This is a genomic window from Arthrobacter sp. SLBN-112 (assembly GCF_006715225.1).
In the GTDB taxonomy this organism is placed as follows: domain Bacteria; phylum Actinomycetota; class Actinomycetes; order Actinomycetales; family Micrococcaceae; genus Arthrobacter.
Window position 1 is genome coordinate 3,837,393 of sequence record NZ_VFMU01000001.1, and the last position, 55,970, is coordinate 3,893,362.

Here is a 55,970-nt window from a genome sequence, read left to right on the forward strand (position 1 = left end):
TCCGAAAAGCGGATCCGCGCCGTGCTCAACAAAGCACTGGCCCCCGCCTAGCGGCGGCCAGCCACCAATGAGAGGAATCCAATGAAGCTCACGCTTGCCCAGGGCCCGGCAGGGACCGAGATTGCCGGCCTCGGCCACGCCCAGCCCTCGCGCATCATGGACAACCATGAGCTCGAAGGCATGATGGAGACGAGCGACGAATGGATCCGCCAGCGCACCGGGATCGTCACACGGCGCATTGCCGGCGAGGGCGAGACCGTGGTGGATCTGGCCATTCCAGCGGCCCGGATGGCTCTGGCTGATTCGGGCGTCGCGGCCGGGGACATCGATCTCGTGGTGGTGGCCACCACCACGGCCGCCGAACGCTCCCCCAACACCGCAGGCCGGGTGGCGGACGCGCTGGGGCTGGGTCGGGACGGCCGCGGCCCGGGAATCATGGACGTCAACACGGCCTGTTCGGGTTTTGAGTACGCCCTTGGCGTGGCCGACCAGGCCATCCGCAGCGGAAGTGCCTCCCACGCGATCGTGGTCGGCGCCGAAACCCTTTCGTCGGTGACCGACTGGACGGACCGCGCAACCGCCATACTCACCGCCGACGGCGCCGGCGCCGCCGTCGTGCGCCCTTCGGGGACGCCCCGGATCGGCCCGGTGGTGTGGGGTTCGGAGGGCGGCATGGCCGACGCTGTCCGGATCTCTCCGCCCTCGGGAAGGTTTTCGCAGAACGGGCGCGAGGTATTGCGCTGGGCCCTGACCAAGGCGCCGGAACGTGCCCGCGAAACGGTGGCCAAGGCCGGGCTCACCTTGGACGACATCCAGGTCCTGGCCGCCCACCAGGCCAACCTCCGCATCATCGAGCCGCTCGCGGAGGCACTGGGGCTCACGGACCGGATCGTTATCACCGATGTCACCGAGTCGGGGAACACCTCCGCCGCCAGCGTGCCGCTCGGACTGAGCAAATGGTGGCACTCCGGGCGGATTCCGGCGAACGTCCCCGCATTGCTTTTCGGCTTCGGCGGCGGCTTCACCTACGCCGGCATGGTGGCGATGACCCCGCGCCGGGACTGATGTCCCTGCCCGGCTTATCCCTGGCCGCCGGGTACGAACTCCCCGTACCCGGCGGCGCGGAGGCCTTCGCGCAGCTTCTCTGCGTTGGCGTCCAGGACGGCAGGGTCCGGGTTCTGGTCCGCGGAGCCAAAGTCGAAATCGGCCATGCTTTGCGACGGCCACACATGGACGTGCAGGTGGTTGACTTCATAGCCCGCCACGATCAGGCCCGCCCGCCGGGCCCCGAAAATGTCCACCTGGACCGCGCCGATGCGCCGTGCCACTTCCATGACTTTGGCAAGGGTTTCCGGCGACGCGTCCGTCCAGCGGTCCACTTCCTCGGTGGGGACCACCAGGGTGTGGCCGTCGGCGAGCGGGCCGGTGGTGAGGAACGCCGAAACGTCGTCCTCGCGCCACACAAACCGGCCGGGAATCTCTCCCCTGATGATCTTCGTGAACAGCGTGCTCATGCGTCTGCCTCCTCGGCGGCTGTGTGCAGTGTGCCGGCGTCCAGCACGAACCGGTACTTTACGTCTCCTGCGACCATCCGGTCGTAAGCTTCATTCAGCCTGCCGGCGGACACCACCTCGATGTCGGCCACCACGCCGTGCTCAGCACAGAAATCCAGCATCTCCTGGGTTTCGGCGATACCGCCAATCAGGGATCCCGCATAGGCGATCCTGCGGCGGATCAGGGCACCCGGGTTGACCGGGGGCATGGCTTCGGAGGGCAGCCCCAGCTGGAACAATGCCCCGTCCACCCGCAGCGTGCGGAAGAAGGGGTTCAGGTCGTGGGGGGCGGCAACGGTATCGATGATGAGGTCCACGGTGCGGTCCGCGGCGGCCATGGCGGCTTCATCGCGGGACAGGACAACCCGGTCCGCGCCCAGCTCCAGCGCCGCCGCCACCTTGGACTCCGACGTGGTAAACACCACCACCTTCGCTCCCATCGCCTTTGCAAGCTTGACGGCCATGTGGCCGAGCCCGCCAAGTCCGACGACGCCCACCACGTCCCCTTCCCCGGCGTCGAAATGCCGCAGCGGCGAGAAGGTGGTGACGCCGGCGCACAGGAGGGGCGCGACGGCGGCCGGGTCCAGTGACGCCGGTACGCGAAGGACGTAGCGGCGGTCCACCACGATGGACGAGGAATATCCACCCTGGGTGATGGCATCGCCGTTCCGCCGGTCCTTCGCCCCGTAGGTGCCGGTCATGCCGTTTTCGCAATACTGCTCCAGGCCGTCAAGGCAGCTGTCGCATTCGCGGCAGGAGTCCACCATGCAGCCCACACCCACCCGGTCGCCCGCGGCGAAGTCGGTAACGTCAGAACCCACCCTGCTGACGGTTCCCACGATTTCGTGGCCGGGAACCAGCGGGTACGCCTGGCTGCCCCATTCTCCGCGGGTGGCGTGCACATCGGAGTGGCAGAGCCCGCAGAACTCGATCGCGATTTCCACGTCGTCCGGCTTGGGAGCACGCCGGTCCACGGTCAGCGGCACCAATCCACTGTCCGGGGAGACTGCACCGTAGGCTGCGGCGCGCACGCCGGCGTCTTCCGCGGGCGTACCCGTGCGGTTGGCAGGGCTCAGGGGTTTGGCGAGGGGCGGCGGTACGGGGCGTCCTGGTGTCATAGTGCGACCGTACCCTCGCCGCCGGCGGAGTTTCCAGCCGGCCTTCCGGCATCTCCGGTCTCTCCCGCCGCGGCACCCGCTTCCGGTCCAGTGGCCACCGGCAGTTCCGGCCGGTTGGACCACTCCGAAAAGGAGCCGGGGTACAGCGCGGCCGGGATCCCCGCGAGTTCCAGCGCAGCCACCTCATGGGCTGCCGTCACGCCGGAGCCGCAGTAGACGGCCACGGGCCGGCCGGCAGCGACCCCAAGGGATTCGAACCGCCGCCGCAGCTCTGCCCGGGAAAGGAACCGCCCGCCGTCGTCCACGTTCCCCGTGGTGGGGGCACTCAAGGCTCCTGGAATATGGCCGGCCCGGGGGTCAACGGGTTCAACCTCGCCCCGGTACCGTTCCCCTGCCCTGGCATCGAGCAGCAGGCCATGGCGCGGCCAGGCGGCGGCAGCCCCGGCGTCGACCACCGGCATGTGTCCGCTGCCCAGCTCCGCGTCACCCGGCGCGGGATGGACGGGGCCCGCTTCGACGGGCAGGCCTGCGGCACGCCACGCGCCCAGGCCGCCGTCGAGCAGGTAAACCTTGTCCAGGCCGGCATCACGGAGCATCCACCACACCCGGGCGGCGGCCATGTTCGAGCTGTCATCGTAGGCCACCACCACGTCGCCCCTCCTGATGCCCCAGCGCCGGGCCGACTCCTGGAACTGTCCGGCGGACGGCAGGGGGTGCCGTCCCCGGTCAGGAACCGCCGGATCCGAAAGCTCGGAGGCCAGGTCCACGAACACCGCGCCCGGCAGATGCCCGGCGAGGTAGTGGTCGCGGCCGTGGGAATCGCCCAGCACCCAGCGCACGTCCAGCAGCACCGTGCGGTGCCCGGCGGCCAACCTGGCTTCCAGGGCGGGAACGTCCATCAAGGGTTTCATCGGTGCTCCTTCTATTGCATGGGGCGGCCGATGCGGAACATCGTACCTGGCCGGCCAACGGTCCCACTCTAGACGGGCTGCTCCCGGTGCCGCGGGTAGGCTGGACTGGTGACGATTGAGGGCAGCACCGGCAGGAACCATGACGGCTCGGACCGGGACTGGGCCGACCAGGCCATCGTGACCATCAGGGCCGAAAACAACCGCTCCGCGGACACCCACCTGTACTCCGTGCCGCTGCCCGAACAGTGGGGCATCCAGCTGTACCTCAAGGACGAATCCACCCACCGTTCCGGCAGCCTGAAGCACCGGCTGGCCAGGTCCCTGTTCCTGTTCGGCCTGGTCAACGGCTGGATCCGGGCGGACACCACCATCGTGGAGGCCTCGAGCGGCAGCACGGCGGTCTCGGAAGCCTACTTCGCCCAACTGCTGGGGCTCCCCTTTGTTGCCGTGATGGCACGCACCACCAGCCCGGAAAAAATCGCGTTGATCGAAAAATTCGGCGGCTCCTGCCTGCTGGTGGAGAACGCCTCGGATGTCTATGCCACGGCGGAGGAAGTGGCCGCCACCTGCAACGGGCATTACATGGACCAGTTCACGTTCGCGGAGCGGGCCACGGACTGGCGCGGGAACAACAACATCGCCGAATCCATCTTCGGCCAGCTCAGCCTGGAGCAGCACCCGGTGCCGGAATGGATCGTGGTGGGCGCCGGCACGGGTGGAACCAGTGCCACGATCGGCCGGTTCCTGCGCTACCACAGCCATGCAACACGCTTGCTGGTGGTGGACCCCGAGAACTCCGCGTTCTATCCAGGCTGGCTGGGGGAAACAGCCGGACGCCCCACCCGCCCCTCGCGGATCGAAGGGATTGGCCGGGCCCGGATGGAGCCGAGCTTCATCCCCTCGGTGATCGACCGCATGGTCCAGGTCCCGGATGCCGCCTCGATCGCCGCGATGCGGCACTTGGACTCTTTCGCCGGGCTGCACGCGGGCCCGTCCACGGGCACCAACCTGTGGGGAGCTTGGCAGACGGTGGCGCAGATGCTGTCGGAGGGCCGCCGGGGCAGCGTCGTCTCCTTGATGTGCGACGGCGGCGAACGGTACGCGGGGACCTACTGGAACCAGGACTGGCTGGCTTCCCGGGGGCTGGATCCCGCGCCGTACGAGGCAGTGATTTCGCGCTTCCTGGACACCGGCGAGTGGACCGGCGCTCCTGCCTAAACCTCCACGGATTCGCGGGCCGCCAGGTGCCGGTACTCGGTGCCGTACTTGGCGCCGATCCGCTTGACGTGGCCTTCAACGATGCCCAGGCCGTTCTCATTGAGCAGCCCGTCATGGATCTGGAATGCGCGCGGCGCCCGCACCCCGATGACGAAGTCCACCACCTCGGCGGATTTGCTCCACGGCGCGTGCAGCGGGACCAGGAGCGTCCGGACCGGGATTCCGTCCGGGATGACGAACGAGTCCCCCGGGTGGTACACGTTGCCGTCCACCAGGAAACCGATGTTCGCCACCACGGGGATCTGCGGGTGGATCAGGGCATGCTGGCCGCCGAAGCTGCGGATATCGAAGCCGGCTGCCTGGAAGGACTGGCCGGGTTCCACCGTGTGGATGCGGTCTGCCGCAGCCGGAGCTTCCCCCCGCAATTGTTCGGCGACGCCGTGCGGGGCGTACAGTACCAGGCCCTGGTCTCCGTCAAGGGCGGCCACCACGGCCTTGATGTCGATATGGTCCGGGTGTTCGTGGGTCACCAGGACGGCCTGCGCCCCGGACAGCGCCTCGGCTGATTCGGAAAAGGTGCCGGGGTCCAGGACCAGGACCCTGCCTTCCTTCTCGAGCCGGATGCAGGCGTGGGTGTATTTGGTCAGCTTCATAGCGCCAGCCTAGGGTCCGCCCCGGAATCGTGTCCACGGACCCTGCCGTCCCCGGCCCCGCCGCCGAAGCTCCGGCTGGTAATCTTGGTGTTTGCCCCCCACGGAAGCGAGTTCGTCCATGCCGATCGGCGTCAAGGCTGATTCCGCCGCCCCATCCCCGGCAGGAGGCGGCAGGGAACAGCGCGTAACCAAGCAGCGCAAGGCCGTCAGCGCGGCGCTGGACCACCTGGACGACTTCGTCAGCACGCAGGAGCTCTACCGGATCCTGCAGAACCAGGGCGTGTCCGTGTCACTGGCCACTGCCTACCGGATCCTGCAGTCGCTCGCCGACGAGGGACTGGTGGATGTGCTGCGCAATGGCGACGGCGAAGCGGTGTACCGGCGCTGCGCCGTCACTGCCCACCACCACCACCTGCTGTGCAGGAACTGCGGGAAGGCCGTGGAAGTGGAAGCACCCGCCGTCGAAACGTGGGCAGTGCGCACGGCGGCGGACCATGGATTCACCGAGGTGGACCACACGGTGGAAATTTTTGGCCTGTGCCCGGAGTGCACCGCCCTTAAGGCCGCCGGGAAGCTGTAAGGACCCGCCCGTTGATGCCGCGGGCGTCGCGCACCGAGCTGATGGCGCGGCACACCACGTAGATCAGGAATGACAATGTGGTGACGTAGGGGCTGATGGGGATCCGTCCGCCCAATGCCAGCAGGATTCCGCCCACGGTTGCAGTGACCGCGAAGATGACGCTCAGGACCACCGCCGCTACCGGCGAGGACGTGACCCGCAGCGCCGCGGCCGCAGGCGTAATCAGCAGGGCAAGCACCAGCAGGGCGCCAACCACCTGGATGGACAAGGCCACACTGACGCCCAGGACCACCATGAACACGATGGCCAGCGTGCGGACCGGGACTCCCCGCGCCTCGGCGAGCTCGGGATCCACGCTGGCGAAGTTCAGCGGCCGCCAGATTGCCAGCAGCACGAGCATGACCACGACGGCGGTCCCGGCGAGGGCCTGGAGCTGGACGGTATCCACGGAGACGATTTGCCCCGTGAGGAGCCCGAACTTGTTCGCGGCGCGGCCCTGGTACAAGGACAGGAACAGGATTCCGAGGCCCAGGCCGAAGGGCATGATCACGCCGATGGTTGAGTTCTTGTCCCTGGCCCTGACTCCCATCAGGCCCAGCAGCAGTGCTGCGGCCACTGATCCGATGAGCGAGCCGAAGACCACGTCCGCGCCGACCAGCAGGGCGAAGGCGGCGCCCGCGAAGGAAAGTTCGGAGATGCCGTGGACCGCGAAGGCAAGGTCGCGCTTCATGACGAACGTGCCCACCAGGCCGCCAAGGAGCCCCAGGATGGCGCCCGCCCAGATGGAGTTCTGGACCAGCACCAGCAGTTCGCCGTAGTTGTCGAAGTTGAAGATGGCCCCGAGGATGCTGTCGGCGTCCACTACGCGGCCTCCCCCGCCAGGGCGTCGGCCGCGGCGTGGTGGTGGGTGGTGGCATCGGGAAGGCCAACGACGACGATCCGCCCGTTGGCGTGGATCACCTCTACCTGGGTGCCGTACAGGTCGGAGAGCACTTCAGTGGTCATGACCTCTTCCGGTGTCCCCACCCGGAACCGCCCCCCTGCCAGGTACAGGACCCGGTCGACGTAGTCGATAATGGGGTTGATTTCGTGGGTAACGAAGACAACGGCGCTGTTGTGTTCACGGCTTTGTTTGTTGATCAGGGCGCTGACTGCCTGCTGGTGGTGCAGGTCAAGGGACAACAGCGGCTCATCGCAAAGCAGGACCTGGGGATCCGTTGCCAGCGCCTGCGCCACCCTCAGCCGCTGCTGTTCGCCGCCGGAGAGCTGGCCAACCGGAACTTTGGCGTAGTCGGAAGCTCCCACCAGCTCCAGGAGCTGGTCCACCTTGCGGTTTGTCTTGGCCGCCGACAGCCGGACGCCCCAGCGGTGCCCATCGACGCCCAGCGCCACCAGGTCACGGGCACGCATGGGTGTGTCCTGCGGAAAGGACTTTTGCTGGGGAATGTAGCCAATCAGGTTGCTGCCGCGTTCCACGGGCCGTCCGCCCAGGGAGGCCTTTCCGGAGTGCAGCTTCTGCAGGCCCAGGAGGACTTTCAGGAAACTGGTTTTGCCGCTGCCGTTGGGACCCAGCACGGCGAAGAATTCACCGGGCCTGATCTCCAGGTCCAGGTCCTCCCAGAGCGTGCGCTGACCGAACTTGAGGCACGCCCCTTCGAGGCTGACGACGGATTTCACCTGTTTGACTCCAGAATTTTGCTGACGTTGTTCACATTGTCCGTCATCCACTGCAGGTAGGTCTTGCCCTCCGGCAGGGTTTCGGTGAAGTCCACCACCGGAACGCCTGCGGCTTGGGCCGCCTTCTTGAGGGTTTCCGTCTGCGGGCCTTCGGTCTGGGCATTGTAGGCCAGCAGCCGCACCGTCCTGGACGCCACCAGGTCGGTGGCTTCCTTCATGGCGGCGGGCGGCACGTCAGTGCCCTCCTCGATCGCGGCAGTGTATTGCTCAGGCGTGGCGTTCTTCAGGCCCGCATCTTCGAGCAGGTACAGCGGGACGGGTTCGGTGACCGCAACCTGGCCTCCGGCCGCCGCGGCTTTCCCGGCGTCCAGCTGGCTGTGCAGCCCGGAGAGGGAGGACTTGAACGCGTCGGCGTTGGCGCTAAATGTGGCAGCGGAACCGGGATCCAGCGTGCCGAGTTTCTCCGCAACGCTGTCGGCCACCCGTTCCATGGCCGGCAGGCTGTACCAGACGTGCTCGTTGAAGTCGCCGTGATCGTGCCCGTCCGAACCTTCCGCCGCCGGCGGGGTCGCCGCCTGGGTCTCCTCTTCCGGGTGGGCAAGGCCGGAGATTTCGACGGCGGTCAGCACGGAGCCGCTGTCCAGCTTGCTGCTCTCCACCAGGGTATGGAGGAAATCGTCATAGCCGCCGCCGTTTTCGATGACCAGCTGGGCTTTGGAGACGGTCAGGCGGTCCTGGGCGGTTGCCTCGTAGGAGTGCGGATCCTGGCCGGCGCTGTTGATGATCGCGGTGACGTTGACCTTATCCCCGCCAATGGTCCTGGCGATGTCGCCGTACACATTCGTGGAGGCTACGACGTTGATCCCCTGTGCGGAGGCAGGAGTTCCGGGCTGTTGCGGACTGCATGCAGTCAGCAACAGCCCAAGTCCCGTCAAGGCGGCAAGGAAAGAGCTGGCAGCGGCTGTACGGCGCACGGAAAACCTCAGTTCACACAGATGGGGAGGATGACAGTGCAAGCCTATACCTAAATGCGAATGATTCCTATTTAGGTCCGCTTCCGTTCGGCTGGCCCAGGCGGCGGATCCCGGTGGCCTGCGTCGCATCCCGGATTTCGCCAACGAGCTGTTCAATGACGTCCTCCAGGAAGAGCACACCTCGGGTCCTGCCGTCCGGGCCTATTACGCGGGCCAGATGGGATCCCGTTCGCTGCATGACGGACATCGCCTTTTCGATCTCGTCCCCCAGTGCCAGGTTGGCCAGTGACCGGATGCGGCTCTCGGCAATCGGCAGCTCGTAGGCAGACTCCGGAATGGACAGCACATCCTTGACGTGGAGGTAGCCGTAGAGCATGTCCTCGTCATCCAGCATGGGAAACCGGGAGAACCCCGTACGGCTGACGGTTTTTTCAAACTCCACTGGAGTGGTGGAAGCCCCCAGCATGACCAGGTTTTCGAGCGGCACCATGATGTCCTCCGCCGTGTGCTCCGAGAACTCGAGAGCACCGGTGATGAGCCCGGCGTCGTCGTCCACCAGCCCGTGGCGTGTGGACTCCTGGACGATCGACTGCACCTCCTCAAGGGTGAAGGAGGACGTCACTTCGTCCTTGGGCTCGATCCGCATGAGTTTGAGGATGTGGTTGGCCGACCAGTTGAGGACTGAAATCACCGGGTGGACCAACCGCGAGATGAACAGCAGGGGCGGGGCCAGGACCAGTGCCGCCTTGTCCGCCACAGACACCGAAATGTTTTTGGGCACCATCTCGCCGAAGGTGACGTGCAGGAAGGTCACCAGCATCAGGGCCACGGCAAAGGCCGCAACGTCCGCGGCTTCCGCCGGCAGGCCCACCGTCTCGATGGGGGCGGCAAGCAGGTGGTGGATTGCCGGCTCGGCCACCAGCAGGATCAGCAGCGAACACACGGTGATGCCCAGCTGCGCGCAGGCCAGCATCAACGACACGTTTTCCATGGCGCGCAGGGTGGTCTGGGCGCGCTTGGAACCGGCATCGGCCAAAGGCTCGATCTGGCTGCGGCGCGCGGACATGATGGCGAACTCAGCGCCCACGAAAAAGGCGTTGCCCAGCAGGAGGAAGCCCAGCCAGAGTATTCCGGCCCAGTCGCTCATGGCTTGCTCCTGTCATTGGCGTCCTGCGCGGCGGGTTGTTCCGTGGGGTGGAAGCAGATGCGGTCGATCCTGCGGCCGTCCATCCTGGTGACGCTGAGGGTCCCGCCGCCCACGTCGACGGCGTCACCCACCATGGCGATCCTGCCGAGCTTGCTCATGACGTAGCCACCCACGGTCTCGTAGGCTGATTCGTCCGGAACGCTCAAGCCCGGAATCTGTTCTGACAACTCATCCGGGCGGAGGAGCCCGGGGAAGTACCAGTCGCCGGAGGCGCTTTGCAGGAGTCCGGGACGGACCCTGTCGTGTTCGTCCGCCACCTCGCCCACGATTTCCTCCACGAGGTCCTCAAGTGTGGCGATGCCTGCCGTGCCGCCATATTCATCGAGCACGACGGCCAGCTGGAGGTTTCCCTCCCGCAGCTCGGCCAGCAAAGAATCAAGATGGATGGTCTCGGGCACCCGCAGCACCTCGGTCATGATGGCGCCGGCTTCAAGGTTGCGGCGCCGTTCCCACGGCACAGCGACGGCCTTCTTGACATGCACCAGGCCCCGGATGTCATCGGCGGAATCACCTATGACGGGGAACCGGGAGTATCCGGTCCTCCGTGCTGCATCCACCACATCGGAGACCGGCTGGTCGGCGTCGATCGTCTCAAGCCGGATGCGCGGCGTCATGACGTCAGCGGCCGTCCGGGTCGAGAAATTCAGCGTGCGGGCGATGAAGTTGGCGGTTCCGGCGTCGAGCGTTCCCATCGCTGCGGACCGGCGGACCAGGGAGGCAAGCTCCGCCGGAGTCCGCGCTCCGGAGATTTCCTCCTTGGCTTCCAGCCCGAAGATGTGCAGGACCTTGTTGGAAAAGCCGTTGAGGACCAGGATGGCGGGCTTGAAGATGGCCGTGAAAACCAGCTGTGGCCCGGCAAGTGCCCGGCCCACGGGAAACGCCAGCGCAATCGCCATGTTCTTGGGCACCAGTTCGCCCAGGAGCATGGACAGCAGTGTCGCCACCACCATCGCCAGGACCAGCGAGATGGACTGCACGGCCACGGCCGGAAGTCCGACGGCGGCCAGCGGCGCCTCGAGCAGGTGCCCCACCGAGGGTTCCATGACATACCCGGTGAGCAGCGTGGTCAGGGTGATGCCCAGCTGGCAGCTTGAGAGCTGCGTTGACAGCGATTTAAGGCAGGCGAGCAACGGCGCGGCGCCGGTGTCGCCGTCGTCAATGGCGCGCTGGACAGTGGACTGGTCGAGGGCGATGAGGGAGAACTCGACGGCAACGAAGAATCCGGTGCCGGCGATCAGCAGCAAGCCTGCTGCCAGGAGGAGCCACTCCATTCAGCATCCCGCCCTGAGTGCCGAAAGCGGCCTAAGGGCAGTCGAACGGAGAGGGGAAAAGCTGTTTCGGCCCGGCGGAGGATGGTCGGCGGATCGCGATGACCGCTCCGTGCAGGTCGCGGCAAGCTGGGCCGTTGGCTGGTGATGGGCGCGTTGTCGGGGTTTGCCGGCACTGGGGGCGGACTGCGCGGTGCTTCTCTTGGAGCTCCGCTGACAGCGCCCAGGCCGGCACCTAGATTTACTGTCCATAAGACTTTCAGTCTACAGGAGCGCACCCCCTCCCCTGATGCGCGGCAGGGTGTCCGGGACCGGCACGTTTTCCGGCCCCCAAGCGCTTCCCGGGGCTGCCGGCAAGGCATGGCGGGGTGCGGGGCTGCCCGTCCCTGGGCCCATATTCGGACGCTTTTTTAGCCCTGCATTTAGCCCCGCGAACGTCACTTCATGATTTGGGTCACCCTTATTGGCAGTTAACACAAGATGCTCACTAGACTTGCAAAGGGTCTGGGTTCAGAGGACGCAGAGACTGGTTCGATCGCAGTGCTGAAGCACCGGGGGGCCAAAGAGAAATCAAACTCATGGAAGAGGCGTATTTCAAGTGCCAGAGCAGCCAAGCCACCGTCTACCAGAGGAATTTGGCGGGAACGAGTGGCTCGTGGACGAACTGTACGAGCAGTACCAAAAGGACAAGAACGCTGTGGACGCCAAATGGTGGCCACTGTTTGAATCCTTCGACTCGGGTAACGGTTCTTCCAACAACGGAAATTCCGCTCACGCTGCCAACCCTCCTACCCGGGAACTCCCCGTGGTGAAGCCGGCACCCTCTGCTTCGGCACCGTCGCCGGCCGCAGCCCCTGCCGCTCCCCCGGCCGCCCCGGCGCCCGCCGTTCCGGCAGCGGCCCCTGCACCCGTGAAGAAGGCCCCCGCCACGGAGGCACGCGACGGCGGCAAGAAGACCGAAGCAGGAACCGGCTCGCAGCCCATTCCTGCGCAGCTGCCCAAGAACGTCAAGGCTCCCACGGCGCCGGAGGAGGACGTCGTCTCCGTCCTCCGCGGACCGGCCAAGGCCATCGCCACCAACATGGTCACCAGCCTTGAGGTGCCCACCGCCACCAGCGTCCGCGCAATTCCCGCCAAGCTGCTGATCGACAACCGCGTGGTCATCAACTCCAACCTCGCCCGCGCCCGCGGCGGCAAGGTTTCCTTCACGCACCTCATTGGCTACGCCGTGATCCGCGCGCTGTCCCAGTTCCCGTCGATGAACGTCTACTACGACGAGGTGGACGGCAAGCCTGTCGCAGTCCAGCCGGCACACGTCAACTTCGGCATCGCCATCGACATGCCCAAGCCCGACGGTACCCGCCTGCTCATGGTCCCGAACATCAAGAAGGCCGAGACCCTCAACTTCGCCGAGTTCTGGCACACGTATGAGGACCTCATCAAGCGCGCCCGCAACGGCAAGCTCACCGCTGACGACCACCAGGGCACCACCGTGTCCCTGACCAACCCCGGCGGCATCGGCACCGTGCACTCGGTGCCGCGCCTCTCCAAGGGCCAGGCCGCCATCATCGGCGTCGGCGCCCTTGACTACCCCGCCGAGTTCCAGGGCGCCAGCGAAAAGATCATCGCGCACAACGCCATCAGCAAGGTCCTCACCCTGACCTCGACGTACGACCACCGCGTCATCCAAGGCGCCGGCAGCGGCGAGTTCCTCAAGCTGGTGCACCAGCTGCTGCTTGGTGCGCAGAACTTCTACGACGAGATCTTCGAAGCCCTGCGCATCCCCTACGAGCCCGTGCGCTGGAGCCCGGACCTGCAGGTGGATCCGGCAGACGAGATCAACAAGGTGGCCCGGATCCAGCAGCTGATCCACTCCTTCCGCGTGCGCGGACACCTTATGGCGGATACCGATCCCCTGGAGTACGTCCAGCGCAAGCACCCGGACCTCGACGTCCTCACCTACGGCCTGACCCTCTGGGACCTGGACCGCGAGTGGCCCACCGGCGGCTTCGGCGGCAAGTCGATGCTGAAGTTCCGTGACATCCTCGGTGTCTTGCGCGATGCCTACTGCCGCACCACCGGCATCGAATACATGCATATCCAGGAGCCTGCCGAGCGCAAGTGGTTCCAGGACCAGCTGGAACACCCCTACTCGAAGCCCAGCCGCGAAGAACAGCTGCGGATCGTTTCCAAGCTGAACGCGGCCGAGGCCTTCGAGACCTTCCTGCAGACCAAGTTCGTTGGGCAAAAGCGCTTCTCGCTGGAAGGCGGCGAGTCCCTGATCCCGCTGCTGGACGCCATCATGTCCGATGCAGCCGACGACGGCCTGGACGAGGTTGCCATCGGCATGGCACACCGTGGCCGCCTCAACGTGCTGACGAACATCGCCGGGAAGACCTACGCCCAGGTGTTCCGCGAGTTCGAAGGCACGCAGGATCCCCGCTCGGTCCAGGGCTCCGGTGACGTCAAGTACCACCTTGGCACCGAGGGCACCTTCACGTCGGACAACGGCAAGGAGACCAAGGTCTACCTGGCCGCCAACCCGTCGCACCTCGAAGCCGTGGACTCCGTCCTCGAAGGCATTGTCAGGGCCAAGCAGGACCGCCTGGACCAGGGCCAATCGTTCCCTGTCCTGCCCATCATGGTCCACGGCGACGCTGCCTTCGCCGGCCAGGGCGTGGTGGCGGAAACGCTCAACCTTTCCCAGCTGCGCGGCTACCGCACCGGCGGAACCATCCACATCGTGGTCAACAACCAGGTCGGCTTCACCACCGCCCCGTCGTCCTCGCGCTCGTCCACGTACTCCACCGACGTTGCCAAAATGATCCAGGCACCGGTCTTCCACGTGAACGGCGATGACCCCGAGGCCGTTGTCCGCATCGGCCAGCTTGCCTACGAATTCCGCCAGCGCTTCCACAAGGACGTCGTCATCGACATGGTGTGCTACCGGCGCCGCGGCCACAACGAGGGCGACGACCCCTCGATGACCCAGCCGCTGATGTACAACCTGATCGAGGCCAAGCGCTCCGTCCGCAAGCTGTACACCGAGTCGCTGATCGGCCGTGGGGACATCACGGAGGAAGAAGCCGAGCAGCTGCTCCGCGACTACCAGGAACGGCTGGAGCGGGTCTTTGCCGAGACCCACGCCGCCCAGACCTCCCCCATCCCGATCGTCACCGCGGATTCCGCCGCCGTGTCCGATATCGAGCGGCCCATGGCACAGCAGTCCGATTCCAGCGTCAGCGCTCCGGTCTCCACGGCCATCAGCGCCGAGACCCTGGCGCGGATCGGCAAGGCACACGTCGAGATTCCCGACGGCTTCACGGTCCACCCGAAGCTGAAGCAGCTGCTGGAGAAGCGCGAGCAGATGTCCCGTCAGGGCGGCATCGACTGGGGCTTCGGCGAAATTGCGGCGTTCGGCTCCCTGATCATGGAAGGCGTGCCCGTACGCCTCGCCGGCCAGGACTCGCGCCGCGGCACGTTCGTGCAGCGCCACGCTGTCTTCCACGACCGCGCCAACGGCAAGGAATGGCTGCCGCTGGGCAACCTTTCCGACGACCAGGCCAAGCTGTGGATCTATGACTCGCTGCTGTCCGAATACGCTGCCATGGGCTTCGAGTACGGCTACTCCGTGGAGCGCCCGGATGCCTTGGTCCTCTGGGAAGCCCAGTTCGGCGACTTCGTCAACGGTGCGCAGACCATCATCGACGAATTCATCTCCTCTGCCGAGCAGAAGTGGGGCCAGCGCTCCTCGCTGGTCCTGATGCTCCCGCACGGCTACGAAGGCCAGGGACCTGACCACTCCTCGGCGAGGATCGAGCGCTTCCTGCAGCTGTGTGCAGAAGACAACATGATCGTGGCCAACCCCACCACGGCGGCCTCGCACTTCCACCTGCTGCGCCGCCAGGCGTACAACCGCCCGCGGAAGCCGCTGATCATCTTCACGCCCAAGCAGCTGCTGCGCCTGAAGGCTGCCGCGTCGTCCGTGGAGGACTTCACCAACGGCACCTTCCGCCCCGTCATCGGTGAGCATGAGCAGCTGCCGGCGACCGCCGTCGAACGCGTCCTGCTGGTGTCCGGCCGCCTGTACTACGATCTTCTGTCCACCCGGCAGAAGACCGGCGACAAGACCACGGCCATTGTCCGCGTGGAGCAGCTCTACCCGCTGCCGCACGAGGAGATCGCTGCGGAGCTTGCCAAGTACCCGAATGCCGACGTCGTCTGGGCCCAGGACGAGCCGGCCAACCAGGGACCGTGGCCGTTCATCGGCCTCAACCTGCCGGAAGCCCTCGACCGCCGCGTCCGTCTGGTGTCCCGGCCGGCATCCGCCTCCACGGCTGCCGGTTCCATGAAGCGGCACGCCGCGGAACAGGATGTCCTGCTGAAGCAGGCATTTGCACGGAAGTAAGCAGTAAGGCTGCCCGGCCGGAGTCGAAATACCAGACTCCGGCCGGGCAGTTCTGTTTAATGGGATGAACAGCGCCGCCCCGTACCTCCGCAGCAGCGGCGGCGACGATGCAGCGGCCGTACCGAAGCAAACCCGTACCGAAGTAAAGAGGAACGCGTGGAAGACAGGAAGCTGCGGATCGCAGCTGTAGGAGACGAACTGCTGGCCGGACTGGGCGATCCCAGGGCGCTTGGCTGGCTGGGCCGCGTCCTGGCCCGCACTCCCCAGGACGGCATGCTCCTGGAAAGCTACTCCCTCCCCTGTCCGCAGGAAGGTACGGAGGGGCTGGCCGCGCGCTGGCTGGATGAAGCCGGCCGGCGTTTCAGCGCGCAGGCGGAGAACAGGCTGGTCATCGGCCTGTCCGGACGGGACATCGAGTTTGGCCTCTCCACGGCACGGAGCAGGCTGAACCTGGCCAACATCCTGGACTCGGCTTCCCAGAACCGGATCGAGGTTTTTGTTGTGGGGCCGCCTCCGACACTTGATCCGGCGCAGAACCGGCGGCTTGACGAACTGAACACCGCCTTCGCCGACGTCACCACCCGCCGCAAGCACCTCTATGTCGACACGTTCTCGCCGTTGTTGAACCACGAACAGTGGCGCCAGGATCTTGCGGCCAACGGCGGAACCCCCGGCCAGGCGGGGTATGGCCTCATGGCATGGCTGGTGCTGCACCGCGGCTGGTTCCAGTGGCTCCGCCTGGATGCACCCCAGTAACCCCTTTCGAGATACCTTGACCCCGCCTCGCGGCAGCATTACGTTGGACTGAAACGCGATATATCGTCTTATGGAGGGGACCATGACCGGGCAGGCCTGGACTGTTACAGAGGCGCAAACGATGGACATCGACGGCGTGACGTCCTTGAAGCTGGGCATGGTCCGGGGCAGGTTTCAGGTCGTAACGCACTCCGGACCAGGGGTCCGGCTGGAGCTTGCCGAGGTGCACGGCGATCCGGTGGCCGTGTCGCTCAACAGCGGCAGGCTGGAAGTGCGGCATCAGCTGCACGGTGCCCAGGGCTGGTTCAAGAACCTCATGGAGACGGTCAACCACAACAGCGAGAATTCCGCTGTCATCACCATCGCCGTTCCCCAAGGGGTGGAGGTCGAGGCAGGTACCGTCAGCGGTGAGGGACTCATTTCGGGCGTCTCCGCCCATGTCCGGCTGAACACCGTGTCAGGTTCGGTGGTGGCGGACAGCACCACCGGCGAGCTGCAGGTGACCACCATCAGCGGCAGCGTGGACGTGAGGAACCACCGCGGCGTGCTCACCGCCAAGAGTGTCTCCGGAACGGTCACCGCCTCCGGCCACTTCACCAATGTCCGCACCAACACCGTGAGCGGCCACCTCAGCGTCGAGCTGCTCGGCTTTACCCGCGACTTCGGCTCCAACTCGGTGTCCGGGGACCTTACCATCAGGATGCCGCACGACGTCGGCGCCGATATCGTGGCCAAATCCGCCGGCGGAGCGGTGATCCTTGACGGCCGGCAGTGCCTCCTGGCCAACGGCAAAGTGGAAACCATTGCCGGTCCGGACGGGCAACTGATGCTCGTCCGGACCAATTCGGTGTCGGGCAGGACTACCATCGTCCACGCTCCCGAACCTGTTGACGGTGGCGGGGAAGCCCACGGCTGATGCCGCCCGTCTTCGCACACGGTGCGTTGCGCCTCTATCTCCTGGCCCTGCTGGAAGGCGGGCCCAAGCACGGCTATCAGCTCATCAAGGCGCTCAAGGACCGGTTCGGCGGGACCTACTCCCCCAGCGCCGGAACCATCTACCCCCGCTTGGGCAAGCTCGAGGAGGACGGCCTGGTGGCCACCGAACGGGCCGGACGGCGCACCAACTACCGCATCACCGCCGACGGCCTTGCCGAACTGGACCGGCGCCGGGAGGATGTGGCCGGGGTCGAGCATGACATCGCGGCCTCCCTGCAGAGGCTGGACGTGGAACTGATGGTGCAGAAGTTCCGCGACGAGCTGTGCGCAGACCTCCGGCAGCAGGGCATACACCGTCCCATCAGCCCCGGGACACTGGAAACCGTCAGGGCAGCCCTGGACCAGGCCCGCGCTGCCATCCGCAGCACCCTCCAGTCTTAGGCCCGGCGTCTCCTCCTGCCGCGCTGCCGCAGGTCATCCGCCCTTCCCGGTTCGCGGGCCGCCACATCATGTGGGAGACTTGAGGGCAGCTCTTTTTGAGTACCAACAGTAAGGAGGCCAGCTATGAGCAAGCGTGCACGCAAGCGTCGTGACCGTAAGCGTGGCGGCGCGAACCACGGGAAGCGCCCCAACACCTAGGCAAATGCCAGGAACTACGGTTCAAGCAAAGGACCCCGCAAGCCAATCGGCTTCCGGGGTCCTTTGCTGTCTGCGGCCCTGTTCCGCTCACACGGCTTATGCCTATGCCTCCACGGGACGGATGGCGTGGATCCTGTCCAGGATGGCGTTCTTCAGGTTGTCCGGAGCGGACTCCGTGCAGGAACGCTTGACCATGTTGCGGATGACGCACTCCAGGTCATACTGTTCCGTGCACTCAGGGCAGTCATCAAGGTGGTTCTTGATTTCCGTAAGGTCCTCGCGGGTCAGTGCCCCGTCAAGGTATTCGTAGATGCGTTGCATCCGGGTGTCGTCGCAATCGCCCAATCCCTGGCAGTCGCTCATTTCCTGTTCTCCTGTGCTTTGCTTCCTGCCGCATCCGAGGCATCGGCGGCCGTTTTGAATCCCCGCTCGGCGGCATATTCCGCGAGCATGTCCCGCAACATTCGCCGGCCGCGGTGGAGCCGGGACATCACCGTGCCGATAGGCGTGTTCATGATGTCTGAGATTTCCTTGTAGGCGAAGCCCTCCACGTCGGCGAAGTAAACCGCCAGGCGGAACTCCTCCGGAATATCCTGCAGCGCCCGCTTCACGTCCGAATCCGGGAGGTGGTCCAGCGCTTCAGCCTCGGCCGAACGCAGCCCGCTCGAGGTGTGTGATTCCGCCCGTGCCAGCTGCCAGTCCTCAATGCTGTCCGAGTTGGACTGCAACGGCTCGCGCTGCCTCTTCCGGTAGAGGTTGATGTATGTGTTGGTCAGGATCCGGTACAACCAGGCTTTCAGGTTCGTACCCGGCTTGTACTGGTGGAAGGCGGAGAAAGCCTTGGTGTAGGCCTCCTGCACCAGGTCTTCCGCGTCGGACGGGTTCCGTGCCATGCGCATGGCAGCGGAGTACAGCTGGTCGACGTACTGCATGGCGTCGCGTTCAAAGCGAAGGCGGCGCTGTTCCACGCTCTCGGTGGAGACGTCCAGCGCGCCGTCCCCGGTTTCCGCGTCAGCGGCCACCGGGACAGGTCCTGCCTGTCCGGCAGGCACGGGCGCGGAACCGGCCTTCCCGTTCACTTCGCCGGGGGTAGCCTCATACATGGCCGCAACGGCCGGGTCCAGGGTGTTCATTGCCTTCAAGTCTACTGTCAGGCTCCCTGCACGGGGCATGCCGTACTCCGGCGGCTCTGAGGCCAGCTTGTCCACTGCCACCGGTCCCGCCTGCCTGGTTCCGTCCAACACCTTCCCCAAGGGCCAACTCCGCTCTGTATCGGGTGAATGATCGTCGGGCCCCGTGTCGCGGACCCGTTTGCCATAACCGCCTCCCACGGGCAAATATTCCCCAAAAGTGCAAGACTAGGACCGACTCCGCCGCTCGCCGCGGCTCGTCCATCCAGGAGGAAATCCATGCCCTTTGTCCGCACCCTCGCACGGCCCATGCTTGCCTCCAGTTTCGTTCTTGCCGGACTGGATAAGCTCAGGAACGCCGACGACACCGCACAGCAGCTCTCACCGCTGCTGCGCAAGGCCGCAGCCTCGCTCCCCTTCCAAGCGAACGAAAAGACCCTCGCCCGGGTCATCGGCGGGACCCAGGTGGGAGCCGGTGTCCTGTTCGGCCTTGGTAAGTTCTCCCGGCTGTCAGCCGGCCTGTTGACGGTGATTTCGCTCCTGAACACCTTTGTTGAGTGGCGCAGTGCGGACATCAGCAGCAAGGAAGGGCGCGAAGGCCGCCGGAACCAGCTGCTCAAGAACCTCTCGCTGAGCGGCGGCGCCCTGCTCGCTTCCGTTGACACCGCTGGCAAGCCCGGCCTGGCCTGGCGCGCCGAGCACCTGGCGGCCGGTGCCCGCAGGAATGCCTCGCATCTGGCCGCCGACGCCCGCAAGACCACCACCAAGAGACTGAACAAGGCGGACAAGGCCGTGCGCCGCGCCGTCGAACACGCCACGGGAGCATAAACACGAATGACCGCAGCAGCTGCCACCCGGGACGGCTCCGGAATACCTGTCCACCATTGGGCCGCGCCTTTTGCGTTCCGGCCCGTTGACGCCACCGTGACGGTGCCCGGATCGAAATCCCTGACCAACAGGTACCTGGTCCTGGCAGCCCTCGCGGACGGCCCGTCCCGGCTGCGGGCGCCCCTGCATTCCAGGGACTCGGCGCTCATGGTCGACGCACTCCGGCAGCTCGGTGCCGTTATCACCGAAGTACCCGGGGACGGCGCCTTCGGTCCCGACCTGGAGGTGGTGCCGCTGCCGGCGGCAGCGTCGGCTTCGTTGACCAGGATCGACTGCGGACTCGCCGGCACCGTCATGCGGTTCGTTCCGCCGCTGGCAGCGCTCCGCAATGGAGCCAGCCTGTTCGACGGCGACCCCCACGCCCGTAAGCGGCCCATGGGAACCATCATCGAGGCCCTCAAGGCCCTGGGCGTGGCCGTCTCCGCCGAAGACGGCAGCGCGCCGTCGTCGCTCCCCTTCGTGGTGGAAGGCAGCGGCGCAGTGCGCGGCGGGCATCTGGTGATCGACGCCAGCGCCTCCTCGCAGTTCGTCTCCGCCCTCCTCCTGGTGGGGGCGCGGTTCGACGAGGGCCTGCACCTGGAACACGTGGGCAAGCCGGTGCCCAGCCTGGACCACATCAACATGACGGTGGCCGTCCTGCGCGGCGCCGGCGTGTCAGTGGACGATTCCGTCCCCAACCACTGGGTTGTGGCGCCTGGTCCCATCCGCGCCTTCGACCAGCGGATCGAACAGGACCTGTCCAACGCCGGGCCCTTCCTTGCGGCGGCCCTCGCCTCGCGGGGGACGGTTCGGATTCCCAACTGGCCGGCGGAAACCCAGCAGGTGGGAGACCTTTGGCGCGGAATCCTGGCCAGCATGGGCGCCACGGTGACCCTGGCTGACGGCGTCCTGACCGTCACCGGCGGCCCGGAGATCAAGGGCGGTGACTTCGCGGACACCAGTGAACTGGCTCCGACGGTGGCAGCCCTGTGCGCCCTGGCCTCGGGACCTTCCCGGCTCACCGGGATCGCCCACCTGCGGGGGCATGAGACGGACCGGCTCGCGGCCCTGGTGGCGGAGATCAACCGGCTCGGCGGCGACGCCGAGGAAACCAGCGACGGCCTGGTGATCCGGCCCGCCCCGCTGCATGCCGGCGTCGTGCACAGCTACGCGGACCACCGCATGGCCACGGCGGGCGCCATCCTGGGACTCGCGGTGGAGGGCGTCCAGGTGGAGGACATCGGCACCACCGCCAAGACCATGCCGGACTTCCCACAGCTGTGGGCCGGCATGCTGGCCCAGGAAGCGGGGTCCGTAGCCGGACCGGAAGGGCGCGTCAGTGGCGCGTAGCACTGGTTCCTGGGACGAATCGGACGTTCGCATCCGTCCCAGCAAGAAGGGTTCCCGGCCACGCACCAAGGACCGGCCCAGCCATGACGACGCCGTGACCGGACGGATCATCACGGTGGACCGGGGCCGGTATACAGCAGTGGTGGACGAGGACTCGGAAAACGAGCGCGTTGTCATTGCCGCGCGCGCCCGGGAACTGCGCCGCTCCCCCGTCGTTGCGGGCGATTTCGTGTCGCTGGTGGGGGACGTGTCCGGCGCACCGGACACGCTGGCCCGGCTGGTGAAGATCCAGGACCGCCATACGCTCCTGCGCCGCAGCGCCGACGATACCGACCCCATTGAGCGCGCGGTGGTGGCCAACGCGGACCAGTTGGTGATCGTGGTGGCTGCGGCCAACCCGGAGCCCCGCACGGGATTCATTGACCGCGCGCTGGTGGCCGCCTACGACGCCGGGATCGAGCCCATCCTGCTGGTCACCAAGGCCGACGTCAAAGACCCTGCTGAACTCCTTTCCAACTACACTCACCTGGACTTCCCGGTCATCATCAGCCGGACCGCCGATGCCCAGGCGTCGGGCATCGACGCCCGGTCCGATGACGGCCTCTCGGCGCGGCTGGACAGCGCGGCAGTGGCTGCCCTCCGTGACCACCTCGACGGCAAGGTCACCGTGATGCTCGGGCACTCCGGTGTCGGAAAGTCCACCATGGTGAACGCGCTGACCGGCGCCGAGCGGGCCACCGGCGGAGTAAACGCCGTGACCGGACGCGGCCGCCACACGTCGTCGTCCGCCCTTGCCCTGCGGCTGGCGGATGCGCCAGCCGGCAGCTGGATCATCGACACCCCCGGCATCCGTTCCTTCGGCCTGGCCCACGTGGACCCGGACCGGATCCTGCGTTCATTCCCTGACCTCTCCCCCGGCATCGAGAAGTGCGAACGGGGCTGCAAGCACACGGCAACCGCGGTGGACTGTGGCCTCGACGACTGGGTGGCGGCCGGACACGCGGGCCCCACCGGCCCTGCCCGGCTGGCGTCCCTGCGGCGGTTGCTGGGAGCGGATCCACGGATGGAAGCACAGGAAACCAAGGAGCTCGGCAGCGTCAACTGACGCGTTCTCCCGGCAGAACCGTTTGCAGACGGTAGTTTGGAACCATGATCCAACCCGCTTCGAGCTACAACGATGACCTGCGCCTGGCCCATGTCCTGGCCGACTCCGTGGATGACCAGACAATGAGCCGCTTCAAGGCCCTGGACCTCCACGTTGAGACCAAGCCGGACCTGACGCCGGTCACCGACGCGGACAAGGCCGCCGAGGAAGCCATCCGCGGCCAGCTCTCCCGATCCCGGCCCCGCGACGCCGTCCTGGGCGAGGAGTTCGGGAGCACCGGCCACGGTTCGCGGCGCTGGATCATCGATCCCATTGACGGGACCAAGAACTTTGTCCGCGGCGTTCCGGTGTGGGCCACGCTCATCGCCCTCGTGGACGAGGGTGAACCGGTGGTGGGCGTGGTCAGCGCCCCGGCCCTTGGCAAACGCTGGTGGGCGGCGAAAGGCATGGGCGCGTACATGGGGAGGTCCCTTGCCGCCGCCACCCGGCTCCGCGTCTCCGACGTGTCGAAGCTTTCCGACGCCTCCCTCTCCTACTCCAGCCTGGGCGGGTGGAAGGAACGCGGAAACCTTGACGAGTTCCTTGGCCTGACCGAGGACGTCTGGCGGACCCGGGCCTACGGTGATTTCTGGTCGTACTGCATGGTGGCCGAGGGCTCTGTGGACATCGCCTGCGAACCGGAGCTGAACCTCTATGACATGGCCGCCCTGGTGCCAATCGTGGTGGAGGCCGGCGGCCGGTTCACATCCCTGGAAGGCGAGGACGGCCCGTTCGGCGGAAACGCCCTGGCCACGAACTCAATCCTGCACTCAGAGGTCCTGCACCGCCTGAACCCATACCTGGACGACCTGCTGTAACTGATGCGCTTTCCGCATAAAAGCGAATAATGCGACGCCGGACACCTTCCTGGGGAGGTGTCCGGCGTCGTTTATTCGGCTGTGCGTAATAAACGCCTTAACAATTGCCGCGGCTTCAATCCTGGCCGCCCCATGTCCTACGCTTTTAGGCAGGTCACGAGTGCCAGCGCAAAACCCCGGTTTGCTGGCCGGCAACCCTCCATTCGCGGTGGGGTGCCCCGGGTGACGACCAGGCCGGTCCGGAGCGGATGCGGCAAGCGCGGATTCCCCCATGGCGGAGTCCTGTCATCAAGTGAGGTCTCTGTGACAACTGCCACCGTCTCCCCCCAGCCCGCCATTGCCGAAGCCAACGTCCCCGACGGACGCCATGCCGCAGCCGGCCGGCCGCTCGCTGCCGTCACCGGCGCCGAAATCCAGGCACCCCTGATTTCAGGCGGACACGTGCGGTACGCCAACCTCGATTACGGCGCCTCCGCCCCGGCGTTGTCCGTGGTGTCGGCCTACCTGAACGAGATCCTCCCCTACTACGCGAGCGTCCACCGCGGGGCAGGATACGCATCCCAGATCAGCACCTCCGTGTATGAGAACGCCCGCAGCATCGTCAGGGATTTCGTCGGCGGCCGGGAGGATGATTCGGTCATTTTCACGCGCAACACCACAGATTCGCTGAACCTGCTGGCCGGTTGCCTGCCGGTAACCAATGGCCGGCACGACGGCGAAGTGCTCTACCTGGACATCGAACACCACGCGAACCTCCTGCCGTGGCAGGGCGTCCCGCACCGCAGCATCATCGCCGCCGACACCATCACCGGCACCCTGGAGGCCCTTCGGGCCGAACTTGCACAGGGCGGCGTCAGCCTGCTCGCGGTCACCGGAGCCTCCAACGTCACCGGCGAAATCCTCCCCATCCGGGCCCTGGCCGCGCTGGCCCATGAGCACGGCGCACGGATCGTGGTGGACGCCGCCCAGCTCGCTCCCCACCGCCGCGTGGACATCAGCGCGGACGATGTCGACTACCTCGCCTTCTCCGGCCACAAGCTGTACGCGCCCTTCGGCGCCGGCGTCCTGGTGGGACGCCCGGACTGGCTGGACGCCGGCGTCCCGCACCTTGCGGGCGGCGGCGCGGTCAAGGAAGCCAGGCTCGACGGCGTCAGCTGGGCCACCGGACCGGCGCGCCATGAGGGGGGCTCACCCAACGTCCTGGGAGCCGCCACGCTGGCCCGCGCCACCCAGGTCATTGCCGGACTGGACCAGGAACGCTGGCATGCGCACGAGTCCGCCATCCGTTCCTTCCTGGTGGAGGGCCTGCAGGGGATCGACGGCGTCACCGTCCACCAGATCTTCAAGGACACCAACCCCGAAACGGAGACCATCGGAGTGGTCAATTTCTCTGTTGAAGGCTACGACGCCGGACTGGTGGCGGCGTACCTCTCGGCAGAGCATGGCGTGGGACTGCGGGACGGCCGCTTCTGCGCCCATCCCCTGCTCAAGCGCCTGGGCCTGCCGTCCGGTTCCCTTCGCGCCAGCTTCGGTGTCGGTTCACGCCTGGAGGACGCCGAACGGCTGCTTGCCGGCATCCGCGCCCTGCGGAGCAACGGCCTGGGCTGGGACTACGTGGTGGACGCAGGCCGCTGGGTGCCCGCCAATGACACCCGCACCTACCCGCACTGGGCACCCAACACCCCGGGCACCGCCGGCGCCGCGCCCTGCATCGACGGCTGACGGCCGGCCCAAGCCGTCCAGGGCATCGATCCGGCGGCCAGGAGGATGCGGTAAATTCGAAAGGTACCGCAGGACGTCAGGTGAAGGAGGCCATGCGTGGTTCGGGGTGGCCCCAAGCTTGATCACGGGCGGCGCAGGGAACTCGGGCAGAGCTTCCAGGACGGCGGCAGGCACTACCAGCGCGTCCGGCCCGGATACCCGCAAGAGGCGGCCCGGTGGCTGGTACCCGCCGATGCCCATGATGCCCTCGACGTGGGTGCCGGCACCGGAAAGTTCACCGCCTTGCTGCTGGACATGGGGCTGCACGTCACCGCCGTCGACCCCTCCGCGGACATGCTCGCCCAACTCACGGAACATTATCCGGCCGCCACGGCCGTGCCGGGGACTGCCGAGGCGACCGGGCTGCCCGACGCCCGGTTCGACGTCGCCACCGTCGCCCAGGCGTGGCACTGGTGTGACCCCCTCGCGGCAAGCGCCGAACTGGCCCGCGTCCTGCGCCCGCAGGGAACCCTCGGCCTGGTCTGGAACCAGCTGGACACCTCTGTCGCCTGGGTGCACCGCCTCTCCCGGATCATGCACGCAGGCGACGTGTACCGGCCCGGCCACAAACCCGTCGTCGGACCCGAATTCCAAGGCCTCGAAGGGCACGTCACCCACTGGCAGGACACGGTGACCACCAAGGACCTGATGGAACTCACCAAGTCCCGCAGCTACTACCTCCGCGCCGGCGAGGCAACCCGTGCCAAGGTCCTGGCCAACCTGGACTGGTACCTGCACGAACACCTGGCCTACGCCCCTGACCAGGAAATCGACCTGCCCTACCTCACCCTGGCCTGGCGGGCGGCCAAGGCATGACGGTGCATCCCATAGCGCGCCTGCAGAGCCGGTAGGCTTGACAATGTGAAGACCAGCGCGCCCTCCTCCTCAATCGAGGATTACGTCAAGGTCATCTATTCGTTCACGGAATGGCAGGACAAGCCCATCACGTCCACCCAGCTTGCGCAGCGCCTGGGGGTGGCCAATTCCTCGGTGTCCGAGATGGTCCGCAAGCTCAAGGACCAGGGGCTGGTGGACCACAAACCCTACAGCGCCGTCACGCTGACCGAGGACGGCCTGCGGCTGGCCCTGGCCATGGTCCGGCGCCACCGGTTGATCGAGACCTACCTTGTCCAGCGGCTCGGATACAGCTGGGACGAAGTCCATGATGAGGCAGAACAACTCGAACACGCAGTGTCGGACACGTTCATCGAACGGGTCGCCGCCAAGCTCGGCAACCCAAAGCGTGACCCGCACGGCGACCCCATTCCCACTGCCGACGGGCAGGTGCTGATGCCGCGCGCGCACCTCCTCGCCGAACTGGACCAGGGCCATGCCGGCAGGATCACCAGGATCAGCGACGACAACCCGGAGCTGCTGCGCTACCTTGCGGCCCAGGACATCGACCTCGACGCCGATGTCGAGGTGGTGGGGCGCCGGCCCTTCGGCGGCGCCCTGGTGGTGCGGATCGGCGCTTCGGGCGGCGCCCGCGAGTTTGACCTCGCTGACGAAATCGCCGCCGCGCTGTGGGTCTCCAGCGACGCCCCGCACCCCGGCTGCACTCTGGACGGTCCCTGACGTGGCGATGCCCACCGGCCGCGCGTGGCTGGCTGTCGCCGTCGGCGGCCTGATCGGCAGTGAGCTGCGCTACGGGCTGGGGCTGGCGTTTCCGGACGTGCCCGGCTCGGTCCCGTGGGCCACGCTGGCCATCAACATCAGCGGCAGTTTCGTCCTCGCAACGCTGACCACCGTCTGGATGGCACGCCCGCATACGGCGTTCTGGCTGCGAGCCGGGATAGGGCCGGGCCTGCTGGGCTCCTTCACCACGTTTTCAGCGGCGATTTTCGCCTCGGACCAGTTGGCCCGCGCAGGTGCACACCCCGTTTGGATCCTGTATCTGGGATTGTCACTGGGTCTCGGTCTGGCGGCTGCCGGCCTGGGCTGGCGTTCCGGAAGGCTTATTGCCCGGAACCTCGGGCTGCAATGATCACGGCAGCCCTGGTGGGAGTCTTTGGCGTGGCCGGCGCACTCCTGCGGTTCGCGATCGACAGCTGGTTCGCGCACCACAGCAGCATCCGCAGCGTCCGCACGGCTGGCCATGCGGCACTGCACTGGCCCTGGGCCACGCTGGTGGTCAACGTTGTGGGGTGCTTCATCATCGGCCTGGCACATGGGCTGACTGCCAGGCTTGGACTGGGCGCGGAATGGCAGGTGGGCCTGGCCACGGGACTGGCCGGCGGACTCACCACCTTCAGCTCGTGGACCACCGCCACCATCCGTTTGCTCAGCGAAGCCCGGTTCGGTTCAGCGGCCCTGAACGTGGCAGTCAACCTGGGCCTTGGGTTTGCCGCCGCGGCCGCGGGGATTGCGCTGGCCGCCTAGGGACACCGTTTCCGGTGACGTTCCGGCCGGCGATTTGGCGGCCTCCCGTATGGTGGAAGGTGATGATCAGCAGACGCGACGCCGCAATAACCCTTGATGTTCCCCTCGAAATGGCGCAGCGCCACGGCCTGCCGAAATGGATGACGGAGGCCGAACTCCGCGGCATCCTGGACAATCCTCCGCCCTGGCTGGTGCAGTCGCGCGCCAACCGGACCGGCAAGCGGCCGGTATGGGTGCACCTGGAATGCGCCGTCTGCGGTTACGAGGAGGCGGCCCGGCCCAAGAAGTGGTGGCCGGACTTCACCTACGTGGTGTGCAGCCATCATGCGCCGTCCGATGTTCCCGACGTCCGCCCCGGCCGCGTCCGCAGCGAGTACGACGGCGTGGGGTCGCGTTTCGTGGGCATCGCGGACGTGGAAGCGCCCCCGGCTGGCCCTTAAGCCCGCCCCGGTGCCGTGCCCGATGACGCGATCGATGGCTGCCTGCTGACGTGCCCCGGTGACGTGCCTGCACACGGCCGGGCCGCCGTCGTGCATCAAGCCGGGCCGTTGCCCGTCATTTCCTCCGGGACAGCGGTGAGGTGCAGCTCGGTACCGTCACGCAGCACGGCCACATCGAGCGGCTCGCCGATGGCATCGGAAAACAGGAGCCGCTGCAGGCTTTCGGCGTTGCTGACGGGGCGGCCTCCGGCGGTGACAATAATGTCGCCTGCGGACAGGCCTGCCTTGTCGGCCGGCGAACCGGACAGCACTTCGACGATGCGGAGCCCTTCCCGCCGCCCGCTGCGGATCACGGCGCTCGGGTTGAGCTGGATAGGGGTGCTCACAAGCCCCAGGTAGGCGCGGCGCACCCTCCCGTCCGACAACAGTGCGGAGATGATCCTGCGGGTGGTGGCGTTGATCGGGATGGCCAGGCCCAGGCCGGCGCCGGCCACGGCGGTGTTGATGCCAACAATCCTGGCATGGCTATCCGCCAGCGCTCCACCGGAATTTCCGGGATTCAGGGCAGCATCTGTCTGGATGACGTCCTCGATGACCCGCCGGTTGCCGCCCGACCAGACCGGGATGGCCCGGCCCAGGCCACTGACCACGCCCGCGGTCACTGAACCCGCCAGGCCCAGCGGATTTCCGACGGCGACCACCAACTGGCCCACGCGCAGCGTCTCTGCCGCGCCGAATTCGGCGGGCGGCACCTTGGGCCGCGAACCGTGGACCACGGCGAGATCTGACAGGGGGTCGGCTCCCACCAGCTCCAGGTCCATCCGGCTGCCGTCTCCGAACGCGGCAAAACCGTGCCGGGTGCCGGCCACGACATGTGAATTGGTGAGCAGGTAGCCGTCCTGCGTGAAGAGCACCGCCGAGCCCGCGCCCACCCTGACCCTGCCGTTGCCCCTTTTTGCGGTCATTTCGATCGCTGCCACGTGCGGCGTAACGGCTGCTGCCACCCGCATGACGGTTTGCGAGTACGAGTCCAGGACGTCCTCGTCCCCGGTGGGTATGGGTTCCCGCGCCTGGTCCATGACGCACCTCCGGCTTGGTGCCGCTTCCGGCAATGGCATGCCCTTTACGGGCCTTATGGGACACAACAATGGATGGGCCGGGTCCACTCCCGGAACAGCTACGCCTTGGGTGAACGCCGGCATTGCGGTGGGCAGCACCTGTCGCAGGCTTTAGGATCGGAGCATGACTGACTCCCCCGCAGGGTCTCAAACAGAAATACTGAACGCCGAGGAATGCTGGCGGTACCTTCGGTCCTCCTATATCGGCCGGCTGGCGGTCATCAACGGTGACATTCCCGAGATTTTTCCCGTGAACTTTTCCGTTACCGGAGAAACCCTGGTGTTCCGCACGGCACCCGGGACCAAGCTTCGGGCCCTGCTCCGCGGCACAGTTGCCGCCCTGGAGGTGGACGGACTCAACCCGTATGCCACGGAGGTCTGGAGCGTTGTTGCCAAAGGCAGGCCACAGCCCTTTGATGAAACCACCATGCGCCTTCCGGCCGGCGACGCCGACCGGGAACCGTGGGAGCCGGGGATCAAGGACCATCTGGTGGCCATTACCCCCACTGATGTCACGGGCCGCCGGTTCCCGGTCAGGCCGCGTTCCCGCTGGTGGCCGCCCGTCGATTTCTCAGCCGACTGGCTGTAGCGGCCGCCTAACCTGATCAGGCCTTGCCTCCTCAGGACTTGAGGATCACCTTGAGCGCCTTGGTTTCGGCGGCCCGGGAGAACGTGTCGTAGGCATCAAGGAACTGGTCGAACCCAAAATGGTGGGTGGCGAATTTTTCCGCCCTGATCTTTCCCTGGGCCACCAGCTTAAGCAGCATGGGGGTGGTGTTGGTGTTCACCAGCCCCATGCTGATGTTGATGTTCTGGATCCAGAGGTTTTCCAGGTGCAGCTCCACCGGCTTTCCGTGCACTCCAACGTTCGCTACGGATCCGCCAGGCCGCACGATGTCGGTGCACATGGCAAATGTTCCCGGGACGCCGACAGCTTCGATGGCCACATCGACACCCTGTCCGCCTGAAAGGGCCAGGACCTGTTCCCGCCAGTCACTGCTGCCGGAAAGGACCGTGTCCGTGGCGCCGAACTCCCTTGCCTTCTCCAGGCGGTTGGGGTCGAGGTCGATGGCCACAATGGTGGCCGCGCCGTACAGTCCTGCGGTGGTGATCGCTGCCAGGCCCACGGGACCCGCGCCCACCACGGCAACGGTGTCGCCGGGCTTCACCCGGCCGTACTGGACGCCGATCTCGAATCCGGTGGGAAGGATATCGGAAAGCATCACGGCCTGTTCGTCGCTGACCCCCGAAGGCAGCAGGTGCAGCGAATTTTCGGCATAGGGCACCCGGACGTATTCGGCCTGTGTCCCGTCGATCAGGTGTCCGAAGATCCACCCGGTGCCTTCCTGCCCCTCACTCCCCAGGCAGTGCGAGTAGAGGCCCGCCTTGCAGTTGGCACAATGGCCGCATGACTTGATGCACGAGATGATCACGCGGTCGTTTACCTTCAGTCCGGTCACCGAAGGACCCGTTTCCACCACCGTTCCCACTCCTTCGTGGCCCAGGATCCGGCCTTTTTCGACGGCGGGAACGTCGCCCTTGAGGATATGCAGGTCTGTGCCGCAGATCGTGGTGGTGTCGACTTTGACGATGACGTCGCCGGGTTGCTGGATCCGGGGGTCCGGAACATCCGTCCATGACTTGTCACCGGGTCCGCCGTAGACGAGAGCTTTCATGCTGTTTTTCCTTACTGTGGGGAGGGCTTCGGCGTTGTTTGCTGGCCGGCCTGCGGGGTTTGTTGACGGGCGGGTTGCTGGTGAACGGGCTGGGTACCGCCGGACGGTGGAACACCGGGACCTGCTGTGGGTGCCTGTGTTACCTGAAGTTTGGCCAGATGCAGGATTCCGAGCACCAGGAACAGCCCAGAGAGCCCAAGTGCGGGCAGCAGGGCGGCCATGCTGGGCTCAGCGCCGAACAGGGGTTTGACCATTTCACCCACCGCCAGCGAAAAGATGAGGGTGAAGCCGAGGACGTACAGGGCCGGCAGGAGCAGCAGCCCCGTACGGTGGTTCCGGTAGGTCAGGAGGGACAGGACCAGGAATGCGGGCATGATGAAGCAGAGGTCCAGGATGAAGACCGAGTAGAGGGAATCGATTTGCTCGCCGCTCCGCATCAAGGGCAGGAGCATCATGATCCAGAGGGGGTAGAAGATCAGCGGCTGGAGGATGGCACCGGCGGCCGACACAATTCCCAGACCACGGGGAAGGGAGACGAATGGCGCGTCCCGGCCCATGGTGGCCCCGGCAGTGAGCATGGCCCAGAACGACAGGGCGAAGACAGCCATGTAGAACAGGTACAGGCCGTTGTAGGTCCGCTCAATGACATAGATTCCGTAAGCGTAGAACAGATAGCCAAGCAGTCCCATGGCCACGATCTGGTGTTTGGCCCTGTCCGGCCTCGCAGCCCATGCCAGGTACAGCAATCCGACCCCCGCTGCCACGGACAGCAGGTCCTGGGAGTAAGCACCGGGGATCAACTCGCGGGAGACGACGCCATCGTAGATCTCCGGCCGCCATATTCCGGTTCCCGCAGCGGCCAGCGCCAGCAGACCGGCAACCGCCCACAGCAGGCGGCTGGGGAACAAATGCGTCAGCATGGCCACCTCTCGCTGGAAGCTCCGGGTTTCCCTGGCGTCCCCACAGACTCCCACTGAGCCGTGCGGGCCCCAAGGGCCATAGGTCCTTCCTTTGAGGCCGGGCCTTTATGCCCTTACGGGAGGCAGGAGAGTTGCCTACGCTGTGCCCTATGACTGAGAAAACGAACGTGCCCGTACCGGAAATCCTTGACGCGGACGAGTGCTGGAACCTCCTTTCCCAAAGCGGGGTTGGGCGCCTTGCCGTCATCGCCGATGGCCATCCGGATGTTTTTCCCGTTAATTACAAGGTGGACGGCCGCACGCTGGTTTTCCGCACCGGCGCAGGCACAAAGCACCAGGCCCTCCAGTCGGAGGCCACCGTGGCCCTGGAAGCAGATGCGGTCAGCTCCCAGTTTGGCCTTGCCTGGAGCGTGGTGGTCAAGGGAACGGCAGCTGAGGCGACGCCCACAGGCCCTGACCTGGATGACGTCCGGCGGGCGTTGTTTCCGTGGCAGGGCGTGGGGCAGGAGCACTTCATCCGCATCACCCCTGAGTCGATAACGGGGAGGCGCTTCAGCGTGAACGCGCCGCTGCTGTGGCAAACCCCGCTGGATGACGCAACCCGCGCCGGTTTCGAATAAGCCATCCCGGACGGGAGGCATTGTGCGCGCCTGGTGGGTGAACGGGCCGGGCCCCATCTCCGCCCGTCCGCTGGTTCAGGGGCTCCGTGACACTCCCACGCCTGCGGCCCACGAACTGCTGGTGGAAGTGACTGTCTGCGGTGTTTGCCGCACGGACCTCCATCTAGCGGAAGGAGACCTGGCCCCGCACCGTCCGCACACAGTGCCCGGGCACGAGGCAGTGGGCGTCGTCGTTGAAACAGGGGCTGGCTGCTCCCGTTTCAGGACGGGTGACAGGGTGGGCGTCGCGTGGCTTGGCGGCGTCTGCGGCACGTGTGATTACTGCCGTCGCGGTGACGAAAATCTATGCCTTACGCCCCTCTTCACGGGCTGGGACCGGGATGGCGGCTATGCCGAGTATCTGACGGTTTTGGAGGACTTTGCCTACCGGCTGCCGCCTGGATTCCCGGACGAACAGGCAGCGCCGCTGCTGTGTTCGGGCATCATCGGCTACCGCGCGCTGAAGCGCGCCGCCCTCCCGGTGGGTGGCCGCCTTGGTATTTACGGCTTTGGCAGCTCGGCCCATATCACTGCCCAGCTGGCGCTCAAACAGGGTGCCTCCGTGTTTGTCATGACCCGGTCTGAAGATGCGCGGCTGCTCGCGCTGGAGTTGGGGGCGGACTATGTGGGGGAGGCATATGACCAGCCCCCGGTGCCGCTTGATTCCGCCATTCTTTTTGCACCGGTGGGGGACCTTGTCCCGGCCGCGCTGCGTGCCCTGGACCGTGGTGGAACCCTGGCCATCGCCGGAATCCACCTGACCGACATCCCGGTACTTAATTACGGCAGGGAGCTTTTCTTCGAACGGCAGCTGCGGAGCGTCACGGCCAATACCCGCGCTGACGGCCGTGAGTTCCTGGCCCTCGCGGCGAGGCTTTCCCTGGCCCTCACCACTACGGCGTACCCGTTCAAGGCTGCGGACCAGGCACTGGAAGACCTGGCAGCCGACAGGATTACCGGTTCGGCGGTCCTGCGGGTACGGCCGGAACGCTAGTCGCCTCGCCGCCACCGCACCTCCCCTGCTTCAACCGAACAGGACGGCGGCCTCCTGATACCGGGCTTCCGGGACCACCTTCAGCTCTCCCAGCGCTTCCTCCAGTCCGACGTTGACGATGTCCGTGCCCCGCAGCGAAACCATGGTGCCCCACCTGCCGGCCGCGGCGGATTCGACGGCCGCGAGGCCAAGCCTGGTGGCGAGGACACGGTCGAAGGATGTAGGTTCGCCGCCGCGCTGGATGTGGCCCAGGACAGTGGCCCGCGTTTCGATGCCGGTCCGTATCTGCAGTTCCCCTTCCAGGAGCAGCCCGATGCCACCGAGGCGCGGCCGCCCGAAAGTATCCAGGCCGCGGGGCGCGTAAGGTGCCGCGTGCCCCTCGGGAGCAAAGGCCTCGGCCACCACCACAAGGGGTGCCCTGCCACGGTCACGCGCTGACAACACCCAGGAACAGACCTGGTCAAGGGACACCGGATGTTCAGGTATCAGGATGGCGTGCGCGCCCGTCGCCATCCCGGAATGCAGTGCAATCCAACCCGCGTTGCGGCCCATGACTTCGGCCACCATGCAGCGGTGGTGCGATTCACCGGTGGTCCGCAGCCGGTCGATCGCCTCGGTGGCGGTCTGGACCGCAGAATCGAAGCCGAAAGTGTAGTCCGTGGCGCCGAGGTCGTTATCGATGGTCTTGGGCACTCCCACCACGTTGATGCCTTGTGCACAAAGCTCCTGTGCCGCCGCCAGTGTCCCCTCTCCCCCAATGGCAACCAGGCCCTCGAGTTCGTTGTTCCGCAAGCAGGCACGGACACCATCGATGCCGCCACCCAGCAGAGGATTGGTCCGCGAGGTGCCCAGGATGGTTCCGCCCAGGCGCGAGATCCCGCGGACACTCGTCCGGGGCAACGGGACAACGTCCTGCTCCAGGACGCCCCGCCACCCGTCCTTGAACCCCAGGAATTCGTAGCCATGCGCAATGTCCCCGGCCAGCACTGCTCCCCGGATCACGGCGTTCACGCCCGGGCAGTCACCACCACTGGTAAGGATTCCCAGCCGCTTCACGGCGCCACCACCTCCGAGGTCCTGGCAGGCAACGGGAAGTGCAGGGTCTGGCCGGGAGGAAGGACTTCAACGATGCCGTGCACCTGCACCTTGATCGGCCCGGCGTCCCCGGGGGCAGAGGCGATGCTCATGTCTTCCCCCTTGAGGTGCACGCGGAGGCGGTGCCCCCGGTACAGGACCTCAAAAGCGACGGCGCGCAGCCCTGTGGGGAGGTTTGGGGCGAACAGGATGGTGTCACCGCTGAACCGCAGCCCCGCAAAGCTGCGCTGCACCACGTCGATGGTTCCTGCCATCGCGCCCAAATGGATACCCGCGCGCGTGGTGCCGTGCTGGGTATCGTCAAGATCGGCGTCGAGCGCCTCGCGGAAGCTGTCCCACGCACGGTCCGCGTCCAGGCCGGCAAGGACGGACGCGTGGGCAACCCTGCTCAGCGTGGACCCGTGCGCGGTCCTGGCCAGGTAATACTCGATGGTTTTGTTGAGTTGTTCATGCGTAAAGCCATACTGCAGCCGTTGAAGGGTGGCGGCGAGCCCTTCGTGGCCCAACAGGTAAGGGAGCATCAGGACATCTGCCTGTTTGGCCAGCTTGTAGCAGTTGGTGGTGTCATCCTCTGCTTCCAGGATGAGGTCCAGCCGCTCGATGTCGCCGTACCTGTCCCGGTAATGCTCCCAGTCAAGTTCCTTCAACCCCCCGTATCCCTCGAACTGGCTGATGACGCCGTCATCATGAAACGGGACGTACATCGCCGTTCCCATGTGCGACCATCCCGCGGTTTCCTCTTCCGTGACGCCCAGGCGTTCCATGAGTCCGGCGCGCTCGCTGCCGTGGAGGAAGTCCATGATTCCTCCTGCCTGGGAGCAGACCCAGGCCGCCATGACATTGGTGTAGGCGTTGTCGTCCAGGCCCGGTATGTCGGTGCCTGGGTAACCGGTATGGTACTCGTCCGGTCCCACGACGCCGCGCAGGTGGTACCGGCCGCCTTGCTGGTCGTAGTCCGCCAGTGAACGGAAGAACCGGGCAACCTCGACCACGAGTTCAGCCCCTTTCTGGAGGAGCCAGATCTTGTTCCCGGTGGCCTGGAAATACTGCCAGGCATTGAAGGCGACGGCCAGTCCCGAGTGCACCTGCAGGTGCGAGTGGTCCTTGACCCACCTGCCGGACCTGTCGTTGTACAACCATTTTGGTGTTTCCTCGGTTCCGTCGCTGGCGCTTTGCCAAGGAAACTTTGCCCCTGCCAGGCCTTCCAGAGCCGCGGCCTGCCGGGCGGCGGGAAGCCGCCGCCACCTGTAATCGATCACGGACCTGGCAACCTCAGGCGTCTTTGAGGTCAGTACCGGCAGGACAAACAGCTCATCCCAGAAGACGTGGCCACGGTACCCCTCGCCGTGGAGTCCGCGCGCAGTCACGCCGGCGTCCAGCTCGGCCGTGTGGTGTGTCAACGTCTGAAGCAGATGGAAGATGTGCAGGTTCAGGACCAGGCGAACCTGGACCGGGGCATCGATCTCCACCAGGAAGGGACGCAGTTCGCGCCGCCAGGCCTCCTCGTGCGCGGCCAGCAGCGAGTCGAAGTCACCACCAGTACGCTCCAGGACAGCACGGGCTCCCGTCTCCGGCGAGGAGATGGCACGGTCACGGGACGTCACTACTGCCACCGTCTTGGTGATCCGCACTGCGGTGCCGGCATCAAGCGGCAGCAGAAGAGTTTGGAAATGGAAGCCTCCTCTTCTGCCATCCTCAATTGCCGCCGGGTTCGCGGAGACGTACGTTCGATAGGCCGCGGCGATCCGGATGAGGCTCTGTGTGGTTTCCACTTCGACGACGGAAGCAACGTCCTGGAGGCGCTCCGGGCTGGAGCGGCGGGAGGCCGTCCTGTCAGCCAGGTGGAGGTCGGAGCCTTGGGCAGGTTCGGGCAGGTTCGCGTTGCGGACACCGGCGTTGACCCCGCTGCGTACTTCCACCTCCCCGCTCCAGCCCAGGGCGGTGATCACCGTCTCCAAGACCAGCAGATGGGGTTCAGCCATGGAAACGAAGCGGGTCTGCACCACTTCCAGCCGGCGGTGGTCGGCGCTCTCCAGCAGCAGCCGGCGCTCGAGCACTGCCCGTTTGAGGTCAAGGAACCTGTGCTCGCGGACCGGGCCCATCCCGCCTTCGGACCACCACTGCTGGCCGGCCAGGCGCAGATCGAGCGGGAGGCAGTCGGGTGCGTTGACCATGTGCTCTTCCAGCAGCGTCTCACCAGCTGCCCTTACCTGGACACGGTTGTAGACGCCGGCGAGGTACATTCCCGCGTAGCTGAAATTCCCGCCTTCGGGCGCCGCTCCCCGGACGCCCATGTAGCCGTTGCCCAAGGTGGTGAGGGCCTCCCGATGGCCCTCGTGTGCGGCGTCGAAGCCTTCATAAACCAGGTGCCAGGCATTGCCGATGACCTGTCCCAGGTCCAGCTCCCCCACATCGTTGAGGACAGTGTCGGCGCCGGCCGCCTCCAATTGCCGGCGGTTGCCGGTGCGGTCGATTCCAACCACGAGGCCGAAGCCTCCCTGCCGGGCTGCCTCAACCCCTGCCGTCGAATCCTCGACCACCACGGCGTGCGGTGGGGCCACGCCCAGCCGTGCTGCGGCCTCAAGGAAGATGTCCGGCGCCGGCTTTCCGCGCAGGCCCAGCCGTGCCGCCGTCGTTCCGTCCATCACTGCCCGGAAGAGATCCTGGATGGCCGCCGCTTCCAGGACCACCCCGGCGTTGCGGCTTGAGGTGACCACCGCCGTAGGCACTGCCGCCTCTTTGAGCCTCCGCAGCAATTCAAGGGTCCCCGGGTAACTCTGGACGCCGTCGGCCCGCAGGTGCTGCAGGAACAGCTCGTTCTTCCATGCGCCCAGGCCGAACCCGGTCCAGGTGCCCGCTTCATCCGTCTCCTGTCCCTTTTCAACCTGCACTCCCCTGGCGGCCAGGAACCGCACCACCCCCTCCTCGCGCGGCATACCGTCAATGAAGGTAAGGTAGTCCGCCCTGCTGAGCGGGGCGCGGTTGGCGTCCAGAGGCACTCTTGGATCATGCAGGATGCGCTCGAACGCGTCTTTCCAGGCAGCTTGATGGACCAGCGCCGTGTTGGTGACCACGCCGTCCAGGTCGAAAATGACGGCATCAAAGGGTGGCCTGGCAGCAGCGGCGGTGGGAGACCCGATCATAGGTCAGTGGTACCAGCAAGCGCCCGTTCCGGACAGGGCCGTAGGGCCCGGCGCCGGCTACGCTGTGTCCGGATGGGATGCCCGCCCCACGTGGTTCCACCATGTCAGGGGCGAGGTGATGGTGAAGCGCCTGCCTGTTATTGAGCTGGGCTCGATCCGGACGTAGTGGTCCTTTTCACCGGCTTGCCAGGGAAAGAGCGTCAGCGCGGCCCCGGTCAGCAGTTCCTCCGAGGCCTCCAGGATGACGGCCTTGCCTTTGACCAGGACGCTCCATGCCTTGGCGTCATCGTGGCCGTCGGCTTCGAGGGCGACGGCGAGCGGTCCCCCGGCTGCCCGCAGTTTTGTTCCTTCGCCTGTGCGGAAAACCAGGGACTGCTGGTCAACCTTGTAGTTCACGGGAAAAACCTCCGGGTACCCGTTCACCAGAACTGCCAAGTGGCCAACGGACACACTGCGCAGGAGGTCCCAGCACGTTCCGGGATCCAGGACTTCCGTGGGCGTTTGGGGCGGGTCGTTGTGCATGCTGTCGAAGGTAATGACACGGCCGCTCCCCCGCTAGAGCATTTAGGCCCGCCGTGTATTCCGGGGCGGGCCGCTTGTGGGAGAGGGCGTCCCGTGCCGCAGGTCACCTCGTTGCAGGGCAAAGAAAAACACCCCGGTCCGAAGACCGGGGTGTTACCGATGACTCGAGTCATCCGTGAAGGATGTCCCGACTCACCGCAAGGGTGGAGATGGGGGGAATTGAACCCCCGTCCGATGTCGTGTTGTCAGGGCTTCTCCGGGCGCAGTTTGCGTCGGATTTTCTCGGCCCCAGTCATGCTGCAAACAGCTGGCTGATCCGGGCCCAGTCATCTAAAAGTCCCGTTTACTCCGATGACGGGAGCAAACAGCAGTGGCTATCTAAATGACGCCAGGATCCGGGGCGATAGCAACCCCGGGCTGACGGACTGTCTTACTGCTTAGGCAGCAAGAGCGAAGTCAGTGCGCTTAGATTCGGCACTTATTGGTTTGCAGAAAGCGTTTACGAGATAATTCTGCATCCTCGGCCCGCTTCACCTGTCGCGACTAACACCGTCGAAACCGATCATCCCCGTATTTTGTTACCAAACCGGCTGGAAAGCCTGCCGGACTACCCATACTAACGCATCATTCAGGGAATTCATTCCCGCCTAGCGGCGGCGGTTGCGCTCCCGCATTTCCCGCTGCGCTTCGCGGTTGTCCTGCTGTTCGCGGAGGGTCTGCCGCTTGTCGTACTCCCGCTTACCGCGGGCCACACCGATTTCCACCTTCGCCTTGCCGTCCACAAAGTAGAGCTGGAGGGGAACAATCGTGTATCCGGACTCCCGCACCTTGTGGGAGATCTTGATGAGTTCTTCCCGGTGCAGGAGCAGTTTGCGGCGTCGGCGGGCCGCGTGGTTGGTCCAGCTGCCCTGGTTGTACTCGGGAATGTGGATGGCTTCCATCCACAACTCGTCGTTGTAGAACGTGCAGAATCCGTCCACCATGGAGGCGTGGCCCTCGCGCAGGGACTTCACTTCGGTGCCCATCAACGCGATGCCGGCCTCGTAAGTGTCCAGCACGTGATAATCGTGCCGGGCCTTGCGGTTGGTGGCCACCACCTTACGGCCACTTTCTTTAGGCACGGGAAAACTCCTCGGGTTTCAGGTCGGGTGCCTCCGGGCCTGCGGCGCGGAGCTATATCAGTCTACGGCAGCAGTGCCTGGCCCCTAGAGCAGGCCCATGGGGTCGACGGCAGCGCCGTTGAGCCAGGTTTCGAAGTGGGCGTGGCAACCCGTGGAGTTGCCGGTGCTGCCGGAGTAGGCAATGAGCTGGCCCTGGGAGACTCTTTGCCCATTCGAGACCACGATGCTGGAGTTGTGGTAGTAAATGGTGGTGAGCGTGTTGCCCTGTGCCAGCCCGTGGTCAATCTTGACGCGCCAGCCGCCGCCATCGGCCGAGTTCCAGCCTGAGCTGAATACTTCACCGGCAGCTGCAGCGTACACGGGGGTGCCGCAGGCAGCACCAAAGTCGATTCCGGTGTGCATGTATCCGCCGGTGCCGTAGAAGTCGATGGTTCCAGGCGGAGTGGTGCGGTACCCAAAACCGGAGGTGATGGGTATGCTGCCGTCGAACGGGTGGCGAAGGCCAAAGGCCGACGGCGATCCGGCAGCGGGCGGGACGTACGGCGGGGCGGGCGGTGCCGGGCGGTTCGCGGCGGCTGCCGCAGCAGCTGCCGCAGCAGCCGCTGCGGCGGCCTGCCTGCGCTGTTCGGCTTCCCACGCCTCGCGGGCCCTGCGGTCGCGTTCGGCGATTTCATTCGCCACCTGGTTCTGGTTGGCCTGGACACCGGCCAGTTGCGCCTGGATGCCGGGCTTGGCCGCCTGGAGCTCAGCGTCAAGGCGGGTGGTATCCGCAATCAGCTGGTCGACCTGGGCCTTCTTGGCGGCGGCTTCGTCACGTGCGGCCTTCTCCCGCTCCAGCGCGGCGTCGGCCTTGGCCTTGAGGTCCTTGATCTCGGCTTCCACGGCCTGAAGCCGTGCCTGCGAGTTGACGTTGGTTGCGTTCTGCTGGCTGAGCTTGTCCATAGCCGCGTTCTGGCTGCGCATGGCCTGGTCGGCGAGGTCCATGGTTTCGGTCAGGCTGCTGCCGCTGTTGGATCCGAAGAAGAGCGACAGGTTGGAGGGCACGCCGCCGGATTTGTAGGCCTGGGTGGCAATCTGGCCGATCAGCTTCTTGGTGTCGGCGATCTTCTGCTTGTCCGTTTCCAGCTGCTGGGTGATCTTGGCCTTGTTCTGCTGGGCCATGTCCACGCGGGCCGACAGTGCTTCTACTTCCTTGACGGCGCCGGCTACGCGTCCCTGTGCCTCCAGGAGCGCCTGCTGGGCGCCGGGCAATTGGCCCTGGTAGATGACCAGATCACCGGCGGCCTTTGCGATCCTGGAATCGACGAACTCAAGGGACGCCTGGACGCGGGCAGCTTCGGCCTCGAGCGCGGCCTTGCGGTCTTCGAGGTCGTCCGCAAACGCGACGGGAGTGGCAAGGGCCATCCCGGCTGAAAGGATGACGGTGAGCACGCCGCTGACGATCCCCAAACGGCGGGCAGCAGACCGCCCTCGGCTGCGCCGGGGGCGGGGAAAGTTTTGATCAGTCAGGTTCATGGGCATTCCTTGGTCGGTGTGCACAGCCTAAACGCGCAAATATCTGCGTAAGGTCAAGAGAGACGAAATTCCTGCCAAGGATCCGCCAAGGATCAGCAGCGCCGGCACGAGGATCAGGGTCTGGCCGGATGAGATGAAGGCCGTATCCGGGTACTGCCGGGACATGTAGTCGCCCAGGAAGAAATGCGCTACTGCCCACAGGGTGCCCGAGGCGAGGGCGGCACCGATGACGGCTGCTATGACGCCTTCCAGGATGAACGGCAGCTGGATCACGGTCTTCGAGGCACCCACCAGGCGCATGATCCCGGTCTCGCGGCGCCGGCTGAACGCCGAGAGCCTGATAGTGGTGGCAATCAGCAGGATCGCGCAGACGATCATGACACCGGCGATGCCGACCGCCACCAGGGAGGCCCCGTTCATTACCGAGAAGAGGCGCTCAAGCAGCTGGCGCTGATCAATTACCGTCTCCACACCAGGCTGCGAAGAGAACGTCTCGCTGATTATCTGGTACTTCTCCGGGTCCTTCATGTTGATCCGGAACGATGCCGGCAGCTGGTCCGGCGTCACGGAATCAACGATGGGCGAGTTCGAAAACTGGTCCTTGAAGTGCTTGTAGGCCTCATCCTTGGACTCGAACTGGAAGTCGTTGATGTACTGCGCCACTGCCGGAGATTCAAGGAGGGCGTTCAGGCCCTGTTGCTGTTCAGGGGTGACCGGCCCGGAAGCGCAGCCGGGCGCCGTCGAACCTTCACTGCACAGGAAGACGGCAACCTGGACCTTGTCGTACCAGTAGCCCTTCATCTGGTTGATCTGCATCTGCAGCATCCCGGCCGCACCCACGAAGGTGAGGGACACGAACGTCACCAGGATGACCGAGACCACCATGGAAAGGTTGCGGCGCAGGCCGCTGCCGATCTCCGAAAGGATGAATGCGAGCCTCACCGCTGGGCCTCGCCTTCAGCGCCGTTGCCCGGCAGACCGCCGTCGGGCGCTTCCCTGCCGCTGGCGTCCTTCAGCCGCCTGGACTGGCCGACGACGGGGATCATCGACGTGTACAAGGCCTTGGCTTCGTCACGGATCACCACGCCGTTCCTGAGCTCAACCACCCGCTTGCGCATCTCGTTGACGATGTCGTCGTCGTGCGTGGCCATTACCACGGTGGTTCCGTTCTGGTTGATCTTGTCCAGCACCCCCATAATGCCCATGGACGTGGTGGGGTCCAGGTTTCCGGTGGGTTCGTCTGCGAGGAGGATCCCGGGCCGGTTGACCACGGCTCGGGCGATCGCCACGCGCTGCTGCTCGCCGCCGGAAAGCTCGTGCGGCATGCGGTGTTCCTTGCCTTCCAGGCCGACGGTCTTGAGGACTTCCGGGACCGTGTCGCGGATGACGCTCCGGCTCTTGCCGATGACCTGCATGGCGAAGGCTACGTTGGCGAACACGTTCTTTTGGGGCAGGAGGCGGAAGTCCTGGAAGACGACGCCGATGCCGCGGCGAAGGCGCGGAACCCGCCAACTGGAGATCTTGGCGACGTTCTGGCCGGCGACGTAGACAGCGCCGGACGTTGCACGGTCTTCCTTCAGCACAAGGCGGAGGAACGTGGACTTTCCGGAGCCGGACGCGCCCACGAGAAAGGCGAATTCGCCGCGGTCAATCTCAAGGTTGATGGAGTCCAGCGCCGGGCGGGCTTTCTGGTCGTAAACCTTGGTGACATTTTCGAATCGGATCATGGCCCTAAGTACCCTGCAGGGCATGGCTGATTCATGTGATGCAGCCCAGTTCTGCAGCCGGTGCACGGGTTTTCGTTTGGGGAAAGTAGGGCCCCGGCCCCTCGACTATACGCAGGATCCCTGGCGGTTGGGCCCGCTTTCGGGGGCGTGTCGCCGGATCAGCCGGGGCCGGCCGGCCTGGCGGGTTACTTGTCCTTCCCTATAATGGGTGGCTGTGCCCTCAGACAGCCCGCCTGTTTCAGGAGCGTCCATCGTCCCCGGCAGGAAAGGCCCTTTGTGCGCGTCCTTACGATCATTCCCACCTACAACGAACTGGAATCGCTGCCCAAGACGCTCCAGCGCCTTCGGAAGGCCGTTCCGGCGTCGGACGTGCTGGTGGTTGATGACAACAGCCCCGACGGCACCGGCCAACTTGCCGACGGATTCGCCGCCGAGGACTCCCAGGTCCACGTCCTGCACCGCAAGGGCAAGGAAGGCCTGGGCGCCGCCTACATCGCCGGCTTCAAGTGGGGCCTGGACGCCGGCTACGACGTCCTCGTCGAGATGGACGCCGACGGCTCGCACCAGCCCGAACAGCTTCCCCAACTGCTCGAAGCCGTGGATCAGGGCGCAGACCTGGCCATGGGCTCGCGCTGGGTTCCCGGCGGCAGCGTGGTCAACTGGCCGCTGTACCGCCAGGCGATCTCCAGGATCGGCAGCACCTACGCCCGGCTGATGCTCGGCCTGCGGATCAAGGACGTCACCGGCGGCTACCGGGCATTCCGCAGGACCACCCTGGAAAAGCTCAACCTGGACCAGGTTGACTCGGTGGGCTACGGCTTCCAGGTGGACCTGGCATGGCGCGTGGCCAAACTGGGGCTCCGCATCGAAGAACGCCCCATCACCTTCGTGGAACGCGAACTCGGCGCCTCAAAGATGAGCGGCAACATCGTGATCGAGGCAATGGTGAACGTCACCCGCTGGGGACTGGCAGCCCGCTGGAACACCCTGACCCAGCGTCCCCGTGGTGAGCAAAAGTAATTTCAGGCCGGAACACGCAAAAGGAACTGCCCCGACACTTTTGATGCCGGGGCAGATCCTTTTTCGAGCTGAGGCTCCAGCTCATATGGGAGCCCAAATCAGTTGCTGTTACCGGCGTTGCGGTTGTCAGTACGCCAGCGGATGCCCGCGTCGATGAAGTCGTCGATCTCGCCGTCGAACACTGCCGACGTATTGCCCACTTCGTGTTCCGTGCGCAGGTCCTTGACCATCTGGTAAGGGTTCAGGACGTAGGAGCGCATCTGGTCACCCCACGATGCTTTGACATCGCCGGCCAGCGCCTTCTTCTCCGCATCCTCCTGCTCCTTCTTCAACAGGAGGAGCCGGGACTGCAGAACACGCATGGCGGCGGCGCGGTTCTGCAGCTGCGATTTCTCGTTCTGCATGGACACCACGGTGCCGGTGGGAATGTGGGTAAGGCGGACCGCAGAGTCGGTGGTGTTGACCGACTGGCCACCGGGGCCGGATGAGCGGAATACGTCCACCCTGATCTCGTTGTCCGGGATTTCGATTGAGTCGGTCTGCTCGATCAGCGGGATGACTTCCACGGCCGCGAAGGACGTCTGGCGGCGTCCCTGGTTGTCGAAGGGGCTGATCCGGACAAGGCGGTGGGTTCCGGCTTCCACGCTCAGGGTGCCGTACGCATAAGGAGCCTTCACCTCGAAGGTGGCCGATTTGAGCCCGGCTTCCTCCGCGTAGGAGGTGTCCATGACCGTTGTGGGGTAACCGTGCCTCTCCGCCCAGCGGAGGTACATGCGCATCAGCATCTCGGCAAAGTCTGCAGCGTCCACTCCTCCCGCTCCGGCGCGGATGGAGACGACGGCTTCGCGTTCGTCGTATTCGCCGGACAGCAGGGTCACCACTTCCAGGTCCTTGAGGGCTTTCTTGACGGACTCGAGTTCAGCCGCGGCCTCCCCCATGGAGTCCGCGTCGTCCTCGTCCTGCCCAAGCTCCACCAGGACTTCGAGGTCGTCAATCCTGGATGCCAGGTTGGTGAGGCGCTCAAGTTCGGACTGGCGGTGGGAAAGCCGGGAGGTGATTTTCTGCGCGGCTGCAGGATCGTCCCAGAGGTCCGGCTCCCCTGCCCGCTCGCTGAGTTCGGCGATGTCTTCCTTGAGTGTCTCCACGTCGCTGACGCGTTCAATGGACTCGTAGGTGGCGCGAAGCGCGCGGATTTCAGCGGAAAAATCAATATTGGCCATGGTGGTTTAAGCCTACGCTATCGCTGGATACGGCCACGCTTGGGAGCGTGCCGGCCCAATGGCCCCGCATCGTGCCTGCCTCCTCATGCTCAACGCGGGTGTTTGGCTCTGCCGGTGCGTGATTCAGCGGGTCAGGCGCGAGCGCGCCGTGGACGTCGCCTCGATGCGGATACCGTCTGGAACGAGGAAGTTCACCACAGGCGGGTGCACGGCTGCAGTGAGGACCACGACGGCGGTGGAACCGTCCGGCGTACCCGTTGCCCCAGTGACGGCAAGACCGGAGAAACGCTGCGAGGCAGGACTTCTTGCGACGAAATCGGCAGCGACATTGCGGACGCGGGCGGGACTAAGGACAGCCGAGGGGCTTCCGCCCTGGGACGTGACTTCACCCAGTGTGTAGCTGTCGGCCGCCGCCAGCGAGGCGCCGTCCGCGAGGGACAGCAGGCGCTTGTGCTCCAGATAAACAGCAGATATACCGACGACGACCGTCGCCACCAAGAGCGCCAGGACGATGTAGCCGAGGATCATCACCATCACCTGGCCGCCCTCATCCGGTTCGCCGCGATTCACCGATACCTCCCCACCAGCTGTGTGGAGGACGCCTCCACCTCCGTGGCGGACAATCCATCCGCAAACGGTATGAACGGCAGCGGCACGTTCAGCCTGACAGTCACCGTTACCGCCGTTCCGGCGGCCTGGCAGTTGGCCGGGCTGCAGCTGGTGGTCATGCTGGCCATTTCTGCAGCGTGCCCGAAGTCGGAGAGGGCAAGGGCCACGGCCTGCTCAGCAGCTGCCTGGGCGGCGGGGGCATCGGGCTGTGCCACATAGACCTTGGCAGCCTGATCTGCGGCGCCCACCACGGCGAATGAGCCGCCTTGGATTTGGCCGACGGTGATGACGAAGTACACCAGCGGAACCATCAGCAGGAGTGCAAGGAACGTGAATTCGACGACTGCACTTCCGTCCTCTTGACTGCACTCTTGGCACTCATACACGAAGCCCGGCTCCGGGTGCTCCCGCTGGGAATGCCTGGGGCGCTTGATAGTGTCATCCACTCGTGTGCCCCCGGGACCCTCCCTGCAGAGCGCTTGCGCCAGGCGGGTGCGGAACGAAAAAGCACTGGAACCGGACTGGGCATGGGAGCAGGGCAATGGGCGGGCGCTGAACGGATCAGGGCTGAACAGCCGCATGCCCTTTCACCTCCAGCATGTCCCGTGGGCCAATGAACCCGATAACCGGCATTGGAGACCGGACGATTACTTCCAAAGTGCGCATGCCCTGGACCGTTACTTCCTGCGTACTGACCTGTTCGGCAAACCCCTCGTTCAGGGCCATGCCAATGAGGCTGCGGGTCCGTTCCCGGGCATCGGAGGCATTACGGTCAGCGAGTGTCCCGTACCGTGCACCAGAGGCCGCAGCATCGATGAGTGTGTTCCGGACGTGCAGAACCAGGGTCAGCTGGATGATCGCAAGGAAGAACATTGTCAGCAACCCGCCAACGAGGACGAAGTCCACCACGGCTGAACCCCGCTCGCCCGGCCCGGACAGCTTGGGCTGCACCGGCCCGTGAGCGGATATCACCATGGCTCAGCTTCCAACCTTGTCCATGGCCTGGTTGAACATGCTCTCCAAAGCGGGCCCAGCGAGCGCCAGGAGGGCTGCAACCAGGACGGCGGACATCAGGGTTATCATCACCCATCCCGGCACGTCACCGCGCTCGGGATTATCCTTTGTGCTTGCCCGAAGCGGCTGGAAGCCTTCATTGAGATGCCAGCCTGTATGCCGGCTCGCCCTGGCGGTGCGGGGCACTTTTAGCTGCACTGTGGCCGTAAGGCCAAGAAGCAGCAGCAGACAGCGGGTTCCCATGTTTTGCATCTTGCGTCCTATTCCTGGTTCCTAGAGTGGCTTTTGGTAGATGAAACAAATTCGGGCTCCGGGTTTTTCTCCTGTCAGAAGCCCAGATTGATGGCCGCGAGGCCGGGGAAGACAGCAAACACAACGGTCAGGGGAAGCACTCCGAAGACCAGCGGCACCCTGGTTGTGCAACGGTTGTATTACGAGTGCGCGGAAGGCTGCCTTCATAAGGCGTTCTGGTAGATCATCGACAACTACGCAGACGAGTGAGGGGTCTTAGAGCCTGTGGATTACCGCTAAAAGGCCGGGGGCAGAAATCCCTTCAATCTCGCGGAAAGCGGAGGGATACAGCGTAGAAGCCCTTGTGGATTTCCCAGAGCAAAGTTCCACATCGGAACATGAAGTGCGGGAAATAGCGCACCCCGATTGTAGGGTTGTGGATAGCAGCAAAACCCGCTGCCGCGATGGATACAAATCGACCCCGCCATTGGGGCTCTGAGGGCAAGTCAGAGCTTGGCGGGGTCGTATTTGGCCGTCGCATCCATCCCGACCCCTGCTGTGTCTACGAGGAGTGTGAAGGAATACCTAGGAATGTTCTAGCTCCTCAAACAATACATGAACCAACCTCACCCAGCCATGAATGTGCGGCAACGAGGTCAGGATCATGAGCGAACACCGCAGGGTCGTCTATCCCTCTCTCGAAAGGAGAAGGAATGGCACCAGCCAGCGACCGCAACTACTCAGTCCCCCCACGGCCACCAAGGCTTGACCAGATCTGCACGGTCATAAAGACCCTGGCAGCTGCGGCAACACCGATAATCGCCTGGCTCAGTTACGAGTACATGTCACGGCACTAGGTGGTAGTAGCTAGCAGGGTCCCTCGCCTTTACGCAGGGGACCCTGCTACGCGTGCACCATTTGCGGATCGCATCAATGAATCACCTTGTTAAACATCGATGGACAGCTTCTCTGATTCCAAAAGCAGTTCTTCCTGCCCAGTGAGCTTGGCATACGCGCGGAAAAGGACCTTCTGTCGGTCATCCATGGTGGATAGGGCCGCCTTGGTGCTGAAGACTCGGTCGACTGCCCTATCCACGGCTTGATGCGCTTTCAGCAACTCCGGCGGCATGGATAGGGGGTTGTACATGGTAGCCAGGCTCGAAGAGGGATGATTTTCCCTTGCCTTAATGACGAGTTGTGCTGCATCGACAATTGCCTGACGCTGCTTTGGCGTAACTTTCGGGAAGGGAAAAGTGTTGTACGTATAAGTCCCCGAGAAGCGCGGATCTGATTTCAGCCTGCCCCCGATCGCCTTCATCCAGCCGATAAACATGGACGAAGAAAGCACGCCCATAAGGAAGCCGTCTACATCTTCCGCCATAAAGGCCAAATTGCTTAAGATGATGTCCGGTTCCAGTTGGGCAACAGTGAAATAAGGTCGGTTGTGGCTGACGACGCTCGGGATCGCTAAGTACGGCCTGTTGATATGACGAACTTCCCCAAATCGCCAAGGGACGGATGCCAGTTTGTTTGTCGCCGCCCGATCGCTGTCCTCCCTGGCCGTCTTTACTGCCTTCACTCTTTCAGTGAGAACAGGGCTTCGCTGAATATCGGGGAGATCCTGCGCTTCTATCCATAGGCACCACCGGGGCAGCTTATTCACCAGTTCCTTTGACCCCCAAAAAGGACGAACATGCTCTGCCGCGATAGGGTCGGCCATGACGGATTCGTAGTCTTTGGGCAAGACCACGAGATGCCCTCCGTCGTTAGGCATGTTCCCGAATATGGCTGGGGGAAAGTCCGGACACAGCGGACTGTTGCGTTTCTTCACCAGAACAACCGGACCGTCCGCGAGGTAGGGATTTATACGCGTTGCATCAACTGGCGTCCCTTCTCCTCGTGAGTTCTCCGGATATATCCAGAGGGTCGGCTTAGGCGTCTTCGCTTTATCGAACCCCAGTATCGAGACGTGGACTGCGGCTTTACCCTTGGCTTCAGAGTCCCATTGCAGCGATCGGTGAGCAAACCGGCAACGCCAGCCCGCTTCAAGAATTGGCCGCCACAAGTCCGCGACAGGCTCGCCCTGACAGATGGAATTAGTAGATACAAAGGCCCACTGGCCATCCACGTCGCCATAGAAGTCGAGGGCCTTTTTATACCAAGCGGTGACGAAGTCGAAGTTGGAATTGAGCTGCTTACCCCAAACCAACTCCATGTCTTTGCGCTGTTCCTTACTAATTGTCCGAGCGCCGTTGAAGGGAGGGTTCCCGAATATGATCGTGTCTTTGCTCTTCGGCACGACCTCGTCCCAGTTCTGATGAAGGGCGTTGACATTCCTGATGTCTGCCGTAATTGTGATAGGAAGTCGATCCGGCATATCCCCGAACTCTTCGGCGAAGCGGAGATTTGCTTGGTGGTCGACCATGAAGAAGGCGGCTTCCGCTATTTTCGCTGGCCATTCGTCAATCTCCAGCCCATGAAATTGATTAGGAGAAACGCGAAGCAGATGCACATAGTCGATAGCGGAAAGGATTCCCTGCCCAGTTTCCTCCCTCAGCTTCACCATGACTTCCAGCTCCAGATCCCTCATCTCGCGATAGGCCAGCAGCAAGAAGTTTCCACATCCGCACGCAGGGTCCATGAATTGGAATCGTCCAAGCGATTTGTGGAAAGACTCCAGCGCCGTCACGTTTGTTCCGCACGCGAGGAACTTCTCTCGAAGGGCGTCCAGGAATAAGGGACGAATGGTCTTGAGGATGTTCTCCTCCGAGGTGTAGTGCTCACCGCCAGACCTGCGCTGTTCGTCGTTACGGACTGTCTGAAACATGGAGCCAAAGATGGCAGGACTGATCTGTGCCCAATCAAATTCGCTCGCCGTCAGGAGCTTTACCCTCATCTCCGGACTGAAGGTTGCTATACCGATCGGCTCCTTGAAAAGACCACCGTTCACGTAGGGAAAGCCCTTTAACGCGTGATCCAAATAGGGCGAACGTCGATCGACCGGGCGATCAAGAACCTGGAACAGTGAAGCCAGTTGCGGTCCCGTGTCCGTTCCATCCGGTGAGGTGCGTGCGCTGATGAAGTCGTTGAACAGTTTGCGCTTCCAGAGACCGGTATCGTCGCCAAAGAAAAGGAACAAAAGTCGAACCATTAGCACTGACGTCTCGTGCTCATCAAAGCCAGTCTGAGCAAGTTCCTCATAGAGTTCGCCCATGAGGGCAACGGCCTTTTGGTTGGCCTCGACTTCCTCAGCAATGACTTTGTCGCGCTGATCCGTCAGAAAGCCAAACCTGTCGATCTGCTTGGCTAGATCAGCCGTGTTAAAGGTTTCTAATGCAGTCCCGTCGCCGTCCAGCCGCTTAATGCGAATCGTCTTGAAGTCGGACATCACAAGGGCGCGAGGCAGTTGGTGGTCCGGAATGTTAGGCAAGTAGTCCAACGCTTGGAAGGTCGCCTTATCCAGGTCCTTGCCTTCAGACTTCTGCTCCACGAGCAGTACCCCGGGCCAGAACATGTCGATGAAGCCAACACGATTCGTGGATGACTTCTTGATGGCGTGTTCAAATGAAGCGTTTACCCGCTTCCGGTCGATTCCGAAGACCGTAAGGAAGTCATTCCAGAACGACTGAGACTCGCCTTTCTCGTACGTTGTGCCCTTCCAGCGCGTGGCAAATTTTTGTGCCCTGCGCTTCACTTCGTTCCGAGAAAGTGCCTTCTCCATAGATTTTGTCCCCTTGACTTACCGCATGCGGCCCAACCAGCCACTCGACTTAGTTTAGGGGCCAAGCCTGAGTCAGCCGCGCTGCCACACCAAGAGGCCAGGAAAGCCCCCACCCGCCATTCTTTATCAGGCGGATGGGGGCTTCCACTCTGGCGCTGGTGGCGACCGAAAGGAGGTGCTTGAAAGCCTCGTCACCATCGATCCCGCTCGCCCCACGCCCCATGGCTGATGAGTGCCGGACAGCGGGTGACGTTTACGCCATGACTTACTTGGACCCCCTACTGGCGGAGTGCTTTATAGCCCGCCGCCCGGACGAGGCGTCGTCATCTGCCGCCGCCCGAGGACGCAGGCGGGCGGCAAGCTGCTCATTCTGGACCGCAACAGCCCAGTCGGGCAGGGCCTCCCCTGGTACGAAAACAACGTCGTTGCCCGATTCCGGGTGGACGGTGTGCAGATAGCCGAGCGAGATCCGCTCCGCTCCCCCGCCCGTCGTCAAACCGCCGCTACGCTCCGGCACCGCCACAGCTTCAGCTTCGTCCTGATCGATGCCCTTGGCCTCCAGATCCTCACTGCCCCGGCTCATCACAGTGCCCCCTGAATCGAACGGTACACAGCGAACGCGGCCGGACGTGCGGGCTGCACATCCCCGCGCCAGTGCGCCACGATTCCGACCTGTCCACTGTCCGCATACTTCTCCGTCAGGACCTGAATGCTGACCGGCAGACGCTGCCCGATCAGCAGTTGCGTCCAGTCGGCGGCGAAAAGGTCCGTCGCCCTGTTCGTCATCGTGCCCTGCGTGTAGCTGGGCACTTCGTTCGTCATGTAACGCGGCAGGCCCTCAACATCGGCAGGGAGCCGCAGCGGCTGCCCTGTGGTGTCGTTCGCGCCTGCGTACTGGCGGCTCAGCTTGGCGTTCCAGATAAGCGCGTTGGGTTCCTCGTTGCCGTAGCGGACCTTGTAAATCGTGTCCAGCACTTCAGCGAAGTACGTTGCCGCCGTCTGCGCGGTGCCGTTCGCCGCCGCACCCAGCACGTTCCCCGGAAGGACCGCGTTCAGTGCTGCCAGCACTCCGCGCGGGTTGGGCGGGGTGGCCAGGTTGATCGAGCCGGCCCCGGTAGTGATGCCGCCATACAGCGCAGCGAGGTCCAGGCGCTGGGCCATAGCCTTGCTGATCGCGTCCTTCACGATCTGATCAGCGTTGTTGGCGTCCTGGAACCACTCCAGCGAACCAATGACGAGTGTGCTCATCGTCGTCGCGGTCAGCGTGACATTGTCGAACGTGGGATCGGAGGGCGTGATAGTCGATGCCTCGGTGCGGAACGCTGCCGTCGGATCACCGGTCAAACGGCCAATCTTCACCGTGCCCGCGTCCATCGGAACGATCGATGCCCCGGCCTGCATCACGGCCGATTTGTTCCTGGCAAGGTCGATCAGTTCCCCGGACCATACGGTGGGGACTACAGCCACGCCGCCAGTGGTAGACAGCGCCCTGATCATGTTGCCGAGGTTCCCGTACTGGGCCACGGCGTGGTCCTCGTTCGGTTCCCTGTGCCCGGCAACCATCGGATGCGACCGGAACGATTCGCCCTCACGCAGGGCCGCCCGTTCGCCCGTGGCCTCGTACACGAACTCGCCGCCGCGTCCGCTGGACCGGTTGCCGTGTTCCATGCGGCTCAGGACCTCGGCAGCCGCATCTGCATCAGCGCCGAACTTGTCGAGCTTACGCAACTGGGCGAAACAGGCCTCCAGGTTTGACTGCACGTCGTCAAACTCGCGTGCCTCTTCTACGGTAAGGTCCCGTTTTTCGGCCTCCGCCCGTTCCAGGAGCGCCCGGCTTGCCGTCTTATGCTTATCGATCTGTTCCCAGATCATCGTCTTCATCGATGCCATGATGTCCACGGCCTTTCTTGAACTAACCGCAGTCCGGTCACACTAAACCAGCGCGGAATAACTAATTGGGGATGTTGCCCGGGACAGGCCCTCAACGCCGCGTCCTTGGACGCTTACTGCCGGGTGCGATTCGCGCTACCCGACGGCGGAGGTTGCTCCGTGTTTCCTGCTGCTGGCGGTGGATGTCGTCCTGCCGCTCCGCTCGCTTCCACTCACTTCGCGTCCGGTGGGTTTCGCCCTGCCGTCGGCGGTCTGTAGAAGCTCGCTCACCTTCAATCTTATCTCCGGCCTGACAGATCAACGCGTCAGTCCTTTGGCAGCCCCAGCGGCCGCAACGACTTCAGAAAGTCATCGTCATCCTGAACCTGGGCGGTCTTCGACAGTGCAGCCAGGTCCCCCATCAGCTCCCTCCAGGTCCGGGTCGTGGCCGACAACAGGTGCCACCTGCCCGTCTCCGGGATCGAATCCAAGAGCCTGGCGTGCATCACCGTCACGTCCGCCAGAGCTGCCCCAGCGTCGTCCTGCGGCCCGCAGGCATCCACCACGGCCCGCGTACTCGCCTCTACCGGTCCCATGCCCTCGGGGATAGCCCCAACCCCCTCGCCCCGCTGCTTCGCCCTGAATCGCGCCTGCGCGTCCGCCTTGCCCCGACGGCAGACGAAACACCGGCAGCCATGCTTCTGATAGCCCGACTGCCCGTGCTTGATGCCCGGCAGCGGATCATCCCCAGCCATGTCCTCCTCCTCAATCACTCGTGACTACCCCCGCCCAACAGCGGAAATAGAAATGCGCGGACTGCGCGGTCATTAGCCCCGTTCGCCCATAAGAAAACAGGCCGTTGCTTCCCGGTCGCTGCTCGCGCCCATGAGATAATTGACTCTCGGAACCCCTGCGCCCTCCCCCCAGTAGCGCAGGGGTTCCCCTTTGCCCCTTTCATGCCTCTGGCTCCGGCAGATCACCCGGGATCTCTTCGGCCCGATGGATCAGGTAGTTCAGGAACTGTTCCTGCTGTGGTCCGCCGGTCGCTGCTTCGATGATGCTCAGGGCGGTGAACAGCAGGCCCTGCGCTTCCGGGAGTGTCGCTGGCAGGAGCAGTTGCCCGGCTTCGGTGTCTCCTGCCCGCGCCGCCCGCAGGAGTGCCACGATCGTCTGGATCGCTGCTGTGGTCGTCATGGCCATAATGTTGCCCTCTCGTTCGGTGTATTTCCCCCGATGTCCTGCTGCATGTCCGCCAGCTTCTGTTCGGCGGCGAGCGCCCGGTTCTGCCAGTACCTCATCCCGTCGTGTTCCTGGAGTGCCTTGGCCCGGTAGGTTTCAACCTGACGTTCCAGGTCATTCCTGCTGAGCCTCACTTCCGATCGCCCCTCACGAGAACCAGCCTCGGCTGCTTCCTGTCCGGCAGTGGGATCGCATCGATTTCAGGTGAACTCTTGTAAGCGATCCATGCCTCATCCCTGGTCCGGGACCAGCCATCAGGGAACCCCTCCGAGTCGCAGTCATCGCAGTAATAGCCCGCCGCGTTCGCCAGCCCAGAGCAGCCCAGCGTTGAACAAGGAACCATGTCAGAACACCCGCCCGGGATACGCCCGGTGAAGGGCGTTGCGAGCCTGGTTCTCGGTTTTCAACTCCGCACAGACAGCCATCAGGCCCTCAACCGTCATCACGTTTTTGTCTTCACAGACGATGCGCCAGCGCAGACCCTCTTCGTCCGTAGGCCACGCATCCGGGTCCAGCGCCAAAGGCCCGTTCACCCCGATTTCAGAAGGACCTGTTGGAGTACTACTTCTCTTAAAGGCCATTCCCTCTGGGTTTCCAAGTGGGTTCCCATCTGGGTTTTTGTCCCGCGTGTTTACGGGGAATTTCATTTCTGCCGTTTCAGAACCCTGAAAACCCCTTAAACCCAACTGGGTTTCACTTTGGGTTTCGTTCTGGGTTCCCATCTGGGTTGGCGTTGGCGTTGCTACCGGGCGAGGCCACACCTCGCGCGCCCCGCCGCTGCTAGGGCGACGTCCACCCTTCTTGCCGTTCATCTGGTTCCGTGTTTGTTGAGCCACCACAGACTCGCGGGTCCGCTGGTACTGGGAATGATGAAGAATCACGTAGCTGTCGCCGTAGTCCGACCAGAAGCCGCGAGCCAGGAGCTCCTGAACCACCGCAGGTTCCCCGCGCTTCAAGTGGCGGAGGTCAGACTTGGGGATGCGGCAGTCCAGCAACCTCCTCGCTTGCCAGATCAGCGCCTCCGTGTGGAGCCGGAACGCAGCGTCTGAAAGCTGCCAGCAGTCGTCGCCGTAGTCATCGGAAAGTTTAGTGAAGGCCATTTTGACCGTCCGACGGACGAAGCAGCAGCGCAATCCTGTCCACTTGCTCTTTGCTCAGCGGAGGCGCTTCGGCCACCACTTTGCTGATGTACTGTTCCAGCTTCGCGGCGGCCAACCTGCGCCGGGCCTCTTCCACGGGCTGGCCGTTCCGAACCCTGACGGCTACTTCCGCCCGAGCTTGGTAGATCTCCTTCGACAATTCCAACATCCAATGCGCTCGTGCATCTTCAAGGCTGTCGGGTTGGCCCTGCTTACACTTCTAGTTTTAGGGGCACCTGACTGGCAAAGAAGCGGATGCAAAAGGATGTCCGGAAGTTCGCACCTTCTATCCACAGGCCTTGTTTTAGGCCATCCACTCAATCCTGATCTGGTCGGGGTCGAAGCCGCGCCCCTTGCCTGCGGGCAGCACCATCACCGACAGCAGGGTGCGGATGATTTGCCGCTGGGTCCCCAACGGCAATGCTGACCAGGCCTCAGCGACATCCTCGGCCCCGATGACAGCGGCGGCCGGGTTCAAGCCCTCGGCGTTACTGATCGCGTTTTCGATCTCGCCAAGTTCTCTCGTCAGCTTCCCGGCCTGATCGCGTACAGCAGAGACTGACATGACCCCTTCCGCCAGCAATGCCGCTAAACCGTCCCTACGGTCCCTCAGAGCCCGCGCCTTGGCACGAAGGTCTGTGGTTGTGTCCCCGCTTGCGAACATACGGGCAGCGTCTGGCATGCCCAGCCGGGTGACGACCACGCTCTGGACAAGGGCGTCGATCTGGTCCAGGTTCCGCTGCATGCAGTACCCGCCGAAGCACCGGTACACCATGCGTTTCGCGCCGTCCTTGCCAGGGGCAGGTGCAGCGAACATCTTCGCCCCACACTTGGAGCAGACCAAGATACCTGACAGAAGGTACTTCGTGTTGAGATCGTCGGGCGCAGTTTTGCGGCGTGGGTCTGTCAGGACTTCCTTCAACCGGCGCGAGGTTTCCTCGTCGAGGATTGGCTCCCACTGCCCGGCCGCCTCCTGCGGCACCCCGTTGTAGGTCCGGGTCCCGGCATAGCGTTCGCTCAGAAGGACGCGCCGGAGTTGGGTGACTCCCCAGGGTCCCCCTTCCTTGAGGATGACCGTCTTGTCCCTCTTGTCACGGCTGACAGCAGTCGTGCGGAGTCCGTCAGCGTTCCACTTCCGTACGACGCTGGTCAAGGTCGCTCCGTCGAGAACCAAGGCGGCTGCTTCCCTAATGGCCTCCGCTTCGTCAGGCACGGTGAAAACGCGGCCGTCCTCGGTGCGGTCATAGCCAAAGGGCCGACGGGACCAGAAGGCCTCCCCCTTCCCGGCTCGCTGGGCATTGGCAGCCTTCTGACGATCTCCCTTGTGCTTCGTTTCCATCGCGGCAATGGCGGTCAGAATCTGGGCAACAGCTACCCCTGTGGCGTCGCCAAGATCCAGTGATACACCGTGGACACAGGCGATGTTGACCCGGTGCTTCTGGCCCGCATCGATGATGCGGGAGAGGTCCTTCATTGACCGCGTCAGGCGGTCCAGGTGCCAGACGACAACACCAGAGACAAGTCCACGGCCGATGTCCCCCAGCAGCCTTTCGAAGGCGGGACGGGTCTTACCGGTGGTGGCGCTGATCGAGTTGTCAGCATAGAGGACTGGGGCGTCCCAGCCTTTGGCT

59 protein-coding genes, 1 other RNA gene and 1 riboswitch (2 of these 61 cut by a window edge) are annotated in these 55,970 nt (G+C 64.7%); of the genes, 24 read left to right on the forward strand and 36 right to left on the reverse strand.

Features of this window, described 5'->3' with window-relative positions:
• Both hrpA and FBY33_RS17645 read left to right on the forward strand, forming a co-directional pair.
• Positions 1-51 carry the 3' portion of an ATP-dependent RNA helicase HrpA gene (gene hrpA / locus FBY33_RS17640; protein WP_142031647.1) on the forward strand. Its footprint begins 3,909 nt before the window's first position, so the window shows 51 of its 3,960 coding nt (coding positions 3,910-3,960); its start codon lies beyond the left edge, outside the window; its stop codon occupies positions 49-51.
• Positions 52-81: 30 nt separating this feature from the next.
• Positions 82-1,065, forward strand: coding sequence for a beta-ketoacyl-ACP synthase III (locus FBY33_RS17645; protein ID WP_142031648.1), 984 nt, complete (start codon positions 82-84; stop codon positions 1,063-1,065).
• Positions 1,066-1,079: 14 nt separating this feature from the next.
• Here the strand turns inward: FBY33_RS17645 and FBY33_RS17650 are convergent, their stop codons facing one another.
• The 3 genes from FBY33_RS17650 to FBY33_RS17660 are packed head-to-tail and all read right to left on the reverse strand — an operon-like array spanning position 1,080 to position 3,582.
• A complete protein-coding gene (locus FBY33_RS17650; protein WP_142031649.1) occupies positions 1,080-1,514 on the reverse strand; it encodes an HIT family protein in 435 nt (144 codons plus the stop codon).
• On the reverse strand, positions 1,511-2,671 hold the full coding sequence (locus FBY33_RS17655; protein ID WP_142031650.1) for an NAD(P)-dependent alcohol dehydrogenase: 1,161 nt from the start codon (positions 2,669-2,671) through the stop codon (positions 1,511-1,513). Before FBY33_RS17655 ends, FBY33_RS17650 begins: the two co-directional genes overlap by 4 nt.
• Positions 2,668-3,582: a sulfurtransferase gene (locus FBY33_RS17660; protein WP_142031651.1), complete on the reverse strand. Its 915-nt coding sequence runs from the start codon at positions 3,580-3,582 to the stop codon at positions 2,668-2,670. The genes FBY33_RS17655 and FBY33_RS17660 overlap by 4 nt, the downstream gene beginning before the upstream one ends.
• 108 nt (positions 3,583-3,690) lie before the next feature.
• Here FBY33_RS17660 and FBY33_RS17665 point away from each other — a divergent pair, with 108 nt between their 5' ends.
• A complete protein-coding gene (locus tag FBY33_RS17665) occupies positions 3,691-4,800 on the forward strand; it encodes a PLP-dependent cysteine synthase family protein (protein WP_142031652.1) in 1,110 nt (369 codons plus the stop codon).
• Here the strand turns inward: FBY33_RS17665 and FBY33_RS17670 are convergent.
• Complete coding sequence (locus FBY33_RS17670; protein WP_142031653.1) at positions 4,797-5,453, reverse strand: MBL fold metallo-hydrolase; 657 nt, start codon at positions 5,451-5,453, stop codon at positions 4,797-4,799. The two genes, FBY33_RS17665 and FBY33_RS17670, sit on opposite strands and share 4 nt — an antisense overlap.
• A gap of 118 nt (positions 5,454-5,571) precedes the next feature.
• Here FBY33_RS17670 and FBY33_RS17675 point away from each other — a divergent pair, with 118 nt between their 5' ends.
• The gene (locus FBY33_RS17675; RefSeq protein WP_142033014.1) at positions 5,572-6,033 is read left to right on the forward strand and encodes a Fur family transcriptional regulator; all 462 of its coding nucleotides are present in this window, start codon (positions 5,572-5,574) and stop codon (positions 6,031-6,033) included.
• Here FBY33_RS17675 and FBY33_RS17680 read toward each other — a convergent pair.
• The 5 genes from FBY33_RS17680 to FBY33_RS17700 form a co-directional block, all read right to left on the reverse strand.
• Positions 6,011-6,895 (reverse strand): metal ABC transporter permease, encoded by an 885-nt coding sequence (locus tag FBY33_RS17680; protein ID WP_142031654.1) that lies wholly within the window; start codon positions 6,893-6,895, stop codon positions 6,011-6,013. The genes FBY33_RS17675 and FBY33_RS17680 overlap by 23 nt on opposite strands.
• Entirely contained in the window at positions 6,895-7,710 is an 816-nt protein-coding gene (locus FBY33_RS17685) for a metal ABC transporter ATP-binding protein (RefSeq protein WP_142031655.1), read from the reverse strand. Before FBY33_RS17685 ends, FBY33_RS17680 begins: the two co-directional genes overlap by 1 nt.
• A complete protein-coding gene (locus tag FBY33_RS17690) occupies positions 7,707-8,684 on the reverse strand; it encodes a metal ABC transporter solute-binding protein, Zn/Mn family (protein WP_142031656.1) in 978 nt (325 codons plus the stop codon). Before FBY33_RS17690 ends, FBY33_RS17685 begins: the two co-directional genes overlap by 4 nt.
• A 67-nt stretch (positions 8,685-8,751) precedes the next feature.
• Positions 8,752-9,831 carry a hemolysin family protein gene (locus tag FBY33_RS17695; RefSeq protein WP_142031657.1) on the reverse strand — a complete coding sequence of 360 codons (1,080 nt, stop codon included), beginning with the start codon at positions 9,829-9,831 and terminating at the stop codon, positions 8,752-8,754.
• The gene (locus FBY33_RS17700) at positions 9,828-11,162 is read right to left on the reverse strand and encodes a hemolysin family protein (protein ID WP_142031658.1); all 1,335 of its coding nucleotides are present in this window, start codon (positions 11,160-11,162) and stop codon (positions 9,828-9,830) included. Before FBY33_RS17700 ends, FBY33_RS17695 begins: the two co-directional genes overlap by 4 nt.
• A 595-nt stretch (positions 11,163-11,757) precedes the next feature.
• On the opposite strand from FBY33_RS17700, the gene FBY33_RS17705 reads away from it, so the two are divergent.
• The 5 genes from FBY33_RS17705 (at position 11,758) to FBY33_RS20960 (ending at position 17,898) form a co-directional block, all read left to right on the forward strand.
• Positions 11,758-15,567, forward strand: a complete 3,810-nt coding sequence (locus FBY33_RS17705; RefSeq protein ID WP_142031659.1) for a multifunctional oxoglutarate decarboxylase/oxoglutarate dehydrogenase thiamine pyrophosphate-binding subunit/dihydrolipoyllysine-residue succinyltransferase subunit — start codon at positions 11,758-11,760, stop codon at positions 15,565-15,567.
• 156 nt (positions 15,568-15,723) lie between these two features.
• A complete protein-coding gene (locus FBY33_RS17710) occupies positions 15,724-16,323 on the forward strand; it encodes a GDSL-type esterase/lipase family protein (RefSeq protein WP_056334984.1) in 600 nt (199 codons plus the stop codon).
• Positions 16,324-16,405: 82 nt separating this feature from the next.
• Entirely contained in the window at positions 16,406-17,239 is an 834-nt protein-coding gene (locus tag FBY33_RS17715) for a DUF4097 family beta strand repeat-containing protein (protein ID WP_142031660.1), read from the forward strand.
• On the forward strand, positions 17,239-17,700 hold the full coding sequence (locus FBY33_RS17720) for a PadR family transcriptional regulator (RefSeq protein ID WP_142031661.1): 462 nt from the start codon (positions 17,239-17,241) through the stop codon (positions 17,698-17,700). The genes FBY33_RS17715 and FBY33_RS17720 overlap by 1 nt, the downstream gene beginning before the upstream one ends.
• Positions 17,701-17,823: 123 nt before the next feature.
• Positions 17,824-17,898: a 50S ribosomal protein bL37 gene (locus tag FBY33_RS20960; protein ID WP_369299106.1), complete on the forward strand. Its 75-nt coding sequence runs from the start codon at positions 17,824-17,826 to the stop codon at positions 17,896-17,898.
• A gap of 102 nt (positions 17,899-18,000) precedes the next feature.
• Here FBY33_RS20960 and rsrA read toward each other — a convergent pair whose 3' ends face one another.
• Both rsrA and FBY33_RS17730 read right to left on the reverse strand, forming a co-directional pair.
• Complete coding sequence (gene rsrA / locus FBY33_RS17725) at positions 18,001-18,261, reverse strand: mycothiol system anti-sigma-R factor (RefSeq protein WP_142031662.1); 261 nt, start codon at positions 18,259-18,261, stop codon at positions 18,001-18,003.
• A complete protein-coding gene (locus FBY33_RS17730; RefSeq protein ID WP_235010606.1) occupies positions 18,258-19,031 on the reverse strand; it encodes a sigma-70 family RNA polymerase sigma factor in 774 nt (257 codons plus the stop codon). Before FBY33_RS17730 ends, rsrA begins: the two co-directional genes overlap by 4 nt.
• A 276-nt stretch (positions 19,032-19,307) precedes the next feature.
• Between FBY33_RS17730 and FBY33_RS17735 the strand changes: the two genes are divergently transcribed.
• From FBY33_RS17735 to FBY33_RS17780, 10 genes are all read left to right on the forward strand, one after another.
• Positions 19,308-19,856 (forward strand): DoxX family protein, encoded by a 549-nt coding sequence (locus FBY33_RS17735; RefSeq protein ID WP_142031664.1) that lies wholly within the window; start codon positions 19,308-19,310, stop codon positions 19,854-19,856.
• Between the two features lie 6 nt (positions 19,857-19,862).
• A complete protein-coding gene (gene aroA, locus FBY33_RS17740; protein WP_142031665.1) occupies positions 19,863-21,245 on the forward strand; it encodes a 3-phosphoshikimate 1-carboxyvinyltransferase in 1,383 nt (460 codons plus the stop codon).
• Positions 21,235-22,350: a ribosome small subunit-dependent GTPase A gene (gene rsgA, locus FBY33_RS17745; protein ID WP_142031666.1), complete on the forward strand. Its 1,116-nt coding sequence runs from the start codon at positions 21,235-21,237 to the stop codon at positions 22,348-22,350. Before aroA ends, rsgA begins: the two co-directional genes overlap by 11 nt.
• Positions 22,351-22,394: 44 nt before the next feature.
• Positions 22,395-23,207, forward strand: coding sequence for a histidinol-phosphatase (hisN, locus tag FBY33_RS17750; protein WP_056334967.1), 813 nt, complete (start codon positions 22,395-22,397; stop codon positions 23,205-23,207).
• Between the two features lie 152 nt (positions 23,208-23,359).
• Positions 23,360-23,473, forward strand: a riboswitch (SAM riboswitch).
• A 37-nt stretch (positions 23,474-23,510) separates the two neighbouring features.
• Positions 23,511-24,929 carry an aminotransferase class V-fold PLP-dependent enzyme gene (locus tag FBY33_RS17755; protein ID WP_142031667.1) on the forward strand — a complete coding sequence of 473 codons (1,419 nt, stop codon included), beginning with the start codon at positions 23,511-23,513 and terminating at the stop codon, positions 24,927-24,929.
• A gap of 96 nt (positions 24,930-25,025) precedes the next feature.
• Entirely contained in the window at positions 25,026-25,784 is a 759-nt protein-coding gene (locus FBY33_RS17760) for a class I SAM-dependent methyltransferase (protein ID WP_142031668.1), read from the forward strand.
• 45 nt (positions 25,785-25,829) lie between these two features.
• A complete protein-coding gene (locus FBY33_RS17765; protein WP_142031669.1) occupies positions 25,830-26,543 on the forward strand; it encodes a metal-dependent transcriptional regulator in 714 nt (237 codons plus the stop codon).
• A gap of 7 nt (positions 26,544-26,550) precedes the next feature.
• Entirely contained in the window at positions 26,551-26,952 is a 402-nt protein-coding gene (locus FBY33_RS17770) for a fluoride efflux transporter FluC (RefSeq protein ID WP_142033016.1), read from the forward strand.
• Positions 26,949-27,347, forward strand: a complete 399-nt coding sequence (locus FBY33_RS17775; protein ID WP_142031670.1) for a fluoride efflux transporter FluC — start codon at positions 26,949-26,951, stop codon at positions 27,345-27,347. The genes FBY33_RS17770 and FBY33_RS17775 overlap by 4 nt, the downstream gene beginning before the upstream one ends.
• 62 nt (positions 27,348-27,409) lie before the next feature.
• Positions 27,410-27,787 (forward strand): hypothetical protein, encoded by a 378-nt coding sequence (locus tag FBY33_RS17780; RefSeq protein ID WP_142031671.1) that lies wholly within the window; start codon positions 27,410-27,412, stop codon positions 27,785-27,787.
• 95 nt (positions 27,788-27,882) lie between these two features.
• Here FBY33_RS17780 and FBY33_RS17785 read toward each other — a convergent pair whose 3' ends face one another.
• A complete protein-coding gene (locus FBY33_RS17785; RefSeq protein WP_142031672.1) occupies positions 27,883-28,866 on the reverse strand; it encodes a S1C family serine protease in 984 nt (327 codons plus the stop codon).
• 163 nt (positions 28,867-29,029) lie between these two features.
• Here FBY33_RS17785 and FBY33_RS17790 point away from each other — a divergent pair, with 163 nt between their 5' ends.
• Positions 29,030-29,494, forward strand: a complete 465-nt coding sequence (locus tag FBY33_RS17790) for a pyridoxamine 5'-phosphate oxidase family protein (protein ID WP_142031673.1) — start codon at positions 29,030-29,032, stop codon at positions 29,492-29,494.
• A gap of 31 nt (positions 29,495-29,525) precedes the next feature.
• On the opposite strand, the gene FBY33_RS17795 is transcribed toward FBY33_RS17790, so the two are convergent.
• Positions 29,526-30,581 carry a zinc-dependent alcohol dehydrogenase family protein gene (locus FBY33_RS17795; RefSeq protein WP_142031674.1) on the reverse strand — a complete coding sequence of 352 codons (1,056 nt, stop codon included), beginning with the start codon at positions 30,579-30,581 and terminating at the stop codon, positions 29,526-29,528.
• Positions 30,582-30,592: 11 nt separating this feature from the next.
• Positions 30,593-31,501: a hypothetical protein gene (locus tag FBY33_RS17800; RefSeq protein ID WP_235010607.1), complete on the reverse strand. Its 909-nt coding sequence runs from the start codon at positions 31,499-31,501 to the stop codon at positions 30,593-30,595.
• Between the two features lie 149 nt (positions 31,502-31,650).
• On the opposite strand from FBY33_RS17800, the gene FBY33_RS17805 reads away from it, so the two are divergent.
• Both FBY33_RS17805 and FBY33_RS17810 read left to right on the forward strand, forming a co-directional pair.
• Positions 31,651-32,121, forward strand: a complete 471-nt coding sequence (locus tag FBY33_RS17805; protein ID WP_142031675.1) for a pyridoxamine 5'-phosphate oxidase family protein — start codon at positions 31,651-31,653, stop codon at positions 32,119-32,121.
• Positions 32,122-32,143: 22 nt separating this feature from the next.
• On the forward strand, positions 32,144-33,154 hold the full coding sequence (locus tag FBY33_RS17810) for a zinc-dependent alcohol dehydrogenase family protein (protein ID WP_200831419.1): 1,011 nt from the start codon (positions 32,144-32,146) through the stop codon (positions 33,152-33,154).
• Positions 33,155-33,184: 30 nt separating this feature from the next.
• On the opposite strand, the gene FBY33_RS17815 is transcribed toward FBY33_RS17810, so the two are convergent.
• The 8 genes from FBY33_RS17815 to ftsE all read right to left on the reverse strand — a co-directional run bounded on the left by FBY33_RS17815 (position 33,185) and on the right by ftsE (position 42,277).
• Positions 33,185-34,210: an ATP-dependent 6-phosphofructokinase gene (locus FBY33_RS17815; RefSeq protein ID WP_142031677.1), complete on the reverse strand. Its 1,026-nt coding sequence runs from the start codon at positions 34,208-34,210 to the stop codon at positions 33,185-33,187.
• Positions 34,207-37,392, reverse strand: a complete 3,186-nt coding sequence (locus FBY33_RS17820) for an HAD-IA family hydrolase (RefSeq protein WP_142031678.1) — start codon at positions 37,390-37,392, stop codon at positions 34,207-34,209. The genes FBY33_RS17815 and FBY33_RS17820 overlap by 4 nt, the downstream gene beginning before the upstream one ends.
• Positions 37,393-37,449: 57 nt before the next feature.
• Positions 37,450-37,914, reverse strand: a complete 465-nt coding sequence (locus FBY33_RS17825; RefSeq protein ID WP_142031679.1) for a pyridoxamine 5'-phosphate oxidase family protein — start codon at positions 37,912-37,914, stop codon at positions 37,450-37,452.
• Positions 37,915-38,115: 201 nt separating this feature from the next.
• Positions 38,116-38,484, reverse strand: a transfer-messenger RNA (tmRNA) gene (gene ssrA / locus FBY33_RS17830).
• A gap of 77 nt (positions 38,485-38,561) precedes the next feature.
• Positions 38,562-39,035, reverse strand: a complete 474-nt coding sequence (gene smpB, locus FBY33_RS17835; protein WP_009356865.1) for an SsrA-binding protein SmpB — start codon at positions 39,033-39,035, stop codon at positions 38,562-38,564.
• A gap of 84 nt (positions 39,036-39,119) precedes the next feature.
• Positions 39,120-40,550: a M23 family metallopeptidase gene (locus tag FBY33_RS17840; RefSeq protein WP_142031680.1), complete on the reverse strand. Its 1,431-nt coding sequence runs from the start codon at positions 40,548-40,550 to the stop codon at positions 39,120-39,122.
• A 27-nt stretch (positions 40,551-40,577) separates the two neighbouring features.
• On the reverse strand, positions 40,578-41,492 hold the full coding sequence (gene ftsX, locus FBY33_RS17845; protein WP_142031681.1) for a permease-like cell division protein FtsX: 915 nt from the start codon (positions 41,490-41,492) through the stop codon (positions 40,578-40,580).
• Complete coding sequence (gene ftsE, locus FBY33_RS17850) at positions 41,489-42,277, reverse strand: cell division ATP-binding protein FtsE (RefSeq protein ID WP_056334926.1); 789 nt, start codon at positions 42,275-42,277, stop codon at positions 41,489-41,491. Before ftsE ends, ftsX begins: the two co-directional genes overlap by 4 nt.
• Before the next feature lie 276 nt (positions 42,278-42,553).
• Between ftsE and FBY33_RS17855 the strand changes: the two genes are divergently transcribed.
• A complete protein-coding gene (locus tag FBY33_RS17855; RefSeq protein ID WP_142031682.1) occupies positions 42,554-43,297 on the forward strand; it encodes a polyprenol monophosphomannose synthase in 744 nt (247 codons plus the stop codon).
• A gap of 98 nt (positions 43,298-43,395) precedes the next feature.
• On the opposite strand, the gene prfB is transcribed toward FBY33_RS17855, so the two are convergent.
• From prfB to FBY33_RS17880, 5 genes are all read right to left on the reverse strand, one after another.
• On the reverse strand, positions 43,396-44,517 hold the full coding sequence (gene prfB, locus FBY33_RS17860) for a peptide chain release factor 2 (RefSeq protein ID WP_142031683.1): 1,122 nt from the start codon (positions 44,515-44,517) through the stop codon (positions 43,396-43,398).
• 123 nt (positions 44,518-44,640) lie between these two features.
• Positions 44,641-45,087, reverse strand: a complete 447-nt coding sequence (locus FBY33_RS17865; RefSeq protein ID WP_235010608.1) for a pilus assembly protein TadG-related protein — start codon at positions 45,085-45,087, stop codon at positions 44,641-44,643.
• Entirely contained in the window at positions 45,084-45,572 is a 489-nt protein-coding gene (locus FBY33_RS17870) for a hypothetical protein (RefSeq protein WP_442858339.1), read from the reverse strand. The genes FBY33_RS17865 and FBY33_RS17870 overlap by 4 nt, the downstream gene beginning before the upstream one ends.
• 115 nt (positions 45,573-45,687) lie before the next feature.
• Entirely contained in the window at positions 45,688-46,101 is a 414-nt protein-coding gene (locus tag FBY33_RS17875) for a TadE/TadG family type IV pilus assembly protein (RefSeq protein WP_142031685.1), read from the reverse strand.
• A gap of 3 nt (positions 46,102-46,104) precedes the next feature.
• A complete protein-coding gene (locus tag FBY33_RS17880; RefSeq protein ID WP_142031686.1) occupies positions 46,105-46,392 on the reverse strand; it encodes a hypothetical protein in 288 nt (95 codons plus the stop codon).
• A 692-nt stretch (positions 46,393-47,084) separates the two neighbouring features.
• Between FBY33_RS17880 and FBY33_RS20390 the strand changes: the two genes are divergently transcribed.
• Positions 47,085-47,228, forward strand: a complete 144-nt coding sequence (locus FBY33_RS20390; RefSeq protein ID WP_160141971.1) for a hypothetical protein — start codon at positions 47,085-47,087, stop codon at positions 47,226-47,228.
• An 89-nt stretch (positions 47,229-47,317) separates the two neighbouring features.
• Here FBY33_RS20390 and FBY33_RS17885 read toward each other — a convergent pair whose 3' ends face one another.
• The 9 genes from FBY33_RS17885 to FBY33_RS17925 form a co-directional block, all read right to left on the reverse strand.
• Positions 47,318-50,092, reverse strand: coding sequence for a class I SAM-dependent DNA methyltransferase (locus FBY33_RS17885; protein ID WP_142031687.1), 2,775 nt, complete (start codon positions 50,090-50,092; stop codon positions 47,318-47,320).
• Between the two features lie 265 nt (positions 50,093-50,357).
• Positions 50,358-50,675, reverse strand: a complete 318-nt coding sequence (locus tag FBY33_RS17890; RefSeq protein WP_142031688.1) for a hypothetical protein — start codon at positions 50,673-50,675, stop codon at positions 50,358-50,360.
• Positions 50,675-51,982: a phage major capsid protein gene (locus FBY33_RS17895; protein ID WP_235010673.1), complete on the reverse strand. Its 1,308-nt coding sequence runs from the start codon at positions 51,980-51,982 to the stop codon at positions 50,675-50,677. The genes FBY33_RS17890 and FBY33_RS17895 overlap by 1 nt, the downstream gene beginning before the upstream one ends.
• Positions 51,983-52,287: 305 nt before the next feature.
• On the reverse strand, positions 52,288-52,716 hold the full coding sequence (locus FBY33_RS17900; protein ID WP_142031690.1) for a hypothetical protein: 429 nt from the start codon (positions 52,714-52,716) through the stop codon (positions 52,288-52,290).
• Positions 52,717-52,915: 199 nt separating this feature from the next.
• Positions 52,916-53,155, reverse strand: coding sequence for a hypothetical protein (locus FBY33_RS17905; protein WP_142031691.1), 240 nt, complete (start codon positions 53,153-53,155; stop codon positions 52,916-52,918).
• A complete protein-coding gene (locus FBY33_RS17910; protein ID WP_142031692.1) occupies positions 53,152-53,334 on the reverse strand; it encodes a hypothetical protein in 183 nt (60 codons plus the stop codon). The genes FBY33_RS17905 and FBY33_RS17910 overlap by 4 nt, the downstream gene beginning before the upstream one ends.
• A gap of 210 nt (positions 53,335-53,544) precedes the next feature.
• Positions 53,545-54,300: a hypothetical protein gene (locus FBY33_RS17915; protein WP_142031693.1), complete on the reverse strand. Its 756-nt coding sequence runs from the start codon at positions 54,298-54,300 to the stop codon at positions 53,545-53,547.
• Entirely contained in the window at positions 54,287-54,499 is a 213-nt protein-coding gene (locus FBY33_RS17920; RefSeq protein WP_142031694.1) for a hypothetical protein, read from the reverse strand. The genes FBY33_RS17915 and FBY33_RS17920 overlap by 14 nt, the downstream gene beginning before the upstream one ends.
• A gap of 144 nt (positions 54,500-54,643) precedes the next feature.
• Positions 54,644-55,970, reverse strand: partial view of a recombinase family protein gene (locus tag FBY33_RS17925; RefSeq protein ID WP_142031695.1) — the 3' portion only. 98 nt of this gene lie beyond the right edge of the window; 1,327 of the gene's 1,425 nt are visible here — the last part of the coding sequence; the start codon falls outside the window, past its right edge — the gene reads right to left on this strand; it ends in the stop codon at positions 54,644-54,646.

Coding starts and splice junctions, on each gene's coding strand:
- FBY33_RS17905 (WP_142031691.1), bottom strand. CDS start 53,155: ATGACGACCACAGCAGCGATCCAGACGATCGTGGCACTCCTGCGGGCG.
- FBY33_RS17785 (WP_142031672.1), bottom strand. CDS start 28,866: ATGGACCAGGCGCGGGAACCCATACCCACCGGGGACGAGGACGTCCTG.
- FBY33_RS17900 (WP_142031690.1), bottom strand. CDS start 52,716: ATGGCTGGGGATGATCCGCTGCCGGGCATCAAGCACGGGCAGTCGGGC.
- hisN (WP_056334967.1), top strand. CDS start 22,395: ATGATCCAACCCGCTTCGAGCTACAACGATGACCTGCGCCTGGCCCAT.
- FBY33_RS17660 (WP_142031651.1), bottom strand. CDS start 3,582: ATGAAACCCTTGATGGACGTTCCCGCCCTGGAAGCCAGGTTGGCCGCC.
- FBY33_RS17820 (WP_142031678.1), bottom strand. CDS start 37,392: ATGATCGGGTCTCCCACCGCCGCTGCTGCCAGGCCACCCTTTGATGCC.
- FBY33_RS17715 (WP_142031660.1), top strand. CDS start 16,406: ATGACCGGGCAGGCCTGGACTGTTACAGAGGCGCAAACGATGGACATC.
- FBY33_RS17770 (WP_142033016.1), top strand. CDS start 26,551: ATGCCCACCGGCCGCGCGTGGCTGGCTGTCGCCGTCGGCGGCCTGATC.
- FBY33_RS17780 (WP_142031671.1), top strand. CDS start 27,410: ATGATCAGCAGACGCGACGCCGCAATAACCCTTGATGTTCCCCTCGAA.
- FBY33_RS17805 (WP_142031675.1), top strand. CDS start 31,651: ATGACTGAGAAAACGAACGTGCCCGTACCGGAAATCCTTGACGCGGAC.
- FBY33_RS17700 (WP_142031658.1), bottom strand. CDS start 11,162: ATGGAGTGGCTCCTCCTGGCAGCAGGCTTGCTGCTGATCGCCGGCACC.
- FBY33_RS17885 (WP_142031687.1), bottom strand. CDS start 50,092: ATGGAGAAGGCACTTTCTCGGAACGAAGTGAAGCGCAGGGCACAAAAA.
- FBY33_RS17655 (WP_142031650.1), bottom strand. CDS start 2,671: ATGACACCAGGACGCCCCGTACCGCCGCCCCTCGCCAAACCCCTGAGC.
- FBY33_RS17825 (WP_142031679.1), bottom strand. CDS start 37,914: ATGCACAACGACCCGCCCCAAACGCCCACGGAAGTCCTGGATCCCGGA.
- FBY33_RS17670 (WP_142031653.1), bottom strand. CDS start 5,453: ATGAAGCTGACCAAATACACCCACGCCTGCATCCGGCTCGAGAAGGAA.
- FBY33_RS17735 (WP_142031664.1), top strand. CDS start 19,308: ATGCCCTTTGTCCGCACCCTCGCACGGCCCATGCTTGCCTCCAGTTTC.
- FBY33_RS20390 (WP_160141971.1), top strand. CDS start 47,085: ATGGCACCAGCCAGCGACCGCAACTACTCAGTCCCCCCACGGCCACCA.
- ftsE (WP_056334926.1), bottom strand. CDS start 42,277: ATGATCCGATTCGAAAATGTCACCAAGGTTTACGACCAGAAAGCCCGC.
- FBY33_RS17790 (WP_142031673.1), top strand. CDS start 29,030: ATGACTGACTCCCCCGCAGGGTCTCAAACAGAAATACTGAACGCCGAG.
- FBY33_RS17875 (WP_142031685.1), bottom strand. CDS start 46,101: ATGGTGATATCCGCTCACGGGCCGGTGCAGCCCAAGCTGTCCGGGCCG.
- FBY33_RS17645 (WP_142031648.1), top strand. CDS start 82: ATGAAGCTCACGCTTGCCCAGGGCCCGGCAGGGACCGAGATTGCCGGC.
- FBY33_RS17650 (WP_142031649.1), bottom strand. CDS start 1,514: ATGAGCACGCTGTTCACGAAGATCATCAGGGGAGAGATTCCCGGCCGG.
- rsrA (WP_142031662.1), bottom strand. CDS start 18,261: ATGAGCGACTGCCAGGGATTGGGCGATTGCGACGACACCCGGATGCAA.
- FBY33_RS17880 (WP_142031686.1), bottom strand. CDS start 46,392: ATGCAAAACATGGGAACCCGCTGTCTGCTGCTGCTTCTTGGCCTTACG.
- FBY33_RS17695 (WP_142031657.1), bottom strand. CDS start 9,831: ATGAGCGACTGGGCCGGAATACTCTGGCTGGGCTTCCTCCTGCTGGGC.
- aroA (WP_142031665.1), top strand. CDS start 19,863: ATGACCGCAGCAGCTGCCACCCGGGACGGCTCCGGAATACCTGTCCAC.
- FBY33_RS17840 (WP_142031680.1), bottom strand. CDS start 40,550: ATGAACCTGACTGATCAAAACTTTCCCCGCCCCCGGCGCAGCCGAGGG.
- FBY33_RS17775 (WP_142031670.1), top strand. CDS start 26,949: ATGATCACGGCAGCCCTGGTGGGAGTCTTTGGCGTGGCCGGCGCACTC.
- FBY33_RS17890 (WP_142031688.1), bottom strand. CDS start 50,675: ATGAGCCGGGGCAGTGAGGATCTGGAGGCCAAGGGCATCGATCAGGAC.
- FBY33_RS17800 (WP_235010607.1), bottom strand. CDS start 31,501: ATGCTGACGCATTTGTTCCCCAGCCGCCTGCTGTGGGCGGTTGCCGGT.
- prfB (WP_142031683.1), bottom strand. CDS start 44,517: ATGGCCAATATTGATTTTTCCGCTGAAATCCGCGCGCTTCGCGCCACC.
- FBY33_RS17915 (WP_142031693.1), bottom strand. CDS start 54,300: ATGGCCTTCACTAAACTTTCCGATGACTACGGCGACGACTGCTGGCAG.
- FBY33_RS17720 (WP_142031661.1), top strand. CDS start 17,239: ATGCCGCCCGTCTTCGCACACGGTGCGTTGCGCCTCTATCTCCTGGCC.
- FBY33_RS17730 (WP_235010606.1), bottom strand. CDS start 19,031: ATGAACACCCTGGACCCGGCCGTTGCGGCCATGTATGAGGCTACCCCC.
- FBY33_RS17795 (WP_142031674.1), bottom strand. CDS start 30,581: ATGAAAGCTCTCGTCTACGGCGGACCCGGTGACAAGTCATGGACGGAT.
- FBY33_RS17675 (WP_142033014.1), top strand. CDS start 5,572: ATGCCGATCGGCGTCAAGGCTGATTCCGCCGCCCCATCCCCGGCAGGA.
- FBY33_RS17895 (WP_235010673.1), bottom strand. CDS start 51,982: ATGGCATCGATGAAGACGATGATCTGGGAACAGATCGATAAGCATAAG.